The sequence below is a fragment of the Candidatus Filomicrobium marinum genome (assembly GCF_000981545.1).
In the GTDB taxonomy this organism is placed as follows: Bacteria; Pseudomonadota; Alphaproteobacteria; order Rhizobiales; family Hyphomicrobiaceae; genus Filomicrobium; species Filomicrobium insigne.
Genome location: NZ_LN829119.1, coordinates 1 through 57671, shown reverse-complemented (window position 1 = coordinate 57671; position 57671 = coordinate 1). Strand labels below are relative to the sequence as shown.

General features: G+C 57.0%; 53 protein-coding genes, 1 tRNA gene and 1 pseudogene (1 of these 55 running past the window's edge). 18 read left to right on the top strand and 37 right to left on the bottom strand.

From position 1 onward, the window contains the following. A protein-coding gene (locus YBN1229_RS00280) for a cytochrome ubiquinol oxidase subunit I (RefSeq protein WP_046475246.1) crosses the window boundary here: on the top strand, positions 1-629 show its 3' end. It extends 781 nt beyond the left edge of the window; the window shows 629 of its 1410 coding nt (coding positions 782-1410); its start codon lies beyond the left edge, outside the window; its stop codon occupies positions 627-629. Between the two features lie 2 nt (positions 630-631). Continuing rightward, positions 632-1648 carry a cytochrome d ubiquinol oxidase subunit II gene (gene cydB, locus YBN1229_RS00275; RefSeq protein WP_046475241.1) on the top strand — a complete coding sequence of 339 codons (1017 nt, stop codon included), beginning with the start codon at positions 632-634 and terminating at the stop codon, positions 1646-1648. Between the two features lie 84 nt (positions 1649-1732). Here the strand turns inward: cydB and YBN1229_RS00270 are convergent, their stop codons facing one another. Then, positions 1733-3304, bottom strand: a complete 1572-nt coding sequence (locus YBN1229_RS00270; RefSeq protein WP_052743574.1) for a hypothetical protein — start codon at positions 3302-3304, stop codon at positions 1733-1735. 171 nt (positions 3305-3475) lie between these two features. Continuing rightward, positions 3476-4477 carry a DUF1134 domain-containing protein gene (locus YBN1229_RS19290; RefSeq protein ID WP_052743573.1) on the bottom strand — a complete coding sequence of 334 codons (1002 nt, stop codon included), beginning with the start codon at positions 4475-4477 and terminating at the stop codon, positions 3476-3478. 374 nt (positions 4478-4851) lie between these two features. On the opposite strand from YBN1229_RS19290, the gene chpT reads away from it, so the two are divergent. From chpT to YBN1229_RS00245, 4 genes are all read left to right on the top strand, one after another. Continuing rightward, positions 4852-5490: a histidine phosphotransferase ChpT gene (chpT, locus tag YBN1229_RS00260; protein WP_046475237.1), complete on the top strand. Its 639-nt coding sequence runs from the start codon at positions 4852-4854 to the stop codon at positions 5488-5490. Between the two features lie 126 nt (positions 5491-5616). Next, positions 5617-5997, top strand: coding sequence for a response regulator (locus YBN1229_RS00255; protein ID WP_046475234.1), 381 nt, complete (start codon positions 5617-5619; stop codon positions 5995-5997). Between the two features lie 127 nt (positions 5998-6124). Then, a complete protein-coding gene (locus tag YBN1229_RS00250) occupies positions 6125-6748 on the top strand; it encodes an ABC transporter ATP-binding protein (protein WP_082100906.1) in 624 nt (207 codons plus the stop codon). Beyond that, entirely contained in the window at positions 6745-7545 is an 801-nt protein-coding gene (locus YBN1229_RS00245) for an ABC transporter permease (RefSeq protein ID WP_046475231.1), read from the top strand. Before YBN1229_RS00250 ends, YBN1229_RS00245 begins: the two co-directional genes overlap by 4 nt. Before the next feature lie 9 nt (positions 7546-7554). Here YBN1229_RS00245 and YBN1229_RS00240 read toward each other — a convergent pair whose 3' ends face one another. Both YBN1229_RS00240 and YBN1229_RS00235 read right to left on the bottom strand, forming a co-directional pair. Further along, positions 7555-7860 (bottom strand): hypothetical protein, encoded by a 306-nt coding sequence (locus tag YBN1229_RS00240; RefSeq protein ID WP_046479734.1) that lies wholly within the window; start codon positions 7858-7860, stop codon positions 7555-7557. 186 nt (positions 7861-8046) lie between these two features. Continuing rightward, positions 8047-8403, bottom strand: coding sequence for a hypothetical protein (locus YBN1229_RS00235; protein WP_052743572.1), 357 nt, complete (start codon positions 8401-8403; stop codon positions 8047-8049). Between the two features lie 280 nt (positions 8404-8683). Here YBN1229_RS00235 and YBN1229_RS00230 point away from each other — a divergent pair, with 280 nt between their 5' ends. Continuing rightward, entirely contained in the window at positions 8684-8983 is a 300-nt protein-coding gene (locus YBN1229_RS00230; protein ID WP_046475228.1) for a hypothetical protein, read from the top strand. A 373-nt stretch (positions 8984-9356) separates the two neighbouring features. Here the strand turns inward: YBN1229_RS00230 and YBN1229_RS00220 are convergent, their stop codons facing one another. The 9 genes from YBN1229_RS00220 to panB all read right to left on the bottom strand — a co-directional run bounded on the left by YBN1229_RS00220 (position 9357) and on the right by panB (position 17535). Next, positions 9357-9671: a hypothetical protein gene (locus YBN1229_RS00220; protein WP_076605258.1), complete on the bottom strand. Its 315-nt coding sequence runs from the start codon at positions 9669-9671 to the stop codon at positions 9357-9359. A 253-nt stretch (positions 9672-9924) separates the two neighbouring features. Then, positions 9925-10140: a cold-shock protein gene (locus YBN1229_RS00215; RefSeq protein WP_046475222.1), complete on the bottom strand. Its 216-nt coding sequence runs from the start codon at positions 10138-10140 to the stop codon at positions 9925-9927. Positions 10141-10477: 337 nt separating this feature from the next. Continuing rightward, entirely contained in the window at positions 10478-11332 is an 855-nt protein-coding gene (locus tag YBN1229_RS00210; RefSeq protein ID WP_046475219.1) for a 23S rRNA (adenine(2030)-N(6))-methyltransferase RlmJ, read from the bottom strand. A gap of 98 nt (positions 11333-11430) precedes the next feature. Further along, positions 11431-11883 (bottom strand): DNA polymerase III subunit chi, encoded by a 453-nt coding sequence (locus tag YBN1229_RS00205; RefSeq protein ID WP_046475217.1) that lies wholly within the window; start codon positions 11881-11883, stop codon positions 11431-11433. Between the two features lie 301 nt (positions 11884-12184). Beyond that, a complete protein-coding gene (locus tag YBN1229_RS00200) occupies positions 12185-12499 on the bottom strand; it encodes a hypothetical protein (RefSeq protein ID WP_052743571.1) in 315 nt (104 codons plus the stop codon). Between the two features lie 143 nt (positions 12500-12642). Next, positions 12643-14040 (bottom strand): ribosome biogenesis GTPase Der, encoded by a 1398-nt coding sequence (gene der / locus YBN1229_RS00195; RefSeq protein ID WP_046475211.1) that lies wholly within the window; start codon positions 14038-14040, stop codon positions 12643-12645. A 142-nt stretch (positions 14041-14182) separates the two neighbouring features. Next, positions 14183-15559: a PQQ-binding-like beta-propeller repeat protein gene (locus tag YBN1229_RS00190; RefSeq protein ID WP_046475207.1), complete on the bottom strand. Its 1377-nt coding sequence runs from the start codon at positions 15557-15559 to the stop codon at positions 14183-14185. An 11-nt stretch (positions 15560-15570) separates the two neighbouring features. Beyond that, positions 15571-16365 (bottom strand): tetratricopeptide repeat protein, encoded by a 795-nt coding sequence (locus YBN1229_RS00185; protein ID WP_046475205.1) that lies wholly within the window; start codon positions 16363-16365, stop codon positions 15571-15573. A 273-nt stretch (positions 16366-16638) separates the two neighbouring features. After that, positions 16639-17535 carry a 3-methyl-2-oxobutanoate hydroxymethyltransferase gene (gene panB, locus YBN1229_RS00180; RefSeq protein WP_046475203.1) on the bottom strand — a complete coding sequence of 299 codons (897 nt, stop codon included), beginning with the start codon at positions 17533-17535 and terminating at the stop codon, positions 16639-16641. A 405-nt stretch (positions 17536-17940) separates the two neighbouring features. On the opposite strand from panB, the gene YBN1229_RS00175 reads away from it, so the two are divergent. Beyond that, the gene (locus YBN1229_RS00175; protein WP_082100904.1) at positions 17941-19560 is read left to right on the top strand and encodes a L,D-transpeptidase family protein; all 1620 of its coding nucleotides are present in this window, start codon (positions 17941-17943) and stop codon (positions 19558-19560) included. A 47-nt stretch (positions 19561-19607) separates the two neighbouring features. Here the strand turns inward: YBN1229_RS00175 and YBN1229_RS00170 are convergent, their stop codons facing one another. Then, positions 19608-20204: an NnrU family protein gene (locus tag YBN1229_RS00170; RefSeq protein ID WP_046475199.1), complete on the bottom strand. Its 597-nt coding sequence runs from the start codon at positions 20202-20204 to the stop codon at positions 19608-19610. A gap of 380 nt (positions 20205-20584) precedes the next feature. Between YBN1229_RS00170 and YBN1229_RS00165 the strand changes: the two genes are divergently transcribed. Continuing rightward, the gene (locus tag YBN1229_RS00165; RefSeq protein ID WP_152024931.1) at positions 20585-21250 is read left to right on the top strand and encodes a hypothetical protein; all 666 of its coding nucleotides are present in this window, start codon (positions 20585-20587) and stop codon (positions 21248-21250) included. A 6-nt stretch (positions 21251-21256) separates the two neighbouring features. On the opposite strand, the gene YBN1229_RS00160 is transcribed toward YBN1229_RS00165, so the two are convergent. The 7 genes from YBN1229_RS00160 to YBN1229_RS00130 all read right to left on the bottom strand — a co-directional run bounded on the left by YBN1229_RS00160 (position 21257) and on the right by YBN1229_RS00130 (position 29816). Beyond that, entirely contained in the window at positions 21257-22195 is a 939-nt protein-coding gene (locus YBN1229_RS00160) for a 50S ribosomal protein L11 methyltransferase (protein ID WP_046475195.1), read from the bottom strand. A 4-nt stretch (positions 22196-22199) separates the two neighbouring features. Continuing rightward, on the bottom strand, positions 22200-23039 hold the full coding sequence (locus tag YBN1229_RS00155) for a TrmH family RNA methyltransferase (protein WP_046475193.1): 840 nt from the start codon (positions 23037-23039) through the stop codon (positions 22200-22202). Then, positions 23032-23949: a class I SAM-dependent methyltransferase gene (locus YBN1229_RS00150; RefSeq protein WP_046475191.1), complete on the bottom strand. Its 918-nt coding sequence runs from the start codon at positions 23947-23949 to the stop codon at positions 23032-23034. The genes YBN1229_RS00155 and YBN1229_RS00150 overlap by 8 nt, the downstream gene beginning before the upstream one ends. A 140-nt stretch (positions 23950-24089) precedes the next feature. Next, positions 24090-24461, bottom strand: coding sequence for a Crp/Fnr family transcriptional regulator (locus YBN1229_RS00145; protein WP_046475188.1), 372 nt, complete (start codon positions 24459-24461; stop codon positions 24090-24092). Positions 24462-24586: 125 nt separating this feature from the next. Next, positions 24587-25718, bottom strand: a protein-coding gene (prfB, locus tag YBN1229_RS00140; RefSeq protein WP_139165305.1) for a peptide chain release factor 2 whose coding sequence is annotated in 2 segments (ribosomal slippage) — positions 24587-25648 and positions 25650-25718 — 1131 coding nt in all. Because the reading frame shifts where the segments join, the coding sequence is not laid out codon by codon here. A gap of 100 nt (positions 25719-25818) precedes the next feature. Continuing rightward, entirely contained in the window at positions 25819-28371 is a 2553-nt protein-coding gene (locus YBN1229_RS00135) for a penicillin-binding protein 1A (protein WP_082100901.1), read from the bottom strand. Positions 28372-28622: 251 nt separating this feature from the next. Continuing rightward, positions 28623-29816 (bottom strand): N-acetylmuramoyl-L-alanine amidase, encoded by a 1194-nt coding sequence (locus YBN1229_RS00130; protein ID WP_244464969.1) that lies wholly within the window; start codon positions 29814-29816, stop codon positions 28623-28625. A gap of 970 nt (positions 29817-30786) precedes the next feature. Here YBN1229_RS00130 and YBN1229_RS00125 point away from each other — a divergent pair. Further along, on the top strand, positions 30787-33930 hold the full coding sequence (locus YBN1229_RS00125; protein WP_046475186.1) for an Rne/Rng family ribonuclease: 3144 nt from the start codon (positions 30787-30789) through the stop codon (positions 33928-33930). Positions 33931-34239: 309 nt separating this feature from the next. Here YBN1229_RS00125 and aat read toward each other — a convergent pair whose 3' ends face one another. From aat to YBN1229_RS00095, 6 genes are all read right to left on the bottom strand, one after another. Further along, positions 34240-34920 (bottom strand): leucyl/phenylalanyl-tRNA--protein transferase, encoded by a 681-nt coding sequence (gene aat / locus YBN1229_RS00120; protein WP_046479727.1) that lies wholly within the window; start codon positions 34918-34920, stop codon positions 34240-34242. A 69-nt stretch (positions 34921-34989) separates the two neighbouring features. Continuing rightward, positions 34990-36330 carry an acetyl-CoA carboxylase biotin carboxylase subunit gene (gene accC / locus YBN1229_RS00115; RefSeq protein WP_046475184.1) on the bottom strand — a complete coding sequence of 447 codons (1341 nt, stop codon included), beginning with the start codon at positions 36328-36330 and terminating at the stop codon, positions 34990-34992. Between the two features lie 32 nt (positions 36331-36362). Beyond that, positions 36363-36845, bottom strand: coding sequence for an acetyl-CoA carboxylase biotin carboxyl carrier protein (accB, locus tag YBN1229_RS00110; RefSeq protein ID WP_046479726.1), 483 nt, complete (start codon positions 36843-36845; stop codon positions 36363-36365). A 50-nt stretch (positions 36846-36895) separates the two neighbouring features. Continuing rightward, the gene (gene aroQ, locus YBN1229_RS00105) at positions 36896-37348 is read right to left on the bottom strand and encodes a type II 3-dehydroquinate dehydratase (protein WP_046475182.1); all 453 of its coding nucleotides are present in this window, start codon (positions 37346-37348) and stop codon (positions 36896-36898) included. Between the two features lie 283 nt (positions 37349-37631). Next, positions 37632-38513, bottom strand: coding sequence for a DsbA family protein (locus YBN1229_RS00100; RefSeq protein ID WP_052743570.1), 882 nt, complete (start codon positions 38511-38513; stop codon positions 37632-37634). Between the two features lie 83 nt (positions 38514-38596). After that, on the bottom strand, positions 38597-40024 hold the full coding sequence (locus tag YBN1229_RS00095) for a M48 family metalloprotease (RefSeq protein ID WP_082100896.1): 1428 nt from the start codon (positions 40022-40024) through the stop codon (positions 38597-38599). Positions 40025-40370: 346 nt separating this feature from the next. On the opposite strand from YBN1229_RS00095, the gene YBN1229_RS00090 reads away from it, so the two are divergent. Continuing rightward, positions 40371-41558, top strand: a complete 1188-nt coding sequence (locus tag YBN1229_RS00090; protein ID WP_046479719.1) for an aminotransferase class I/II-fold pyridoxal phosphate-dependent enzyme — start codon at positions 40371-40373, stop codon at positions 41556-41558. A gap of 86 nt (positions 41559-41644) precedes the next feature. Here the strand turns inward: YBN1229_RS00090 and YBN1229_RS00085 are convergent, their stop codons facing one another. Beyond that, positions 41645-42385 carry a peptidoglycan-binding domain-containing protein gene (locus YBN1229_RS00085; protein ID WP_160298671.1) on the bottom strand — a complete coding sequence of 247 codons (741 nt, stop codon included), beginning with the start codon at positions 42383-42385 and terminating at the stop codon, positions 41645-41647. A gap of 362 nt (positions 42386-42747) precedes the next feature. Between YBN1229_RS00085 and YBN1229_RS00080 the strand changes: the two genes are divergently transcribed. Continuing rightward, positions 42748-43578, top strand: a complete 831-nt coding sequence (locus tag YBN1229_RS00080) for a DUF72 domain-containing protein (protein WP_046475178.1) — start codon at positions 42748-42750, stop codon at positions 43576-43578. Here the strand turns inward: YBN1229_RS00080 and YBN1229_RS00075 are convergent. Next, complete coding sequence (locus YBN1229_RS00075) at positions 43575-43931, bottom strand: ArsC family reductase (RefSeq protein ID WP_046475176.1); 357 nt, start codon at positions 43929-43931, stop codon at positions 43575-43577. The genes YBN1229_RS00080 and YBN1229_RS00075 overlap by 4 nt on opposite strands. A 210-nt stretch (positions 43932-44141) precedes the next feature. Between YBN1229_RS00075 and YBN1229_RS00070 the strand changes: the two genes are divergently transcribed. Then, positions 44142-45377: a hypothetical protein gene (locus tag YBN1229_RS00070; RefSeq protein WP_052743569.1), complete on the top strand. Its 1236-nt coding sequence runs from the start codon at positions 44142-44144 to the stop codon at positions 45375-45377. A 61-nt stretch (positions 45378-45438) separates the two neighbouring features. On the opposite strand, the gene YBN1229_RS00065 is transcribed toward YBN1229_RS00070, so the two are convergent. The 3 genes from YBN1229_RS00065 to YBN1229_RS00055 all read right to left on the bottom strand — a co-directional run bounded on the left by YBN1229_RS00065 (position 45439) and on the right by YBN1229_RS00055 (position 47259). Beyond that, on the bottom strand, positions 45439-46311 hold the full coding sequence (locus YBN1229_RS00065; protein ID WP_432264124.1) for a sigma-70 family RNA polymerase sigma factor: 873 nt from the start codon (positions 46309-46311) through the stop codon (positions 45439-45441). Then, complete coding sequence (locus YBN1229_RS00060; protein ID WP_046475171.1) at positions 46298-46762, bottom strand: carboxymuconolactone decarboxylase family protein; 465 nt, start codon at positions 46760-46762, stop codon at positions 46298-46300. The genes YBN1229_RS00065 and YBN1229_RS00060 overlap by 14 nt, the downstream gene beginning before the upstream one ends. Positions 46763-46851: 89 nt before the next feature. After that, positions 46852-47259 carry a cupin domain-containing protein gene (locus YBN1229_RS00055; protein WP_046475169.1) on the bottom strand — a complete coding sequence of 136 codons (408 nt, stop codon included), beginning with the start codon at positions 47257-47259 and terminating at the stop codon, positions 46852-46854. Positions 47260-47658: 399 nt separating this feature from the next. On the opposite strand from YBN1229_RS00055, the gene YBN1229_RS18590 reads away from it, so the two are divergent. From YBN1229_RS18590 to YBN1229_RS00035, 4 genes are all read left to right on the top strand, one after another. Beyond that, a complete protein-coding gene (locus tag YBN1229_RS18590) occupies positions 47659-47922 on the top strand; it encodes a hypothetical protein (protein ID WP_139165306.1) in 264 nt (87 codons plus the stop codon). Between the two features lie 92 nt (positions 47923-48014). Beyond that, positions 48015-48776, top strand: a complete 762-nt coding sequence (locus tag YBN1229_RS00050; protein WP_046479713.1) for an SDR family oxidoreductase — start codon at positions 48015-48017, stop codon at positions 48774-48776. A 209-nt stretch (positions 48777-48985) separates the two neighbouring features. After that, a tRNA-OTHER gene (locus YBN1229_RS00045) sits at positions 48986-49059 on the top strand. 449 nt (positions 49060-49508) lie between these two features. Then, positions 49509-50654, top strand: a complete 1146-nt coding sequence (locus YBN1229_RS00035; protein WP_046479712.1) for a slipin family protein — start codon at positions 49509-49511, stop codon at positions 50652-50654. Between the two features lie 42 nt (positions 50655-50696). Here the strand turns inward: YBN1229_RS00035 and YBN1229_RS00030 are convergent, their stop codons facing one another. Together YBN1229_RS00030 and YBN1229_RS00025 are read right to left on the bottom strand one after the other, a co-directional pair. Then, the gene (locus YBN1229_RS00030; RefSeq protein ID WP_046475167.1) at positions 50697-51536 is read right to left on the bottom strand and encodes an alpha/beta fold hydrolase; all 840 of its coding nucleotides are present in this window, start codon (positions 51534-51536) and stop codon (positions 50697-50699) included. A 39-nt stretch (positions 51537-51575) separates the two neighbouring features. Next, on the bottom strand, positions 51576-52193 hold the full coding sequence (locus tag YBN1229_RS00025) for a pyridoxamine 5'-phosphate oxidase family protein (RefSeq protein ID WP_046475165.1): 618 nt from the start codon (positions 52191-52193) through the stop codon (positions 51576-51578). A 122-nt stretch (positions 52194-52315) separates the two neighbouring features. Here YBN1229_RS00025 and YBN1229_RS00020 point away from each other — a divergent pair, with 122 nt between their 5' ends. Further along, the gene (locus YBN1229_RS00020) at positions 52316-53227 is read left to right on the top strand and encodes a LysR family transcriptional regulator (RefSeq protein WP_046475163.1); all 912 of its coding nucleotides are present in this window, start codon (positions 52316-52318) and stop codon (positions 53225-53227) included. A 43-nt stretch (positions 53228-53270) separates the two neighbouring features. Here the strand turns inward: YBN1229_RS00020 and YBN1229_RS00015 are convergent, their stop codons facing one another. The 3 genes and pseudogenes from YBN1229_RS00015 to YBN1229_RS00005 form a co-directional block, all read right to left on the bottom strand. After that, positions 53271-56000, bottom strand: coding sequence for a cation-transporting P-type ATPase (locus YBN1229_RS00015; RefSeq protein ID WP_046475161.1), 2730 nt, complete (start codon positions 55998-56000; stop codon positions 53271-53273). A gap of 138 nt (positions 56001-56138) precedes the next feature. Then, the gene (corA, locus tag YBN1229_RS00010) at positions 56139-57110 is read right to left on the bottom strand and encodes a magnesium/cobalt transporter CorA (protein WP_046475158.1); all 972 of its coding nucleotides are present in this window, start codon (positions 57108-57110) and stop codon (positions 56139-56141) included. Positions 57111-57215: 105 nt separating this feature from the next. Further along, positions 57216-57296: pseudogene (locus tag YBN1229_RS00005) on the bottom strand (GMP synthase); the annotation flags it as partial. Positions 57297-57671 lie beyond the last annotated feature (375 nt).

The following is a 57671-nucleotide window of genomic DNA, read 5'->3' as shown; positions in this document are numbered from 1 at the left end:
GTTCGAAACCCGGCGCCTTGGTCCTGTTCGCGTTGCCAAATCAGGCCGAGGAGCGCAACGATTACGAAATTTCGATCCCACGAGGCGCAAGCTGGGTTCTTCGCCACGACCCGGATGGCTTGTTTCCGGGTCTGAAGGATTTCAAACCTGAGGATCGCCCCCCCGTCACACCCGTCTTTTTCGCATTCCGCGCCATGGTGGGCATCGGCTTGCTGATGATCGCAATTGGATTTGTAGGTGCTTGGCTCTGGTACAGGGGCCGATTGTTTGAATCGCGCTGGTATCTCGGCTTCGTACAACATTGCTGGCCGCTGGGCTTCATCGCCATTTTGGCTGGCTGGTGGGTCACCGAAACCGGCCGTCAACCCTGGCTCGTACAAGGCATTCTGCGCACCGCGGACGGCGTCTCGCCCATCGGACTAACAACGGTCCTGACGAGCCTTATCCTGTTCGTGCTGGTTTATTCGAGCGTATTCTCCGTAGGCATCTACTACATCAACCGCCTGATCGCGAAAGGTCCGCAACCTTCCATTATCTCGGGAGATGAAACTGCTCCCGGCGTTCCCTCGCGGCCACTCTCAGGCGCCACGGGCGCAGCGCGCGAAGCAACAACTGAATCGGGGCAATAGCTATGGGTGACATGACATATTGGCTACCCGTGGTGTGGGCCGCCATTCTCGTCGTTGCCGTCGCGGCCTACGTCATCCTCGACGGTTTTGACCTCGGCCTCGGAATCCTCTTTCCATTTTATAAGACAGAAGAGCATCGCGACGTGATGATGAACACCGTCGCACCCTTCTGGGATGGAAACGAAACATGGCTGGTTCTCGGCGGTGTAGGAGTGCTCGTCGCATTCCCGATGGCCTACGCCATTATTATGCCTGCGGTATACTTGCCGATCATCATCATGCTGCTCGCCCTGATCTTCCGGGGCGTCGCGTTCGAATTCCGCTGGGTCGCCAAACCCGATCATCATTCTGTATGGGACGTCGCTTTCGCCGGCGGCTCGATCGTCGCCACCTTTGCTCAGGGCGTTGTCTTGGGCGGGATCCTCCAGGGCATCACCGTCGAGAACAATGCTTTTGCGGGCGGCGCTTTAGACTGGCTGCGTCCCTTCCCGATCTTTATCGGCCTTGCCCTGATAGCAGGATACGCGTTGCTGGGAGCCACCTGGCTCTTAATGCGCACCGAGGGGGAAGTCGCGAGCCGCGCACGCGAGCAAGCCAAGGCTTTGCTACCGATCGTACTCGTAGCGATGGGGATCGTGAGCTTGTGGACTCCTTTGGCAACCGAACACGTTGCCGAGGTATGGTTCTCCTGGCCCAACATCCTCTACTTATCGCCTGTTCCCATCCTGACAGCATTCGCAGCATGGATCTGCTGGCGTAGCCTCGTAACGGGCGACGAGCTCACGCCGTTTATAGCGACGATTGCCCTGTTCATGCTCGGGCTTATCGGGTTGGGGATCTCCAACATCCCTTACCTAGTACCACCGTCAATAACCTTCTGGCAGGCGGCTGCACCACCTGAGTCACAAATCTTCACTTTGGTCGGTGTTATGATCATGCTGCCGTTGATCCTCGGCTACACGATCTTCAATTACTGGACATTTCGCGGAAAGGTCCGGCCTGGAGAAGGCTACCACTGAAGGCATAAACGTTGATGAATAAAGCCCACCTTGTTCCAAGGTGGGCTTCCTTAAATTGCGGCATGAGTGAAGCTGTTTGCTCGGTCAGTCTGCGCGGTCGAGGCGGGTAATACGCTCCAAAAGACCGCCCCTTGGACGGTCTCCTTCTGTACCTTCATCCTGCGTTGAGATATCGGACGCTCCGGCAGAGGCAGCATTTGTCTTCGCGCCCTCGTCACCCTGATGATGATCCTCCGCCGAACCATTGTTCCTCGTAATCGAAACCTCAGCCGGTTGACGAGGTATGTTACCGCCCAATGCTTTCAAAAATCCCGAAGCGCGCGACATGTCACCAGAGCTCCTGGATGACCCTTCGCCGCTTGCCTCGCTACTACGATCAGGACTGACACTCAGGCTGCCTATACGGTCACTCAACGACCGACGAGCAGCAGCCTCAGACGTCGATGGTGAAGAAGAGCTAGCCGCACGACGCGTTTCTCCGCCCGCCGATGCACCACGCGCGGCGCCGAGACGCCGCATCTCCTCCGTATAGTGCGCAGCCTGCAACGCTGTGCGTTCATTGGCCGCCGCAATCTCCGACTTGAGTCCCTGGATCTTCTGTTCTTGATCCACCGTTTGCGCTTCAAGCGTGGCAATGCGCGCCTGCATAGCAACCTTACTTTGAGCCAGAGACTTGTGTTCCCTCTCCGCTTCCTGATAGACGGCCAGCCCGGCCCTTAAACGGCCAACCTCAGCAGCTTGATCTTCTGATTTAGCCTTCAGCGCACGGATCTCATCTTCAAACCGTGCACGCTCCTGTTTCCCGGCCTCGGCAGAACTTTTCGACGACCGCAGCGCCGTCTCCGCTTCCTCCAGCTCGTTGCGAAGACGGCTGATCTCCTCCTCCGCGCGGCGGACCTTGACCGGGGTCATATCGGCACCTTCGTCCGATCCTGCACCCATCGCATTACCTGCGCGCGCAAGCAGTCCTTCAAGACGTGTGATCTGAGCGGCCTGATCACGCGTCTTGGCCTTAAGCGCCTCTAGCTCGGTCCGCAGTGCAACCTCGTCCTCGACATCCGACGACTTGCGCATCCCCAGGCCCATGCGACCACGCAGAGAGCGCACGTTCAACGCTGCTGTCAGCCGATGCACCTCATCTCGTGTTTGCGAATTGAGATGCGTTGCGTCCTCAAGTGAGCGAGCTTGCTTCTGGGTTGTCTGCGCAAGCGCGCCAATCTCTCGATCACGTTGCATCAGTAGCTTACGCGCCTCTGCGAGACGCTGCTCGACCTTGGGCAAGCGATCCATGATTGTCTGCTCAAGTACACGCCGTGCATTCTCGTACTCTTCCTGCGAAGTATGGAAGCGTTCAACTTCGCCCTCAAGCCCGCTAATAACGGCATCCCTACGGTTGATCTCAACACGCTGCCGTGCCGAGGCCAGCGTCGCCTTTTCAAGCTTGTACTCGAGCTCATGAATGGTCAGGGCATAGTCCGCACGCAACCGGTCCTTATCGGCGCGAATTTCTGCTTCGGTTAGCGGCATAGCGCGCTTGAGACGATCAACCGCCAGCCGCTCGGTACGGCGCCGATAAGCCGGCACGATCAGCAATCCGATAAGGGCAGCGATCAGAAAGCCGAGCGCGATCAGCATGAACGACTGGATCGATATCACCCGCTCATCCTCGGCTTTTTCTCAACATCAACTTCGTAACGCCTCGGCATCATGAGCGAAGGCACTCCACGTGTTTCCCCGCAACCCACCGGCTACTGGTCCAAATGGGACCGTGTTCCAGTACGACCATACAGCCTCATGTGGAAAGAGGAAATCGCGACGGTCACACCCTTAGAATGGATTCCAAGTCGGCGACCGAGTGTACTTCAGATACCCAATATTCGCACCCAGCCGAAGCCCCACTCCCGCGCGAATAGGCGCCATCGTGACATGCTCATAAGTCTGGAACTGAATACCGACGCCGCCAACCACATAAGCCGACCCCTGTACGCCACCGAAACGATGATAAATATCCGACGGGTCTCTCATGTTGTATACGAGCACCATTGTCTTGGAACCGTCACCACCGAAATCGTAACCGACGGATGGCCCTTGCCAGTAGACTTTGTGAGTTCCCCAACGTCGCGTGTGTAGACGCCCCTCGCCGTAGCGCAAACCAGCAACGAATGCGCCGCCTGCGTCTTCCCCAAGAATATAGCCGTTAGGGCGGCCCGATTGCTTGAATGCATATTCTATGACGTTGGCCAGCCCCTTGCTCACAGAACCAAAAAACTGATGCCCCGCACCAAGAATTTCATTCTGGCTGTAGGTTCCACCACCGTCGTCTTGTGGATAGTTACGGGGAGCACGGTCATCATAAGGCTCGTCGGCATACTGGCCAGGCCCGCTATCGTAGCGACCATTGTCGCGATAATCACGGCCGCCGCTATCGTAACGGCTTGTCCGGCTGCCATAGTCCGGACCATTGTTATACGCACTCCCCGAACCATACCCGCCACCCGATTGTGGAGACTGATATGCATCGTTCGATCGGTAAGTATCGTTCGAGCCGTATGTGTTGTTAGGGCGGTACGCCTCGCCGGATCCATACGACTGGCCGCCGCCATCTCCGGAATACCCGCCCCCGTTTGAATAACTTCGGTTCGACGGTCCCTGAGTCGGCGTGCCATACCGCGAATCAGCCGCGACGGCATCAGGATCGGGTGCCTCTCGATAGACGTCGTACTGGGAACCCGAATAACTATCCTGCGCATCGGCGGCGCCCGCATAAGCGAACGCAAGCGCGAAACCCAATGCTAACGTCGCGAACCGCGCCGTCCAATATCCAAGCATCTTTTTAATCCGATAGATCTGGGTCAATGAGCAATTGAACGCGCGCCGACTTATAGTGAACGACGCAGCCAATAGCGTTAATGAATCTTTGCTCGGAAGTTGTTACCAAAGTGTGGCCGAGCGCGATGCCGGGGGGCCACACCAGCCTGGGTTTCGCCCCCGAGCTACCCTGAAACCGCAGGAACGGACAATTCGCACCCTGCGGAGCCTTTGCATCGGCGCGCAACGCCGTGTATTTCTGCGGTTCTATAGGATTTACGAGCGGCCCCCGTTTGGCTCGCGTCGCCACGCTTCTGATACGCTGGCGAGCCGCCGCTTTACTCCAGAACTGATCACCGATGCCCGCGGTAAACGGGCCGACGAGGGGGCACCGAATGGGTGAAATTCAGACACCAACCGATCTTGAGCTTGCCGCCTTGATCTCCAGCAAGATCTGTCATGACATCATCGGTCCGGTTGGCGCAATCTATAACGGCCTCGAAATACTCGACGAAGACGATGATGCCGAAGCCCAGTCCTACGCGCTCGATGTCATTCGCAATGTGACCGAACAGGCTTCTGCGCGCCTGCAATTTGCACGTTTCGCATTTGGTGCTGCGGGGTCAGCCGGAGCACAGATTGATCTGCGGACGGCCGAGCAGATTTCACGCGCCTATGTCGGTCAACGCAAGCACGTCCTGAATTGGGTCGGACCGCCCGGCCATATGGCCAAGGACAAAGTCAAACTGCTCCTTAATATGATCTCCTCGGCAATCACCGTTCTGCCGCGCGGTGGAGAGATCCGCGTTTCGATCGAAGGAGAGTTGGAGCAACCAGCATTCGCACTGCGCTGCACAGGTACCGGCGCACGCCCGCCGCAATACCTGACCGAGTTCGTCGCCGGAGAAGAGCCCACCGAATTCAACGCTCTCAATATCCAGGCGTACTACACGTGGCGCTTGTCTGAAGCCACCATGATGCGACTGGAGATTATCAAGGACGGCGACGACATCATCATTTCGGCGGTACCGTAGGCATAGGCGAACCAGGGCGCAGGTTGTTCGTAACAAAACCTAAACTTAACCATTTGCCGAGAGCATTGCCGCGCCTTCGATACTGCCGCTAGGCGTGGCGTTCCCCTTGATGCTGAGATTTCATCCATGCAGTGCTGTCTGATCATCGATGACGCCGAACTCGTTCGCGGAGTCGCGAGTCAGTTCCTCGAGCGTGCGGGTTATATGGTGATCGAAGCTGAAGACGCTCAACAAGCTCTTCAGACCTGCACCGCTCGGATGCCTGACCTTATCCTCTTGGACTGGCAGCTTCCAGGAATGAGCGCGCATGAATTCCTTGAAGGGCTGCGTGGGCTCTGCCCTGCAGGCGGCCCGCAGATCCTCTACATGATGACCGAATTCGACATCAAAGATCTGACACGCGCCCATGCCGCCGGCATCACAGATTTCCTGCTCAAGCCCTTTGATCGGCAGACACTGACGGCAAAGCTCGATCAGTTTGCCCAAGCCAGACTTGCATCCACTTGAAGTACGACACTCCGACCAGAAACAAATCCTCGTCGCTATCCCTATCCGTAGAGGAAATCGGCCTAGCCCTGTCGTTCCACGACTGCTAATTCACGACCTCAGCATTTCACCCGAGGTTTGCCTGGCCGTGCTACGCGTCGAGCACTTAAAGATCCCGGATTTGCCGCCCCTGACGTTCATCGTCGCGGAGGGGCATTGCCTCGCGGTTGAAGGCCCGTCCGGTTCAGGCAAAACACGACTGCTGCGCGCCATAGCCGATCTTGACCCGACGCCTGGGCAGATCTTCCTGGACGGAGCCGAACGCGGTGAGATGCCGGCACCAAGGTGGCGTTCGATGGTGCGCTACGTCGCGGCAGAACCGGCCTGGTGGACACCAACGCCGCGTCAGGCCTTCCCCGCTGACGAAGGCGCATTGGAAAAAGTTGAACGCGCGATGACCAGCCTGGGCCTGGGCCCGGAACTCATCGACCGCCCCATCTCTCAACTCTCGACAGGCGAACGGCAGCGTTTGGCCTTGTTGCGCGCACTCGTCGATGAACCGAGAGTTCTGCTCCTGGACGAACCGACATCGGCTCTTGATGCCAGACATGCAGCACTCGTTGAGGAACTGATACGCTACCAGCTCATCAGCAATCGTGCGGTGATCATCGTAAGCCATGACGACGCTCAGATCGCACGTCTCGCCGATGCGCGCCTTCAACTCGGACCTACGAACAATACGAAGGCACGAGCCTTGAGGGGTCCGCAATGACCTACATCGATCTTAGCGTCTGGGACCTAGCACTCGCCGCCGCGCTTATATTGCTGAACGCCGCCATCTCATGGGGCTTCCATTTGGGACTGGGGCGCACGCTGGCCTTCAACACTTTGCGAATGGTGCTGCAGCTCGCGTTGATCGGCTACGTGCTTGGCTGGATTTTCGCCCAATCCAACCCGCTGTGGACTGCACTCATCGCCGCGATCATGATCGCTGTCGCTGGATACGAAATCCGTGCACGCCAGTCCCGGCGCTTTACGGGGTTTACGAGCTACCTGCTCGGCTCGGGCACGCTCTTATTCGTTGGCACACTCACCACGATCTACGCGGTCGCGGCCATTATTGGTCCAAATCCATGGTACGACCCGCGCTACATTCTACCAATCTTGGGAATGGTGCTTGGCAACACCATGACCGGCATTGCCCTAACACTAAACACGCTGACAGAATCGGCCGCCCGCGACCGCGCAGCAATAGAAGCCAGATTGTCCTTGGGTCACAGCCGCTTCACAGCTCTGAGCGAAACGCTACGACAGGCCCTGCGAACCGGAACGATGCCAATCCTCAATGCAATGGCGGCATCTGGCGTCGTCAGCCTACCAGGCATGATGACGGGACAAATCCTCGCCGGCCTCGACCCCATCGAGGCGGCGAAGTATCAAATCATGATCATGTTCATTATTGCCGGCGCGACGGCCCTCGGCGTTGTCATAGCCGGTTATGCAGCCGCGCTTCTCCTCTCAGACAATCGACACCGTTTGCGCCTCGACCGTCTCGAGAAAGAAGCCTAAGCCCGCAGATCAGCCGTCCCAGCAAACGTCGGCTTCGGCACGGCACGTGTATTCATCAAAGATAATCAAGTCCAGGAACAGCTCGCACGACACGTCCTTTTTGCCCGTGCGATATTTTGAGATGCCCCGTTCACTCGTCCATTCCTTGATGTACTTGTCGAGGAGATCCTTAGCGTCTTTGGTCGGCCCGTCTTTGCCATAATCATTGACCGAGAACGCAAGGCGCGTGCACTTGGCCTGCGCGGGAGCGACGACAATGAAGGAAAGTGCGATCGTCGCCAGGACGGCCGACAACATCGATGCACGCGTGGACATGGCTGTACCCTGGAAAAATTAACCCTGTTCATCTCCTATAGACGCCAGCGTTTGGCGTGCCTAGAGGCCCAAACGGGTTTCCCCATGGCAATTGCAGCAGGACAACAGCTCAATCCTAGCGGGAAAACAAAAGCGCCGCTCCCCAATACCAGGATAGCGGCGCTTTGTAGGTCTGAAACCGGCAGATCAGTTCATATACGGCGAGTCGCCACCATGAAAGGCAGCCGGGCTATCAAAGAAAAACCCGTGATCGAACGGCCCCATCACGCTCTGCTGATCAACGGAAGGATCACGATAGCTGTTAACGCTACCGAAAATCGAACGGGCATTGCCGTAGGTATTTACAGTGTCGCTATAGTTGTATGAGTAGCCGCCACGGCGCTTCACATACCCCTTAACCTTTACACCACCGCCACGATAGTAGCTCGACTTTGGGTGAGCGCCTTCAGCGCTAGACCAGCGAGACCGCGAACCGGCCTCTGCGGACACTGAGAAAACGGCAAAACTACACAGCAATGCCGCCAACACACACAAACGCATCATAACTCGACCTCACTCACATTGACGTTTAGCCGCCACACTAAACCGGAACTCGTCAGCACTCTGTAAAGAACCGGAAACAATGTCTACGGTTCCAGGTTGTACAGTCTCCATGCATATATGGGGCTGGCCCGAATCGAGCATATTTGCCATAGGAATTATAATTCATTAATGCGTTATCTGTCTGTCGCATAATGCGTTTACTCGACGATTGCTGGTTCAGACGAATCTTCATCCGAACCAACATCGTCACCCTCAAGCTCTTTCGGGAGTTGCATGAATTATGGATATCGTTTCTCTGCTCGTTCAAGCACTAGGTGGGGCTATCGGTGGAAACATCGTCGGTCAGCTCTCACGCGCGCTCTCAACAGGCACGCTCGGCAACACCGTTCTGGGAGCTATCGGCGGCGCGATTGGCGCTTATGTCCTCCCCAAACTTGGCATTCCCGCACAGGCCATTGATCTTGCCGGCTCCGTTGACTGGCAGCAGATCTTGAGCCAATTGGGCATGGGTGCCGGTAGCGGCGCCATCATTTCGGGAATTATCGCGGCGATCCGCAACGCAACATCACGTAGCGCATAGGCAGAAAAAAGAGAGCGGGCGCTTCTCGGAAAGAGAAACGCCCGCTCTCTTGTGAAATCAATTTCACCAACTATTTGCAGGCTTTTTGGTGCGCAACACAATGCGTACCGAACGTAGCCTCTGTGCAAGTCATGTTCACCTGCCCCGCCGGTTTCCAGCTATTGGCGCTGATCTGGTTTTTTAGCGCGGCGTTGGCCATGAACTTCGCCAGATCCTCTGTGATCATGGTCGCCTCACCACCGGCGCGGACGCAATTTCCCGCCTGAGCACCGGTGCTCACACAGCAAACTATTGAAACGAATGCAGCTGTCAGAATGTGAATCCGCATAGCCCACCTCATATGGGATGTATTGATCGTATCGTTTTAGAGATCTTACTTTTTACAAATGGTCGAGGTGCCGTAACACTCGTACCCAAGACCGCCTTGCTTGCATTTGTATTTACGGGGGCCAAAATCATAGCCACTCGTCTTGCCGGTTGCCATCCACTCGGCCCATGCGCCCCAATCCGTTGCCTGAAGCAGCACTTCATCAACTTGGAACTTGGCGCCATCTAGGGATCCGGCGGTACCTTGTCCGGCCTTCTTGAAGCACTCACGCGCTTCCACGTCAGCCGACAATAGGCTCATCCCCACCATCAATCCGACGCCGGCAGAGAACGCCATCGCGAACTGCCTGAGCTTTGTCATAACTCGTCTCTCCTGATGTTTGCGAAACACGTCCGCACAACCAGTCACATTGCATGAAGTGCGGTCGGTTGCACATCGCATGCCCACACGTTTCGGTGGTTGGAGTACTCTTTTCATCACGCGCGTTGCGCACATGCGACAAGCGCTGCCGCGCCCCATTAGGCTCGCAAGAGTAACAAGAGCCGCTCTTTCAGGCGCCGTCTGGAGCGTCTGAGACAACGTCGAACCAGGGACCACATCGAGTGGACCCGGCTCACTGAGCCATTTGCAGATTAATCGCTTTGGGGCCTTTGCCGCGACGGTCCGGCTCCACCTCGAACGACACCCTCATGCCTTCGCCGAGTTGGCCAATACCAGAGCGCTCCACCGCGGTAACGTGAACAAACACGTCAGCCTGCCCCTCATCCGGAATAATGAAACCGAACCCTTTTCGGCCGTTGAAGAACTTCACTGTCCCAGTCTGCCGCATATCGAACCACCTATTCGGAACCGAACGCGATTATCGTCGCATGTAGCAGGTGAGCCCGAATGAAATTCCCGACCAAAACACGCGGGAAACAAATCAACTCTAATTGGCCCATCGCATTACTACAGAACAACGGAGCGGATGGATCCCAAACAATTACAGAATAAGAAACTGAAAATTGGGCAGCAGGCACAAGACCCTCCCGACGCTCAATTCGTGTGTTTCTTGGGGTTAGTCCAAAACTTTTTGAGTATCCGCCCTCGCCACAAGGGACGCAAGATTAAATAACAATCAAAAAGGGATTATTTCGATTAATTACTTTAGCGCAAATGGGGGCTATTTAATTGCTAGAGCCAGCCAGCCAAGTGAGGTGAGAACGCGCTTCACGAGACTGCGCAAGCCTCTCGGCCAGAAAAGGCAATATCTTCCCGAGATGTGCATCAAGAAAATAGGGAGGATTGATGATGAGCAGTCCACTACCATTTAAGCGCTGCTCGTCACCGGGCCGATGCACGAAAAGCTCCGCGCACAAAAGCTTGTCGATACCCAGCTGAGCAACCCGCTGCTTCATAGTTTCAACGGCCGGCAGCCCTTTGATCGGATACCACAGCAGATAAGTGCCTGTCGCAAAGCGCCTGAGTCCATCCTTCAACCCGCTCACGAGCCGATCAAGCTCTCCCGCCACTTCGAACGGTGGATCGATCAGGATGACGCCCCGTCGCTCCTTCGGCGGCAACAGAGATCGCAGCGCAATCCAACCATCAATGTTCAAGATTTTCACGCGCATGTCGCCACGCAGAATTCTAACGAGTGCCGCGTAATCCTCAGGATGCAACTCGTTGACGACCAGAGAGTCCTGCGCGCGCATCAACCCCCGCGCCACCAATGGACTGCCGGGATAACAACGCAACTCTCCGTCTCCATTCACGGACCGTATGCTTGTGAAATAGGGCGCAAGAAGTTCTTTGATGCCGTCGGGAAGATCTTGCCCCCATAACCGTCCGATACCCTCGCGCCATTCACCGGTTTTGCCGGCAGCCTCCGAATTGAGATCGTATTGCCCAATCCCCGCATGGGTATCAATAACGCGAAACGGAGAAGCCTTTCGTTTCAGGTATTCAATGACGAGACTGAGCGTCACGTGCTTGATGACGTCGGCGAAATTCCCCGCATGATAAACGTGACGGTAATTCATCGTTCTATACCGGCAAGAATCTCATGGGAGGACGACAACCAACCCGCCGCATTCTTCCGCAACAGAAGCTCCCCAAACCATACGACCATGGCCAAGTATCAGGCTTTCTTTTCCCAACGGCCATCGCCGTTCTGCTGCCAGTAGGTCACTGTACACCCCGCTGATTTTGCAGCTTTCCACTGTCCGCGCGCGTGGTCCAAGGCTTCGGGGTCCCGACCATCGAACATAAAGACGATGCGAACAAAACCATCAAATGTGCTCGCGCTCGCCCCATCGACAAGAAAACGAACCCCAGCGCCGTTTGGCGTATCATCATCCGTCGTCAGATATATCGGCTGTAATTCGCTGTGCCCATCTGCCCTGCGCCCATGCGGCAGAAAACTGTCATCGCGATAAGTCCAAAGCGCCAGATCCAGGGCTTCGAGCCGTTCTTCTGAACCCGATTGGACCACAGCGCGCCAGCCACGCTCGATCGTCTTCTCAAGCAAGCTCGGCAACACCCGCTCAAGAGGCTGACGCTCCAGATGATAAAATAGAACTTCAGTTCCGATTTTAGCCGCGCCCGCCCCGCCGTTTACCGATCAAAATGAGCTTCACCCAGTCTTACGCGACGCCATTCAAACAGCCACTGAAAACAACGAACGACGCCGTGGAGCTGGCTAGACAGCTCTTGAACGGGACCGGAGTATAAACTATTTAACCATGTCCGGAACGGCGCCAGACACTCGGCTGACGTCCGTGTGGGCGGCGAGCCTTCGGAGAAGCGCTTGCGCTCCCGGGGCTCCCGCCCACTGCGTTCCGTTAAACCCTCGTTCCAACTAGAATCCGACGATTTGATCCGCCGGCATCAACTCACTGATTGTTGGACTTCCGCCACTTCGAATATTCGCCGCGCGTCATATGACCTTCACGGTGCAATGCATCTGCACACACCCGCGATAAACGCTTGCCATTCGTACGCATGCAGCTGTCCAGCTTCTGCGATCCGACTTCGTAGCCATTGCACAAGCGACTGTAATCACCGCTGCACGCCACTTTCACGGCGTCCGAAACTTTTCGCGCCTCCGCACTGCCTACGAAGACCGCACTTGCAACGGCTAGTCCAGCAATCGCCAAACCCGCCGATCGGGCAAACTGCATCTTCGATAGAACTGCAAATATCTTCATATGGTGTCGATCCTTTACCTGCACCTGTTCTGACTTCGCATCGCCGGCACAATGCGAAGATCACGTGATTGATCTTCCCCTGGCGTAGAACTCACAAACTCAGCTCTTCGACGCAACGCCCACAGTAAACAACTCCCGCGCCTCTAACGCTTCTTGGACGGCGCATACGGATTCTCACCTTTTCTGAGATTGAGGCGGATAGGTACTCCGGGCAAGTCGAACGCACTACGTAGACTGTTGGTTAGGTAACGCAGATAACTGCGCGGCAACTCATCTGGCCGTGAACAAAATGCAATAAACGTCGGTGGTCGCGCCGACGGTTGCGTTATGAATCGAATTTTGATGCGACGTCCGGCGGCTGCCGGCGGCGCATGACGAGCTAACGCTTCTTGCAGCCAACGGTTCAAATCGGGCGTACCAATTCGCCGGTTCCAGGTCGCATAAGTCTCAAAAATCGCATGTGTCAGCTTGTCGAGCCCGCGTTCCGCCAACGCTGATATCATGACCAATTTAACGCCTGGCACCTGCGACAGACGTTCATTGACCGTTTCACGTAGCGCTTTGAGCTGGGCCTGTTTGTCCGTAACGAGATCCCACTTATTGACCGCGATGACGAGCGCCCGGCCTTCCTGCGTGACCATATCCCCAATCGTCAGATCTTGATGCTCGAACGGACGCTCCGCATCGATCATCAAAACAACGACTTCTGCAAAACGTATCGCCCGAATCGTATCACTGGCCGACAGCTTTTCGGCCAACTCATTGATCTTTGCTTTGCGTCGCAAACCCGCCGTATCGAATAGGCGAATGCTCCGGCCATTAATGGTGACATCGCTTGAGATGGTATCTCGTGTAAGCCCCGGTTCAGGGCCCGTGATCATGCGGTCTTCACCGAGCAGCGCATTGACCAGAGTCGATTTTCCAGCGTTTGGCCGGCCGACAATAGCAACCCTTAGCGGTCGCTCCAGGTCTGCCACCTCCGGCTCAGAACCACGCTCACCCTTTCGGGTCTTAAAATTCGCTTCGAGGCCGAGCGCCGACATCACGTCATCGACAAGGTCAGCGATCCCTTCGCCATGCTCGGCCGAAATCGGTACCGGCGCACCCAAGCCAAGTTCGAAGCCCTCGAAGAAGCCATCTTGCCCCGCACGTCCCTCGCATTTGTTGGCAACCAAAATCGTGGGGCGCCCAGACCGGCGAACAATCTGCGCGAATGCCTTATCCGCTTCCGTCACACCATCGCGTGCGTCGATCACAAACAGCACGACATCCGCCAGTTCAATCGCACGCTGGGACTGCTCGCGCATGCGTGATTCAATGGAACCGGCGCCGGCCTCTTCCAATCCCGCGGTATCGATTATCCGGACGGTATGGGAGCCAAAGTCCGCAACACCATCTCGGCGGTCCCGCGTCAGGCCAGGCATGTCTGAAACAAGCGCAGTTCTTCGCCCCGTAAGCCGATTGAACAATGTCGACTTACCGACGTTCGGACGGCCAACGATAGCGATAGCCGGCGCATTGGTAGATATTTGGTCCGCCATCAACGTTCCTGCACCGGCCTACTATGTACGGACCCGGCTTTTGGTACACACGCCACAAGATTAAGGCCGCACCGATGGATTAACACCCCGGACACGGTCGAGTAATGCTCAAATACCAAAAAACTTCGATCACTACGAGAAATCAATTCAGCGCCACCAGATGCGCATCGTCGCGGAGAATAAACATGCGTCCCTGAGCCACGACCGGCGCAATGAATACGGGGCCACCAACGCTCTGCTGAGTATTGACCTTGCCGGTCTTGGCATCAACGCTAACAAGCAATCCCTTATCGGATGCTAGCCACAGCTGGCCGCCGGCAAGTGTCGGGCCAGACCACGTTTTGGCACCAGGTAGCTTCGTAGTCCAACGCACACTGCCATCGGTCCGCGTGATGGCCATGAGCTGTCCCGACGTGTTCACAACGAAAACACTGTCACCCGCGACCCAGGGACGTTGCGTGCCCGGGATGTTAAGCGACCAAAACCGCTCCCCCGTCGTCGCACTGGTGGCAACCATACGCCCGGCATGCCCGATGGCATATACTGTCCCCGTATCAATTGCCGGTGTCGCGGTATCGCTCAACGATGCGAGTTGCGATGTCCCGCGGGTACGCGCCAAGTTCTCGGTCCACAACAACGACCCATCGGCAATCTTCAACGTCATCAAGTCACCGGATGGATAGGGAACGGAAACAATCTCGCCATCTACCGCCGGACTAACGTTCATGACGAGACTTGCCTGTTGCGGCAAGCCACGAACAGCCCAAAATTCACTGCCATCGGCACCCGACAGGCAATAAAACCGACCATCCATACTGATGATGAATAGCCGATCCCCGGATGCCGTAGGCGCCGCACGAACCGGCGTACCGAGCGTTTTTTCCCAGATCACTTTACCTGATGCCGGATCGAGTGCGGCGATCTTTCCAAAACCGCTGACGGCATATAGGCGGCCATTCTCAGCCGCGATACCGCCACCGTAGCCGCCCTGCGCACTTGAAGACATCGCAAACGCCGACATGAAACCGCTGCCCGCATTGGCTTCGGCTTCTGGAACCAGGGAATAGCGCCAGATCGCAGAGCCACCCGTCGCAGCAAACGCGCTGACGTTCCCACTAGCATCTAACGCGTAGACGCGCCCCTGATAAACGACAGGGCTCGCCGTGACGCGCCCCTTGGAGCTCGATCCGTCACCCGTATCCGCCGTCCAGATCTGCTTGACGCTGGTATTAAGAACAAGATGGCCAGGCGAGTTATTAGGGTCTCCGCCAGGTTGTCCCCAGTCCTCATTGACGCGCGGCGGCGGCAAGGCGACAGGGGTATCAGCGGACGCAAGCTCACCGACAACCTTCTCCTGAGCGTTCAAGACAGGCAAACGTCGACCGGGCAGAGGCTGCTGCTTCTCAGAGAAGGGATTGAGTTCCGAGATTTTCGGTAAGCTCGGCATACTATCCGCGCACCCGGCCAAGCCAAGCCCGAAGCCGCCTGCAATAATGAGCGCAAGTGCACGACCGATCATTCCGTAGTCCCCTACTTGCCTGCTTCCTCCGGCTGGCTTTTCGCCTGGCCGTCAGAAACCGACTTGGCCTCCTCGGCCTTTTTGTCGTCGCCAGCTGCCTTACCCTGACCCTCCGTAACAGGATCCGATTGCTTTGACGCTTTCATGTCCTCAGCAACGATACTCTCCATACGGATACGGGCGCGCTCCTGAATGCTAGGCGGCGCCTCGGGATCCCCGAGGACAGACTCAAAATATTCGCGCGCTTCCTTTGACTTCCCGGCACCGAGCGCGGCCAGACCAAGCAATTCGCGTGCGCTATGGCGCCAAGCGTTGCCAGCACCCGTCAAGTCGGTGAGCCGATTCTCCATCTCGGTCCAGTCCGCTTTCCCCAATTGAATTGCGGCAACCTGCAAGCGAGCGAAATCCCGAAGGAGAGTATCAGCGCCGGCGTCGTTGGCCACCTTCTCAAAAGTCGCGAGAGCTTCCGTCTCTTTACCCGCTTCTAGATGCGTTGCAGCGAGCTGCAATTCAGCGAGCGTGGCATAGCCCTTGGGCGCAGTCTCGACGACCTTTTCGAAGTCTTTCGCAGCTTCATCAAGCTTATTGGAAGTCGCCTGTTCCAATGCGACCTCGTACTGTGCCCCGGCCTCCTGGGCGATCGACAGCGTATGAGCGCGCCACCACTGGTACCCACCGACAGCGGCGAGAACCAAAACCACACCGGCAATTATAAAGATGCCGTAGCGTTGCCAGATCCGCTCGAACTTTTCTCGCTCGAGCTCCTGTTTGATTTCGCGCAAAAAGGAGTCGTTACTGTCGACCATTATCGCTTATGCCCTTGGGGTTGAGATCACTGCTTCTGCCGAACGCGCGATCAAACTTTGCGCATCCGATACATACACCCGACTTGGGCATAAATACCGCACCGTGGCAACAACACAACCAACCGTCGTGACAACGCTGGGGTTTGTCGCACCAAAGATCCGTTTGATCCCACTCAAGGACCACAACGCTCAGGCATACCGCAACCCTAAGTCAGCCCAAGCACATTCACCACTAGGTGGTTGGGTTTTTGGGCTTTTTCGTGGCTCTTTGGGTTAACCTCGCTTGGCATTGTTCGAGCCTTCTCCCCCAACAACCTCCGGAGAACCGCCCGTCGCACCGGACTTCATCTCATAGGTGTGTTTTGTAGACGGAAAACTGCGGGCCCGGACCTCATCGGCATAAGCCGCAATCGCTCCTTCGATCGCTTCCCCGACCCTGCCGAATTCCTTAACGAATTTAGGAACACGCGGCGACAGCCCCAACATATCCTCCATAACGAGAATTTGACCGTCGCAATCGGCGGAAGCGCCGATACCAATGGTCGGTATGGGAATGGCATCCGTAATCCGCCGGGCCAGCGGCTCCGCAAGGGCTTCTAGGACCACGGCGAAAGCCCCGGCCTCAGCAACCGCGCGGGCGTCGTCTTCCAGGACCTCCCACTGCTCCCGCTGGCGCCCCTGCGCCTTGAAGCCGCCGATAACATTGATTGATTGGGGCGTGAGGCCGATGTGCGCGAGCACCGGCACACCGCGGTCAACCAGATAACGGATCGTCTCCGCCATCCGGCGCCCGCCTTCCAACTTCACTGCTCCGCAGTTTGTTTCCTTCATCACCCGCGCCGCGTTCCGGAATGCGATCTGCGGACTTTCTTCATAACTACCGAAAGGCATATCTACGACAACCAGCGCCCGCTTAGATCCGCGCACCACCGCCTTACCGTGCATGATCATCAGATCCAGCGTCACCGGTACCGTTGTCTCGAAGCCGTGCATAACCATGCCAAGGCTGTCCCCCACCAGAAGGAACTCGCAATATTTGTCGGCAATTGCGGCCGTGTGCGCATGATAGGACGTCAGCGATACGATCGGCCGTTGTCCCTTCAGGTTCGCGATATCTGGCGCCATCAGCCGTTTAACCGAGCCCTGCCCGGGAAAAGATTGCGAAGACATAAATTAGCTACTCCGGTGTCGGATCATCGTGATTGCGCTTTGATGGTGACTGGGCCTTGAAAGCATGGCGATCACGGTCGCCGCTAACGCATTCCTCTTCAAACCCCATTCACTCTAACCCGTCGAGGCGAGACGTTACATACGCCTTACCGTCAATCAGGTCGCCCCCTGGTATACCAGACTTTGACGCGTACGCCTGAAAATTGAGCAGTCCGGAGCCGGCACGTTGAACTTCGGCAACATGTTGCCAGCGACCTGACATTCAGAATGAGGATCGAGTTGCATGATCGCCAAGCCGCCTGATAACCAAAAAAGGTGCGAGCAGTAACCGACGGTTAGCCATCGGATTCCTATACTGCCAGTAATATTTTGCGTTCGCTTTTTTTGAGATGGGTTGATTTGCTTATGACGGGGATGGGGTCGCCGACACGGCGCAACTGGAAGCCTCGTGGGCTCCTGTTAGGGTTAACGCTGGCACTCCTAGCTGGCATTGCTCCGATAACTGATGCTACTGCGAAAAAGCGCTCGAACACGCCGCAAAGTTCGGCTGAAGAAGTCTCCGGGCCATTAACGATCGTGGTCTCGTTACGCCGACAACGGCTACACATCTTCGACGCAAAAGGGCTCGTTTCCTCTGCGCCTATCTCTTCAGGCCGCGCAGGCTACCGCACCCCAAAAGGCATCTTCACGATCCTGCAAAAGCGTCGCCGTCACTATTCGAACCTGTATGGTGGCGCGCCCATGCCCAACATGCAGCGTCTGACGTGGTCGGGCATCGCTCTCCACGCCGGCCCGTTACCCGGATACCCAGCGTCACACGGCTGCATTCGACTTCCGAGCAGTTTTTCCAGATATCTCTTCGGCCTAACAAATCTCGGTGGTCGCGTTATCGTGACGGATGAACCGGTGGCCCCGGTCCGGATCGCCCATCCAGCGCTTCTGAAACCCTTGCCGCCAGGCAACCCGCCAGCCACCGTACAAACAGCTAGCTTGGTTCAAACTGCTGGCCCTGGCGCGACGCCCCACAGCACAGATCTTCTCCTTGGTGTAACGGCGGCAAATGCAGCCGAAACGCTTGGCAGTGAAAAACGCACCCGCGCATCCGTCGCCGCAGCCCGTGCACAGGAGTTGATTGATCTTGAAGCGACTCTCACCCGGTGCCGCAACGAAGAACAGGAGATCGGAGCCGAATTGACGTCAGCCAATCTCGCATTGCGCTCCGCCATCGAGGCTGTAAAAACCGCGGAAGTGGAACTGGGCAACGTCCATGGTCTCATCGATGCGACCGCATCAGCAAAAAGCAAAACGGCCGATGAAATGCTCGCGTTCATGACAAAGAACGCTCAGGTCGAAGGTGAGGAGGCCATCGCAAAAGCGATGGCTGAGGAAGACACCCTCGAAACAAAAATGTTGGAACAGATTGCCACTTACGAGCTTGCTCTAAGTGATGAAAAAAGCTTGCGACGCCTGATCGGTGACCGGCGGTTGGCTGCCGGTCAAGCCAAAGACCATCGTGACGGCATTCTGAGACGGCACATCGCTGCCCGCAAAGCGGCAGTCGCAGCATCAGCCGCGCTGGACAAGGCCAAGAAAGCTGATGCGCGTCGTGATAAGCCGATCTCAATCCTACTGAGCCGGAAAGCCAGCAAGATGTATGTGCGTCAGGGCTACGACGACATTTTCGAAGCTGCCATTGAATTTCAGCATCCGGATGCGCCGGTCGGCACGCACGTCTTTACGGCGCTGGCTTATACGGAAGACGGTGCGGATTTGGAGTGGCATGCGGTGACGGCAACGACACGCAGCGTCTCTAGGAAATCGTCAAAGACGAAAGGCGAAGTAATCCAGACGGCCAACCTTCCAAAGCAGACACCAGGGAACGCAATCGAACGGGTCAACATTCCCCAGGAAATCCGTGATCAACTCGCCGAACATTTAAAGCCCGGCTCCTCCATCATCATTACTGATGAAGGCAGAAGTTACGAAACCGGCAAGTACACGGACTTGATCGTAGAGTTCCGTTAAGAGCTCAGTGGCCGCCACGTGAGCGGCCACCCAGAACCCGCTTCCGCTCAGGTTCCGCCTGCCCCACCAACCAGCGGCACGCCGATTAGCCACGCATGTCCCCAAAACAGCATCGCCGCATAAAGCCCAAGGCCCAACACAACCACGAGAACATCGTTGATCACCGGCGCATTAGCGCCACCTGCCCCCATGTTTCCACGGTGTTTGAGGCTAATCCGGTCGTAAACGGCATACGCCAGGAAGCTGCCGAATAGGACGATCGAAGCGACATCCCCATTGGCCAACAGGTGCGCCAGAGCCCAAATCTTGATCGCCACCAGCATGGGATGCTTCACCGCCGCCCGAATGCGTGAGGGAATATAGGCGGCCACGAGGAGGATCATCGCTGGCAGCATGAGGGTGAATGCCACGTGCCGCGTCCATGTGGGCGGATACCAGAGTATCGGGTTCTTTGATCCCAACATGGCCTGCATTTTTGCGAAGCCGAGAACGATCATCACAAAACCGATAAGGGCCACAATGGAGAACACTCCCTTGTAGCCCATCTCGCCAAATCTCACTGCGAGACCATCGCGCAATGGGCGGTTCGTTGGCACCAGATGGATCGCAAAAAAAAGCGCAAGCCCGGCTATCAGCAGCATCATCGTCAGTGTTCTCCCCTCGATCGAGACACGGTGTAGAAACGCACATCAGACGCGGCGATGCATGTCCACCGTCATTAAGCTCCAGGTAATTCCTTGGCTGAATACCTGAATTCTGCCGCAAAAGCTGCCTCCACCTTTTCTTCACGGCAATCGGATAAGCTGTGGAAATCTACACGTATTGCCGAAATGCGACATGCAGTATAATTTCACCTCACGGGAGGGTTGAGGGACCCAATCGTGGTTTATGTGGCAATAAGCTAGGGCCCGGGCTGCGGCGGCGATGGGCCGGGAACGGTGTTCGTGCGTACTCGCTCACCCGAAGCCACGGGATGCGCCGTGGTCTGCCGACTCCTCACCGATCGCCGGTCGGAGGAGGGGCTATGATGTCCCTGTTCCGCGGCTCAGCCCGATCCGACGAGGAAACCAAGGCACGGGCGACCGCCCCGCCTCGCATGCGTCGCCGCCTCAATCCATTACAGCGACAGGCCGAACACCCCCCGACGCCAACAGTACCTTCTGACGTCGAATGGCGCCTTGAGCAGGAATTATCTGCTGTTTTGTCCCGTCGACCGATGAGACATCGTCACTTCGACGATCAGACAGAACGTTCGCACGCCTACGCAGACATCGAAGCCCCCGAACCTCCACCGCGTACATTGCCCTTCGTCGGGCCGCATCCTTCAACCTTGAATCAGACGACCGAGGAAACGGGAGAGACAGACAGCCTCTTTTTCGTAGACGAGTACGCAGAGGAAGAGGTTTGGCCCAACACAAAAAATGCGGGCGCTAGATCATCGGATCTTAAGAATACGAACTGGCTGCTCACCGCGCGACGCGCGCGGCGCAATCGTGGCCTTCGCCGTATCGCGTCCTGGCTTATCACAATCATCGTAGGCGGTTTTATTATCTCGATCGCAGCCGCGATCCTGTTTGGAATTCCAGGCAACGAAAAATTTGCCTTCCGGAAAAACGCCGCTTTGGAAGCTCCGGCCGTTAGCGAACCCACCCGAACTGCGCTGACCAAACCACGGTGGCGACTAGACTGAAACCGGTTAGGGCAGATAGCCCCTGTCGAGATCCATCGTGACGCGATCAAGGCGTGAGCCAGTACCGGACAAAACGTCGGCCTGCCATTTCAAGTGAGTCCCGGCTTGCGGCGAAGTCTTCGAACCGATAGCAAACTTCAGCTGTGCTTTCGCAGGCACCTCAAGTGGCCGCTCCAGTGGAAAATAAAGCTGCTCCCAATGGGTCTTTGCAGCTCCTGGTCCCGTTGAGATGCTCACACCCTCAATCAATTCTGCCTGCCACCAGACAGCAAACCCGTAAACAGTGCTCTCCTTACTCACGCTCCAAGAAGCTTCACCGCTGCGGTTTGCCGAATTGTGCTTGCTGAGATCAACGTGATCCCATTGCCGCTGTCCGCCCTCAAGCAACTCGCTCTCGCGCAATCGCCGCACATAGACATTGTTGAGGCTCATTAGCTGAGCGTCCGTCAAATCCAGCCCAAAGCGTTTTCCCGTTTCGCCCCAAACCGTCAGCTCCCGATGCAAACGAGCACCAATCACGGGCTGCACAAATTGCGAGATCGCGCGCGGTATGATCTTGCCCCCCTTCTTGAGGAACCGCCGCCGCGCATCATTCAAGGTCGCGATAATGTCTTCTTCAAAGGCGTAGTTGCCGAGCGTTTCGCTGACGATCAGATCTACCTTGGGCGGATCGTACATCTCTGTCGAATGGCACGGCATCAAGTGACAGTTGTCAAAACCGCTACGCGCAATCGTTCGCTCGGCGACGCTGGCCACCTCGCCGACTTCATAGAGAAAGATCTCCTTCGCACCAAGCTGCGCCGCCATCACACCTAACAACCCGGTCCCCGCTCCTATGTCGGCAACAACCGTTTCCCCCGGTTCGATCAGAGCTTTCAACGCGCGATGAAAGGCGACGTTGCGAACGGTATCGGCGATCAATGTACGGTGATATTCGATGCGCATCAGGTCAAATGCTCAGATGAGGGCCACGGATCTGATAAAGGGTCAGCGCCGTAGCAATAGCCAGGTTGAGTGAATCGAGCTTCCCCGCCATCGGAATTTTCACGCGCCGGGAACAGGCTTCCGTCAGTTCTGCTGAGAGCCCTGGCCCCTCGCTTCCCATGACAACCATGACCGGCCCGCGATAAGCAACGTTGCGGAAATCATCGCTCGCACGCAGATGCAGGCCGACAACGTCTCCTGGCCACTGCACGCGCCACGCCAAAAATTCCTCGCGCTGCATCTTCACAAGCGGCGTGGAGAAAATGGAGCCCATCGTGGCGCGTACGCATTCTCGCGAATAAGGATCACAACAATTGCCGACCAGGATAATGCCGCGCCCACCAACAGCATCCACGGTCCGGATCATGGTCCCGAGATTTCCAGGATCACGAACCTCCTCGAGCACAAGCCAAAGATCATCCGCATTTTGTGTGTTGGCGTCAGGCGCGACACCCCAGCGCTGGTCGAAAACGCCGAGCATGGCCTGAGGATTGTCCTTCGACGAAACCTTCGCAAGCACCGCTGAGGAAACTTCCAGAACCTCGGCATGATCCGCCAGGGCCGACTTAATGAGATCGCGCGCAACCGAACCGCTCGCCTCCTGCGGTTCGTAGATCAAGGTCCGCACTTTGAAACCCGCCTGTCGGGCGGTCACAAGGATCGACGCACCCTCCGCAACGAACAGTCCCGTCTCGCGCCGCGCTTTGCGCATATCGAGAGCTCGCACAGCCTTGATGCGGTCGTTCTGTAGGCTGGTGATTGGTCGGGGACGAGAGGCCTCACGGCCGTACGCGCGATCAGTCATCCCGCCACCATCTCACAAAGAGCGAAGTCGGCACGGCGTTACCTCCATGTACGGGAGAGATAGCCAACTCACCGATGGAAAACCGCCCCTCAGATCCTTCCACGACCTGTTCTGCAAGTTGACCGAACGCCAACGCAGACGCGCGGATGGCATACACCGTCAATATGAATGCGGAATTCTCTGGTGCCAACAAGCGGCTGCAGTCTTCAAGAAAGCCCGGAAGGCTCTGAAACAAATCCCACGTCTCGTTCTTCGGGCCACGCCCGAACTTGGGTGGATCGATAAGAATGACATGATAGGTGTTGCCGCGCCGGACCTCACGCGCAACGAACTTGGCCGCGTCATCGAGCATCCAACGAATAGGCGCATTTTCAAGCTTGGAAGCCGACTGATTTTCCTTCGCCCACCCGATCGCCTTTTTCGAGGCATCGACGTGAGTAACCTCAGCTCCCTGCGCAGCCGCAATCAGCGATGCCGCGCCGGTGTAACCAAATAGATTGAGGACACGCGGTCGCTCTTTACCGCGCGCGGTGACACGCGCGATTCGTTCGCCCATCCATTGCCAATGCGGTAACTGCTCGGGGAACAAACCGATGTGCCACAAGCCCTGCAGGCGGCAGATCATGCGCGCTTGAAGCACATCGACGGGCCAACCATCCGGCACAGCTTTGTCGATGCGCCATCGTCCCTTTTCCTCATCCTCATCCGACGCGGAAAAGACCGCATGAGCGCGCCCCCAACGGTCCGCCCCAAGCGCGGGCTTCCACAGCGCCTGCCGCTCGGGGCGATCAACGATCACGCTTCCAAACCGCTCAAGCTTACGCCCACCGCCGGAGTCCAAAAGCTCATAGCCTTCGCACCCCGGTGTGACGATCAGTTCGAGCGAATTGCGGTCAGGAGAAGTTGCCATAAAGAACGTGGGTAAGCTGCGGGATGACACAAAACGAAAAGACGTCTCTTCCAAAGACAGACCGATGGATACGCCAAGTTGGCGCCTCCCGCCAAATCCGTCCGAACACACGCTCTTTCAGTTTAGCGGTTGTAGCACCGCTACAAACTCTCGTTCGTGCGACGGATACGGCCCGCTAATAGACGCATAAGCCTCAAAGCGAATTCCGGATCATGCCGCACGAGTTCATGAAACGCGGCGCGGTCAATTGGGAGAACCTCGGTTGGCTCCTCTGCAACGGCAGTTGCGCTACGCGGAGAGCCATCGATCAAACTCATTTCACCGAACACGCCGTTAGCTTCGATGTTTTCCAACACCATGCCACCGGCTTTGATGCTGACGCGGCCTGAACGGACGACATACATGCAGTCGCCACCGTCGTCCTGCACGAAAATCCGCTCACCAGGCGCAAACTGCGCAGCCGCTGCGCCCACCCGCTCAAGAACACCGATATCAATCACCGGCTCGCTCATCTTCCGCCTCGACATCACAGGTTCGAGTGCGAAGCCTATCCCTCAGTCGTAGGATCGACAAGCGAGATAGCCCGCGGAACTGGCCAGTTGGTTGACGCCGCGGGCCAATCCGGATGGTTCACAGATTATTCGACGTCTTCGACCTCTACAGGCCCGCCACCCTTGATCCGCTGCGCGAGAGCCGCTTCAAGGAAGAGGTCGATCTCCCCGTCCAAAACCGCACTCGGATTGCCGCTCTGCACACCCGTCCGCAGATCTTTGACCATCTGATAGGGCTGCAAAACGTACGAGCGGATCTGATGCCCCCAACCGATCTCCGTTTTGGAAGCAGCTTCCGCGTTGGCCTTTTCCTCGCGTTTCTTGAGTTCAAGCTCATACAATCGCGATTTCAACATAGCCCAGGCAATCGCACGGTTTTTGATCTGCGAACGCTCTTGCTGGCTGGCCACGGCGATGCCGGTTGGGATGTGCGTGATGCGCACAGCCGAGTCGGTTGTGTTGACGTGCTGCCCGCCCGCGCCCGACGAGCGATAGGTATCGATCCGGCAATCACTCTCGTTGATATCGATATCGATATCGTCATCGACCACCGGATAAACCCACACGGACGCAAAACTGGTGTGCCGGCGCGCGTTGGAGTCATACGGTGAAATGCGCACGAGCCGGTGCACGCCTGACTCCGTCTTGAGCCAGCCGTAAGCATCCTCGCCCTTGATCTCTAAGGTCGCCGACTTGATGCCTGCTTCTTCGCCCGGGCTCTCCTCGATCAACGAAACGCGATAGCCGGCGCGCTCCGCCCAACGCATGTACATGCGCGTGAGCATCTCTGCCCAATCCTGGCTTTCCGTGCCGCCAGCACCGGCATGGATCTCGACAAAGGTATCGTTGCCATCGGCTTCGCCCGAAAGCAGCGCGGAAACGCTGCGCCGCTGCGCTTCCTCATCAAGCTTCTTGAGCGCCGCCTCTCCCTCGGCAACGGTCCCCGCGTCGTCTTCCATCTCGCCAAGTTCGATCAGCGTCACGCAGTCGTCGAGATCGCGCTCCAGGCTCTCGTACGAATTGATCGCCCGCTCCAGCGTCTGACGCTCGCGCATCACTTTTTGCGCACGCTTCGGATCTTCCCAGAGGTTGGGATCCTCAGCCCGGCGATTCATTTCATCGAGACGGTCTTTGGCTGTATCCCAGTCAAAGATGCCTCCGTAGGAGGGAAAGCGCCTCTTGGATGGAATCAACGTGCTTTTGCGGTTCAGCGCGCATTGCGGCCTCAAGTGAGTTGAATTGTTCTGAATCTGGCGGTGGATATAGTCACGCCCACCGTGCCTGTAAACGCGACCCATTCACGGGAATATTGCCCGGGTTACCAGAACCCGCCGCGTCCGGAGCCGAAACTGCTCGGTGCAGGACGGCTACTATAGCCGCTGCTCTGGCTGTCGCCCATATAGGCGCCCCCACCATCGGGATCGGAAAATCCAATAATGGAATAGGCGTCGTCAGGCTCTTCGTTCGGCTTGAAAGCCTCCATGATGGCTTGATCGTCACCCGGTTCTGCCCGAAGTCCCGTAGTTCTGTTAACGAGCACAAGCTTGATGCCGGGCGGAATACGGAACGGCGTCGCCGGCTTATCTTGCAACGCATACTCCATGAAGTCACTGAACACAGGGGCCGCCACCTGGCCGCCAGTCATGCCTTTACCCATCGGCCGTGGCGTGTCGTAGCCAATAAACACACCCACGACGAGGTCCGGCGAATAACCTACGAACCAGGCATCCTTCTCCTCGTTCGTGGTACCGGTCTTGCCCGCGAGAGGACGATTGAGCTTCTTCAACCGCGTTGCCGTACCGCGCTGAACGACACCTTCAAGAATTGACGTCATCTGATACGCCGTATGCGGATCTATGATTTGACGCCGATCATCAGGGATTTCCGGCTCTTCTTGCCCCATCCAAGCCCGCGCCGTGCAATCCGGGCACTGGCGCGCATCATGCCGCCATACGGTCTTACCCCAACGATCCTGAATGCGGTCGATAAGCGTGGGATAAACTTTCTTCCCGCCGTTAGCCAGGATGCTGTAGGCCGTCGCCATACGCAGAAGCGTCGTCTCACCCGCACCAAGGGACATCGAGAGTACCGGCAGCAGAGAGTCGTAAATGCCGAAACGCTGCGCATACTCCGTGATCAACGGCATGCCCATGTCCTGAGCCAGCCGCACGGTCATCTGGTTTCGCGACTTCTCAATACCGATACGCAGCGTCGACGGTCCGTAGGACTTGTCCTTGTCGTAGTTTTCAGGCCGCCAGATATCCTGCCCAGGCCCCTGCTCGATTTCGATTGGAGCGTCCAGGACGATGCTTGTCGGCTTGTAACCGTTGTCAATCGCGGCCGCATAAACAAACGGCTTGAAGGCGGAACCCGGCTGCCGCTTAGCTTGTATCGCCCGGTCAAACTGACTGATATCAAACGAAAATCCACCAACAACTGCGAGCACACGACCAGTGTGTGGATCCATCGCGACAATGCCGCCACCCACCTCCGGAATCTGCATCAGCGACCATACGCCGGTGATGTCATCCGGGTCCTTGGGAGCGACAAAAACGACATCGCCAACAGATAAGACGTCGGTTACCGACTTCGGCGCCGAACCATTCGATTTCGCCCATTTGACTTCATCGAACTTGAGTTCAACCGCCTCACGTTTATCGACAAGCGACCCATCCTGGTGCTTCTCTGGCTTCAAGCCCACGATCGCCTTTGAGGACTGCGTATCGAGCACAACGCCGATCCGCCAGGGCGCAAGATCCCCAGGTGCATCGACCTTATTAAGCGCCGCACCCCAATCACCCGCGACATCAATTTTAGCGTGCGGACCGCGCCAACCCTTGCGTCGATCTACAGTAACAAGGCCGCTCATGAGAGACCGGCGCGCGTATTTCTGAAGCACGGGGTCGAGCGTCGTGCGCACCGATAGCCCCCCACCGTAAAGCTTGTCCTCTCCGTATTGCGAGAGAAGCGCGCGACGAACTTCCTCGGCGAAGAAATCGGCGGCGAAGATGTGAGCGCCAAACGAGCGAATATTGACCTTTAGCGATTTCGCTTTGGCCTCATCCGCCTGTTCTTGAGAGATATAACCATTCTCCAGCATCTGACCGATAATCCAGTTCCGCCGCTCAACAGCGCGCTCGGTATGACGGAACGGATGGTAGTTGTTCGGTGCCTTTGGCAGCGCAGCCAGATAAGCCGCTTCCTCAATGGTCAGATCCTTGAGCTCCTTAGAGAAGTAATTGAGGCCTGCAGCCGCAACACCATAGGAGCCGATGCCGAGATAGATCTCATTAAGATAGAGTTCGAGAATCTTGTCTTTCGAAAACGTGCGCTCGATACGTATGGCCAGAATGGCCTCTTTGAGCTTGCGCTCCATCGTACGATCGCTCGTCAACAGGAAGTTCTTGGCGACCTGCTGGGTAATCGTCGAAGCACCCTGCACGCGGACCGACTTACCGAGTGCTTTAGCCTCCACCACCTTGAAGACAGCACGGGCCACACCCTGGAAGTCAATGCCGCCGTGTTCGTAGAATCGGCTGTCTTCCGCGGACAAAAACGCGGCAATCACGAGCTTCGGTATTGTGTTGATTGGCACAAAGATCCGCCGCTCTCGCGCATACTCCGCGATTAGAGAGCCGTCATGCGCATGAATCCGCGTCATCACGGGCGGCTCGTACTCAGCAAGCTTTTGGTAGTTGGGCAGATCATCCGAGATACGCATCAAGACGTACCCCGCACCCGCCGAAGCAACGAGAAAAACGACCACAAACGCCGCGAAGCCAAAGCCCAGCACGCTCAATAAAAGGCTCCGCCCGCGGCGCTTCTTGGTCTTTCGGCGCGGCGCGGGTGGGGGTATGGTCGGCGCTCTCATCAGCTCCTAGACCTGCATAAATTGCTCGCGTCGGCCCTGCTCAACGCAACCGCCGACATTTCATTGGCTGGAGACGAATTTAACATGCATTGTGGCATCACGTCGTCGCCGCCTTAGAATTTGAGATACGTACACGCAATGAACGCCACGTTATCAATCATTGTCGTGTGACAAAAAACCTGCCTGATCGCAAGCCCGCGCCATGTCCCATGCAGTATAGATCACGGATTGGTAAATGCTGGGTACAACCTTCAGTGGGAACGGCGCTCAAAGAAAGCGTCAACCGCGTCAGCAATGGATACCGAAACAGATTCACGCCATTTTTGAGACTGCATCATTTTCTTGTCTTCTGTATTGCTGAGGTATCCAAGCTCGATAAGAACAGAAGGCGTGCGGGTCTGCTTGAGCACCTTGAACGCAGCCGACCTTTGCGGAGACCGCGCCAACCGCAGTTTCTGTCGCATCTCTCCTACAAGCGTCGAAGAAAAATCCGCTGAGAAATTGGCCGTCTCGCGTTTCAGCAAATCCGCCAGAATACTGCGAACCTCGAAGGCGCCCTCCGACTCGTCCGGGTTCAGGCCCGCAACCGCATCAGCGCTGTTTTCCTTCTCGGCCATTCGCCGCGCCATAGCATCCGAAGCTCGCTCTGAAAGAGTGTAGACGGTCGCCCCTCTTACGTACTTGGCTGAATCGGTATCGGCGAGAGCATCAGCATGCAGAGAAATAAACAGGTCCGCCTTTTTCTCTGACGAAAACATCAAACGATCATCAAGGGATACAAAAACATCGTCAGTTCGCGTCATAAAAGTTTGATAGCCGCCGCGCTTCGTCAACTCTCGATGCAGCTGCTTGGCAACTTCAAGAACGACGGATTTCTCGTAGATCTCGCTTCCCCCGAGAGCGCCAGGGTCGACACCACCATGCCCAGGATCGATAACGATGACCGGCTGGGCATTTCGCGGGTGAACCGCTTCGGCGTCATCCGCAGGCCTAGAACGGCTCATCTCCCGTTTGCGCGCTCCGCCGGTACCAGTGCCAAACGTAGCTGCGTCCGTTGCGCGCAAAAGCAAATTGAGCTGTACCCCCTCACCTTCCGGAACATTGATCATCTCGGCCCGGGCGATAACAACCGGGAGTTCGGTGTCCATCACGATGCGGGATTTTCGCGGTGCGAAGAGCCCATACCGAAAGGCCTTTACCAGCCCTACCCCGGAATGGCCTGCATCAGCGGTCAGCCGAAACGAAACGTCCGGCATATCGATGATGACCCGATAAGGATTGGCCAAAGTGAACACTTCGGCAGGAACGCCAGCTGACAGTGTCAGGCTGAAAACGGTCTCGTCGCGATCACCCTCGACTTTAGCGTCGGTCGCAACAACACTCGCCGCCGCTGGCAACGCGCTGACAACTATCACCAGCACAATGGCCACCAGCGCCCACATCATACTAAGTCCGCTGCGCCTCGCGATGCGCAATAGTTAGCCCCCCGGCTGACCTTTAACCTTAAAAATCAATCGGCTCCCCCGAGCCCACTGTCTTTCGCAAATCCGCGATCGAATCACCGCCTGCGGTGACTCGTGCAAGCCACCGCAGTATCTCCCCATATGTAACAACACGACATGCATTAACGGATTATTTGCCCGCAGACTACAAGCTAGAGCCTATAACTTCATGGCTCAGGCGGGCCCAAGATCAAGTTGAAGGCCTTGCGCGATTCGCCTGTTCGTCATAAAGAATTGTAATGGTCGTTCGGAATGCGACAGACGGGATGTGACTCGGGTCGCAACTACGGCAGTTACGGCGCTTGCAGCCCACCCTTTATAGCGGATTGGCGCTGACCTTAGCGAGTAGCCGCGCATTTCCAACAACCGGTGGTGGCATCCTCCGTGGTGCGCTCCCGTATCGACCCGTGTGACCGTTTAATTTGGGCCGGTGCCGTTTTTGCGCCGTTATTTAGGCCTGCAACGTTTCTCAGGGACGATCGCTCAGCGCCCCAGGCGAAGATGGTGCTTTTTTTGCGAAGGTCTGCCGCGTGCCAGGACCATTGGCTTCGCAGATCCTGTCTTCTGGTGGGCATGCCCGAGCATTACCGCCCTTTCCTCCCCCTTTTTCAAAAGGGGACTCGTTTCAGCCCGGCGTCGCAATTCGTGGCGCGGCAGCCGGTTCATAAAGCTAAGTAAGCTACGCAATGCCTAATGCACGCACGACCAACCTGAATGCTCAAGAGCGCCGCTCGGCGCTCAGCAGCTGCTGCCGGAATGATTTCGGCCCGGGTCGGACGCGCGACAATCGTTCCACCTCTAACCCCAACCACTTAATCGCCACAGCGCGCATCGCCCCCGTGCGATCGAACCGCGCTGGCCATTCATCCATGACGGCCGATCCGCCAAGCGGGCAAGCCCAGGAAAATCTTCAATGTCAGAAAACAAGATGCTTATTGATGCCGCGCACCCGGAAGAGACCCGGGTCGTGGTTCTTCGCGGAGGTCGCGTAGAGGAATTCGACTACGAATCAGCGGCTCGCAAACAACTGCGCGGCAACATTTACCTCGCCAAGGTAACGCGCGTTGAGCCGGCGCTGCAGGCTGCATTCGTTGACTATGGCGGCAATCGCCACGGCTTCCTTGCCTTTAACGAAATCCATCCGGACTACTATCAAATTCCGATTGCTGACCGCATTGCTCTCCTGGAAGAGGAAGCAGCAATAGAAGCGGAAGAAGAAGCTGAAGCAGACGCGCGCGCCGAACGCATGGCAGCACGCCGCGCCCGCCGCCAGAATGCGACGCCCTCAAAGGACTCGGATAACGACGACGACAACAATACGAACGACGAGTCCGACGAAGCGGAAGACGTCCATGCCGCGTCGTCGGACGACCATGATTGGGACAACGATGGCGAGGACGGCGACAACGAAGCTTCCGTCGCCGATGATGCTGACGCTGTCACTGCGGATGAAACCTCGGAAGAGGCCGTCCAAGCAGAGAGTGTCGGAAGCAAAGACGACCCGGTAGACCCTCCGTCGGATGAAGACTCCGGGCAACAAAATGGTCCGAAAACGATCGCCATTAACATGGCGCGCGACGAAAGCCTCTCGGAAGAGTTGGCCACAGAAGGCGACAGCGAAAGCTCCGACAGAACGGAAGTTCTGGTGGACGCTGATGTTGCAGAGGCTCTCACCGCCACCGTCTCAGAGGCGCGTCCGAACACAGAGGTAGACGCAAGCCCTGCTGCTCCCGAAGAAGCCGAAGAAACGGCACCTGCGGACGACGACACCGACGGAGATACGACAACCGCATCCGCAGACACGGACGCAATCGAAAACGTCGGCGACAGCGAAGATGCCTTGGAGGAACTGCCCTCCAGGCCGCGGCGCTCGCGCCGTAGCTACAAAATCCAGGAAGTTATTAAGCGTCGTCAGGTCCTGCTGATCCAGGTCGTGAAGGAAGAACGCGGCAACAAGGGCGCCGCCCTGACGACCTACTTGTCACTTGCCGGCCGCTACACCGTGTTGATGCCGAATACCGCACGGGGCGGCGGTATCTCACGCAAGATCACCAATCCCCAAGACCGCAAGCGGCTGAAGGCCATCGCCACGGAGCTCGAAGTTCCGGAAGGAATGGGCCTGATCATCCGCACGGCCGGTGCCGCACGTACGAAGCAGGAAATCCGGCGTGACTTCGAATACCTGCTGCGTCTGTGGGAAAGCGTGCGCGAACTCACACTGCAATCAACAGCTCCAAGCCTCGTTTACGAAGAAGGCGACCTGATCAAACGTTCGATCCGCGATCTCTACAATAAGGAGATCGACGAGGTCGTCGTGGCAGGTGAAGATGCGCACCGTGAAGCGAAAAGCTTCATGCGCATGCTGATGCCGAGCCACGCCAAGAACGTTACGCTCTATAAGGACGCCGAGCCTCTCTTCACACGCTATGCTATCGAACGTCAGTTGAACGCCATGTTCAGCCCGTTCGTCACATTGCGTTCCGGCGGTTATCTCGTCATCAACCAGACCGAAGCGTTGGTTGCTGTCGACGTGAACTCGGGCCGCTCCACCCGCGAGTTCTCGATTGAAGAAACGGCGCTCCATACCAACTTGGAAGCAGCCGATGAAATCGCCCGCCACCTTAAGCTGCGGGACTTGGCCGGATTGATCGTTATCGACTTCATCGACATGGAGGAGAAGCGCAACAACCGGGCCGTGGAACGTCGGCTCAAAGAGGCGTTGAGGCTGGACCGCGCCCGCATTCAGGTCGGCCGTATCAGCCCGTTCGGCTTGCTGGAAATGTCCCGTCAGCGCCTGCGCACAGGTGTTCTCGAAGGTTCCACGTCGCAATGCCCGCACTGCCAAGGCACCGGCATCATCCGCTCGACTGAATCGATTGCACTCGCTGTTCTGCGCGCCCTCGAAGACGCTGTGATGAACAAATCACGCGGATCGTTGATCGCGAACACCACGGCCGAAGTCGCCTTGTACATTCTCAACAACAAGCGCGACTTCATCATCGACATGGAAGCGCGCCACGGCTTCCCAATCCTCGTTCAGGCTTCGGAAAAAATGGCCGGCGCCAACTTCACGGTCGAGAAAGGCTCCGCCCCCGCGCAGGCCCCGACCCCACGGCGCGCGGATCGCAGCGCGGTCAAGATGGATTGGAACTTCGACGAGGCCGAGGTCGTCACGGAAGCTTCTGACAATTTCGACAATGAAGATGGGAACGACGAAGCAACCGGTTCGGGCGAAGAGGACAACGGCCGGCGCAAACGGCGGCGTCGGCGCCGGACGCGCCGCGGTGGCAGCGAACGTTTGGCCAACGCAGCCGACACAAGCGCCAGCGAGAACCTCGTCGAAGCATCAGACGATATGGATGAAGACGAGCAGGATACGTCCACATCAGACGATGGCGAAGCCAGCGATGACACCACAATAGAGTCTGCTGACGGGTCCTCGGAACGCCCCTCACGTCGTCGTCGTCGCGGGCGCCGCGGTGGCCGCCGCAACCGTGAACGCAACCGGACAACGGCAGAAGGCGAAGGCGAACACTCAGACGGTACACAAGATGCCGCCAGCGAAATTCCCGGCCTCGGCCCCCAACCCTCGATTATCGAAATCTCGACCGAACCGCGTGCAGAGGCTGAACCCACACCGGTGCGTGAGAAGGCCGAGCCATCATCAGAAACCGTCATGAGGGTGACGGAGCCCGCATCGGAAACTGTTGAAGCCGTAATACCACCGGCTGAACTACAGCAATCCGTTACGGAAGAAGTCACCACCGAAACGCAAAACGAACCTGCCGCGTCAGTCCAGGCCCCCGAAACCACGCCGCCAGTCGAGGCCGAAGCTCCGGTTGCCACGAAGGATAAACCGGTTCCCGTCGTCGCTGCTGAAGAACCTAGAGCCCCTGAATCAACACCGGCTCCGAATGGAGGGCTGCGTCTGCAGCGTGTAATTATGGGGCCAGACCGTTCCGTAGAAACAGGCCTCGATGCGACCTTGGAGCCATCCGAAGATAAGCCCGCGCGCAAAGGCTGGTGGCAACGTAAACTTCTGGGAAGCGACAGCTAAGCTGTCCCGCCTCTAAATCGCGAGAGCAATCGGGCTGATCTCAGATCAGCCCGATTTTGTTTGACCCACCATTAAAGACGCAAAGCAAAACGACCCTTGGCATCGGTGGGAAATGCCAAAGGGCCGCTTCGCGGGTGCCACGAGCCAATAGCCTCAGGACCGGAGGCCTAGGGACTGGGGATTGGCCCGCACGGGGGGAGGCACCTTAGCTTCGCAGGAAAACGACCAGGGACCCGCCGAACTCCGCTCGGCCGAAACTCGCGCGAACGCGACACCAGCGCTGTTACCTAGGAAACAGCCCGGCAATGTTCATCCGCGGGCCGTCGCGTCGTTGATAATTGAAAGCGCCGTCGCCCCGTCAACCTGACGCGGCAAGGCATTGAAATTGCCTTGCTTACTGAGCGCCTCTTCCAACGTTTCCTGGAATGTGCCCCGGTCAACCTCGATGGTACCGAACTGGCGCAAATGATCCGTCACAAACTGCGTGTCCAGCAACGTGAAATCACCCGCAATCAATCGCGCGACAAGATGTATGAGCGCAATCTTCGAGGCGTCGCGCTCCGTCGAAAACATGCTTTCGCCGAAGAAGGCACTCCCCAGCGCCAAACCGTATAGCCCGCCAACCAGCTCATCATCGCGCCAAACACCGACTGTGTGGCAGTACCCCAGTTCAAAGAGTTCGCGATAAAGCGTGCGGATACGCGCATTGATCCACGTAGAGCGCCGCCCAGGCTTGGACGCTGCACACCCCGAAATAATGGCTTCGAAATTGTCGTCGATTCTAACGACAAACGGCGTGCCCCGCACCGTCCGGGCCAACCGCTTCGGAACATGCACCTCATCCAGGGGCAAAATCCCACGCTGTTGGGGCTCAATCCAATACAACGCCGGATCGGCCGCACTTTCGGCCATCGGAAAGATGCCGCAGCTGTAGGCCTTCAGCAAAACCTGCGGCGTAATCTCAATCATTATGTCGTCGTGTGAAGTCACCGTTGGGCGACCTCCTTTGGTTCTCAGCGACAACAGAACAACGTCATCGCTTTCAATCAAACCAAAAGATTAGGGCTTTCCGAGGAATTTTTCGAGCCAGTGAATGTCATAAAGCCCATTTGCGATATCTGGCTGTCGAATCAACTCGTTAAATAGCGGGATCGTGGTTTCGATGCCATCAATCACGAATTCCGACAAGGCGCGTTTGAGGCGCATCAGGCACTCGTTACGCGTCTTACCATGCACGATCAGCTTCCCAATCAAGCTGTCGTAGTAGGGTGGAATTCGGTAGCCTTGATAAACACCGGAATCGACGCGCACGCCCAGACCTCCTGGCGGATGCCAGTAGGTGATCTGACCTGGCGAGGGCCGGAAAGTACGCGGATTTTCCGCGTTGATCCGGCATTCGATGGCATGCCCGGCGAATGTGATGTCATCCTGCGTCAGGCTGAGCTGAGACCCGGAGGCCACGCGGATCTGCTCCAGAACGAGATCAATCCCGGTGATCGCTTCGGTAACCGGATGCTCGACCTGAAGCCGCGTATTCATCTCGATAAAATAGAACTCACCATCCTCGTAGAGGAATTCTACGGTCCCGGCGCCACGATATTTAAGCTCCCGCATGGCATTCGCCACGACATCGCCGATCCGCGCGCGCGCCGCTTCGTTGAGCGCGGGAGAAGGCGCCTCCTCCCAGACTTTCTGGTGGCGCCGTTGAAGCGAGCAATCGCGCTCACCCAAGTGGATAGCGTTGCCTTGTCCGTCACCGAAGACCTGGATCTCGATATGACGGGGCTTTGTCAGATACTTCTCGATGTAGACAGCATCATCGCCAAAGGCCGCCTTAGCCTCTGTCCGAGCTGTTGACAGGGACAGCGGAAGCTCAGCTGCGGTCATCGCAACCTTCATACCGCGTCCACCACCGCCGGCGGCAGCCTTGACCAGCACCGGGAAACCCATCGCCTCGGCGACCTTCATGGCTTCCGCTTCACTGGAGACACCGCCATCCGACCCCGGAACCACCGGAATTCCAAGCCGCTTCGCGGTCTCCTTGGCAGCGATCTTATCGCCCATGATCCTGATATGCTCAGACGTGGGTCCGATAAATGTGATGTTGTGTTCTTCGAGAATTTCAGCGAAACGCGCGTTCTCGGACAAGAACCCATAGCCGGGATGCACAGCATCTGCCCCGGTAATCTCACACGCGGCGAGCAGGCGGGGTATGTTCAAATAGCTATCGGATGCCGGAGGCGGTCCAATACACACACTTTCGTCCGCCAGCTTCACGTGCATGGCGTCAGCATCGGCAGTCGAATGGACAGCGACAGTCGCGATCCCGAGTTCCTTGCAGGCTCTCTGGATCCGCAGGGCGATCTCACCGCGATTGGCGATTAATACTTTATCGAACATGGCTATGCACTCGCTGAAGGCTGCTCCGGCAGCTATTCGATGATGACGAGTGGCTCGCCGAATTCGACGGGCTGACCGTTTTCAAAGAGGATTGCAGCAACGGTTCCAGCTTTCGGTGCCGGAATCTGGTTCATCGTCTTCATCGCCTCGATAATGAGCAACGTATCACCCTGGGCAACACGCGTACCCACTTCGATGAATGACGGCGCACCGGGCTCAGATGCACGATAAGCCGTGCCCACCATCGGTGACTTAACCGCGCCAGGATGCTTGCTGGCATCAAGCCCCGGGCTATCTGCAGCTTCAGCTGGAGCAGCTGTCGGAACGCTTGCCATTGCAGGGGCCGCAGCAGCTACGAGACCCGACGTTACGTTAATCTGCCGCGCCACGCGCACACGCAGGCCGCTCTTTTCGATCTCGATCTCGCTAAGGCCCGTTTCGTTGAGCAATTCAGCGAGCTCGCGAATGAGCTGGCTCTCCGCGCTCGTCGTACCCTTTGCGTCCTTGGCGCTCATGCCAATCTGTCCCTTGCTCTGCGGCCGCTTTTCGGGCCGTCCCTTTCGTTTCATCGCTTTTGTGGTTTGCTTGTGAGCTGAACCATCGCCTCAAGCGCCAATTCGTAACCTTTGGCGCCCAAGCCGCAGATCACACCGGTTGAACCGAGCGATACATACGAATGATGGCGATAGGTTTCACGTTTGAAGATGTTAGAAAGATGAACCTCGATGACCGGCAGTTCAGCAGCCTGAAGCGCATCGAGAATGCCAATCGAGGTATGTGTGAAAGCGCCTGCATTGAGAATAATCCCGCGAGCGGCCTCACGTGCTTCTTGAATCCAGTCAATCAGTTCGCCTTCGTGGTTGGACTGGCGGAAAACAATTTCTGCGCCCAACTGTTTGGCGCGTGCAGACGCTAAGTCCCGCACGTCATCCAACGTATCGGTGCCATAAACGGAGGGCTCACGCCGCCCGAGCAAATTGAGGTTAGGTCCATTAAGGACGTAGATTGGCTTGGCCATATCCTATGTGCGCGAGAAGATAAGACCGATGGCTCCGGATCGGTAGTGCACCTGCCCCCGGAAGGTCCTTTCTATGAATACTGCGAAGGGGTCTAACAGTTTTCACCGGCAAACGAAAGTCTGGCCCTGCAACGGCAAGACTGCGTCGGGGAAAAGCCCAAAGAAAGAACCGCAGCAACGCTCCCGATGGAGTTATTGCCGCGGCTCCAACTGTGAATCGTCCCACCCCTAGAAGAAAGGCCATCTTAGGGGGAACACAAGCATACCGTCGCAAAAACGCAGATCAGCAAACTTTGCAGCCGCCGTTGTCACGCGTTTCCTTTACCAATCCAACAAGTTGTTCATATAGATTCTCTGGCGCACCTGCGATTGACTTGTCGGCAACGAGATAGTGAGGCGTTCCATTTATGCCCATCTTCTGAGCAAGATCGCGAACATTCTCGATTTCTTTGGTCACTTCAGGAGACTTCATGTCTTCTTTCAGTTTCGCAACATCAAGACCATGCTTCTCAGCGATCTTTAGCGCATGTTCGCCGTTCATGGTGCCCTTCGCGGCCATAAGAGCGCGATGCATTTCCCAATACTTGCCTTGGGCTTTTGCCGCCAGGGCAACCCGTGAGGCTTCCAGAGATCCCTCAGACAGGATTGGAAGCTCCTTGAAAACAACCCGAACGTTCTTGTCGTTCTCGATCAGCTTCGCCAGCTGCGGAAAACCCCGTTTGCAAAAGCCGCAGTTGTAGTCGAAGAATTCGACCACAGTAACGTCAGCCTTTGGATCACCGATAGCCGGCGCATTTGCCCGCCGGAAGAGAGCCTCAGCATTGTCCGCGATCGCAGCCGTAAACTGCTCCGCCTGCATGGCTTCAAGCTTCGTCTCAAGAGCCGACTGGATTTCCAGGAACAACTCCGGATGAGCAAGCAGATATTCTTTGACGATAGCCTCGATGCCAGCGCGCTGCTCCGAAGAAAAGACCTTCGCCGCCTCAGACTGAGCGCCAGCCTTAGCTTCAGCCGCGCCCGCATCTTTTGTCTGGGCAGTCGCTGCCGGCTCACCCGTCATCACGGCTAACGCCAAGCCGCCTGCAGCAGCAAGGGGAAGCGCTAAGGTCAGGCTTTTAATGCTGAGCAATCCGTTCAGCGCTTTATCCACGAAGTTGGTGGTCATGTGAGTTCCTTGATCGAGGACCGATAATGTCACGGCACAGGGGTGAAGTGGATCTAGACCAACGGCACCGCAGCGGTCTGGGTTTAAGCTGGCGGCTTGTACGTCAGAATGTCGTCGTTCTGTATCCATTCTGGCGAGCCCGGCTTCAACTGGCTTTGCGCCCGCTTCGCGAAGATTTGAGCTTGCTGCAGGTTTCCTTCAAGGAAATATGCCTGCGCCGTCATCGCATCCGCCTGCGGCCGCCTACCTTGATTGTAATACGCCGTCGCAAGCAAGCGATAGGCGCGGGGATTCTTGTCCTCTACGAGGGATTTGCGCAGCAGGCTCACAGATTCCGCGAGGCCACTCTTGTCTCCGGCATTCTGGATTGCCGCCGCTAACTGGACCCGGATAAGACTTGAACCATTCGTCAACTGCAGCGCTTTACGCAGGTGCGGGATCGCCTCGCGAGACTTACCCGACCGCATCAGCAGATCGCCCTTTACCTCGTGGAAATAGGGATTGTTTGGCCGCTCGCGAACAAGTCCATCGATTTCCGTAAGAGCGCCCTCGAGACCTCCTGGACCGCCGCGGAAAAAGCGGGCCAAGCCCCGCGCATAGCGCGCCGGCAGACTTTTGTCCGTCACCGGATAGCGGTTAAACACGGCGGCTGGAGGATCGAGATAGCCCGCCAACTTAGCGCGCATAAGGTCGTGGCGAAGTTGGAGCTCCGCCGTATCCGACTGGCTGTAATACTTGCTACCAGTTACCAAACGCCGCAGCTGATTAAGACGATCCGTCGCCACAGGGTGGCTCCGAACGAAGGGGTCCTTGTGCGTGTCGGAAATGTATTCCTGCTGAGCAAAGCGCTCGAACGTCTCCAACATGCCGCGACCGGATTGCTGCGTAGCATTGAGGTACGACAACCCGGCTTGGTCTGCAGCCGACTCCTGCGATCGGCGCTCTGACAAGAGCGAGCGCATGACCATATCACTGCCGCCGTAGAGAACCCCCGTACCAGCACCGGTTACGTTACTGTCTCCGGAAACACCGCCGGCCACCATGATGCCGATGCCAAGGATCTGCATAAGCAAAGCCCGCGTCTGATCCTTAGCGATACGAGCGCGGAGAGCCGCCATATGGCCACCAGCAATATGACCCGCTTCGTGCGCGATAACACCGATAACCTGATTGGGCGTATCCGCCTGCATAAGCGTGCCAGTATGGATGAACACGTTACGGCCATCGATAACAAACGCGTTGAACGAATCGCTTTTGACGATGCGCATTTGCACCCGCCCGGTTCCCAGGCCTGCAGCCTTGAAGATTGGGCGTGCGTAGTCATTGAGAAGATCTTCAATTTCGGTATCGCGAATGAGCGGCAAGCCCTGCGCCATCGTCGGCGCAACGTTGGCGCCAAGCACAACTGCAGCCAAGCTCACAACGCGCGCAATCCTACCCGCTGCTCCGCGCCCCAAGACCGTCCCTGCCAACGTTTTGAAAGCAAGGTCCGAAGCTGCTCTAAGGCCCATAAACTCGTCCCCCTTGACCCGGATTCGAACGTCGTTGCGACGGCTTATACCATGATAGATTGGGCTGGCATGCGTTCGTCACACCGATTATAGCTGCGCCCGGTCCCTGCTGGCGACACTGACCGAATTCACCAGCTTCGAGAGGATTATGATCGTTCGATAGACGAGGTCGAATGGTTATTCCCCGAGGACCCAAACCACATAGACCGATCAGCACGCGATAATGGGGCATGATCAAGGCACGGCAATCAATCAACAAGGTAGTGAGCATAAGCCTTCCTGCAAGTTTTTCTGGAAAGACCCAATGAGCGGTGACGACCTGAAATCGGCCTCTAACGTGCGGCCCATGCCCGCAAGTACCGTTCGCGACGCCATCCCTGGACGGCTGGCGGCTGCGAGACGTAGTGAGATCGATAGCTTCATCGTCATGGACGTTATGCGCGCTGCGGCTGCAAAAGAGGCCGCCGGCGAGCGCGTCATTCACATGGAGGTCGGGCAGCCCGCAACCCCAGCCCCCAAAGCAGCGCGTGAAGCGTTGCGTCAGGCCCTCGATGACAACAGTCTCGGCTATACGCTGGCACTCGGAATGGAGCCCTTGCGCGCACGCATTGCGCAGCACTATCAGGACACATACGGCGTCGACGTCCCCGCAGAACGGATCATCGTGACAACAGGCTCCTCGGCCGGCTTTATCTTAGCCTTCCTAGCCCTTTTCGATCATGGCGACACGGTCGCGTTGCCGTCACCAGGCTACCCCTGCTACCGCCAGATCCTGCGGGCCTTGGGTCAACAGCCGGTCATGATCGAAACCGGGCCGAATACGCGTTGGATGCCGACGCCCGAAGCCGTTGAAGCCGCACATTCCGAAAAAGGGATACGCGGTCTGCTTATCGCTTCACCAGCCAATCCCACCGGCACGATGCTTGAGCCGGAGCGCCTCTCTGAGATCTGCGCGACCTGCCAACGCCTCGGCCTCTGGTTCATCTCCGACGAGATCTACCATGGGCTCACCTATGAAGCGCCCGCCGCAACGGCCCTGGCACACAATGACGATGCCATCGTCATCAATAGCTTCTCAAAATACTTCTCAATGACCGGCTGGCGCGTGGGATGGATGGTCGTCCCGGACCGCCTTGTCCGCACAATCGAACGCTTAGCGCAGAACCTTTACATCTCCGCCCCTGCCGCCTCCCAAATCGCCGCTTTAGGCGCCTTCGACGGTATGGAGGAACTCGAAGCCAACAAACGCGTCTATGCGGAGAACCGCGAACTTTTGCTGGCCGGCCTTCCCAAAGTTGGTTTTGATCGCATCGTTCCGGCTGACGGCGCGTTCTACCTGTACTGTGACGTCAGTCATCTGACGGACGATAGCCCTTCCTTCGCAGCCCGAATGTTGAACGATATCGGAGTAGCGGCCACGCCCGGACTGGATTTTGATACCGAAAGGGGTGCGCAATATCTGCGCTTCTCCTACGCAGGCGCAACCAGCGACATGGAAGAAGCCGTAAAACGGCTCACGAACTGGCGGCGCTAAGCAAGCAAACGCTAAGGCCGAAGTCCCTTACGAGGACTCCGGCCTTACCAATCTGGTCACCACAATCGGAAGCTACTGGCTGAGCGTCAGTCGCAGGCGAGATAACCCGTATAGGTAACGATGTTATTGCGCTCGTTGCTCTCATCAATGAGGTTGTAGGGATCAACAACAGCGAAAATGGTGATTCGAGTACGCCCTTGGGCGTCCTTCACGTTATCAACCGTCATGCCGGCAGCAACGCCGGTGAGTTTCTCGATCGCCGCCTGCGTTTCAGCGTTCCACTCACCCGTGGCCTTAAGCTTCTGGTTTTCTTGGAATGATTTCAGCGCACGCTTTGACCCGGCACCCCAATCGCCGTCCACCGAAACAACATAGCCGCGTGACTTGAGGAACGCCTGAATGTCTCGTGCGAGCTTTGCATCCTTTGCCGGATCGGCCGCCGAACTGCTGTCACCGTTCGGCAAGGCGTTGTAATTACGCCCCTTCTTGACCTTCCCAGCGCCAAGCGTGAACTCGATAGCCCGCTGCTCTCGCGGCTCCATCTTCGTGCGCTTGGTGTCCTTCTCGATGAGGTCGATGTTTTCAGGAACATAGACCGCTACAAAACTGCGGAAGAGTTCGTTTGCACCACGCAGGTTGGCGTCACTGTCGCCTTCGTTGCGGATTACCAAACGCCCCGTCGCGAGCGGTTGGCCTTCTTCACAACCTACAAATTTAACCTCTGAATCCGACTTCTGAATTACAAGGTCGGGCGCTGCATGGGCGGCTTGCGCACCCAAGGTAACCGCTGCCAAAAGCCCGCCGCACGCAATAAATCTTCCTGCCATTTTTAACATTACAGTTCCCTCGAGAGCGGAAAAATTGTGCCCATACAGATACGCGCGAACATGCCAGAACCCTTGATCACATAGCAAGCTGCATCATAGAGCCGTGCAACACGTCAGATGTGGATATGTTGCAGTTGAGCCTCGGCCACACATCGGGTTGGTTCACCACGAGCAGGGGGCAAATAACGGGTCCAAACGCCACAACTGGGAACAAGATGCAATTCAGCCACGATCGTCTGATCTCCGCGGAAAGGTCCCAAAAATCTGAAATCTCACAGGGCAGACACAGCGACATCTGGCATCTGAAAAAAGACTCACATTCTCCGAAACGCGATCGAGAACCTAACCAACGGAAACGGCACATGGCAAAAAGAGCAAAGTCAGACATCCGCGTCGGTATCGGTGGTTGGACGTATGAACCTTGGCGTGGTGTTTTCTATCCCGACGGCCTGGCACAGAAGCGCGAACTCGAATATGCGAGCCGTCACCTGACGTCGATCGAGGTCAACGGCACCTACTATGGCTCGCTGAAACCGCCGACCTTCGCCAAATGGTATGACGAAACACCGGATGACTTCGTCTTCGCGCTGAAAGGCCCGCGCTTCACCACCAATAGGCGCGTGCTAGCCGAAGCTGGCGAATCCATTGAGCGGTTCTTCACCAGCGGTGTCATGGAATTGAAGGAGAAGCTCGGTCCCATCAACTGGCAATTCATGGGCACGAAGAAATTCGACCCGGATGACTTCGAAGCCTTCCTGCAGCTTTTGCCGAAAGACATCGGCGGGCATCCGATCCGTCACGCCGTCGAAGTGCGCCACGATAGCTTCAAAACACCAGAGTTCGTAGCCCTCGCCAAGAAATATGCCGTCGCCATCATCACCGCAGCCGATTCCAAATACCCTCAGATCGCCGACATCACCGCGCCGTTCATCTACGCGCGGCTCATGGGATCGAGCGAAAAGGAACCGGCGGGCTACTCCAAGAAGGCCATTGCTGCTTGGACGGAACGGGTACGCACCTGGGCTACAGGCGAAGTGCCCGACGGCCTGAGCACAGTCACCCCGCAATCCGAAAAGACTGGCCGCACGAAAGCTCACGACGTCTTCGTCTATTTCATCAGCGGCTACAAAGAACGAAATCCCACAGCGGCAATGACCATGATCGAAAGGCTCAAAAAATTGGATGAAACTTAGCGAAACTGCGCGGCGTATGTCTCAGGTTTGAAGCCAACGATCAACTTCCCACCGCCCACATCCAGAACCGGCCGTTTAATCATCGACGGCTGAGCAAGCATCAACGCGACAGCCTTCGCTTCATCGAGACTGGTTTTGTCGGCCTCCGGCAGCTTACGAAATGTCGTCCCAGACCGGTTTAAGAGGATTTCCCACCCAACTTTGCCGACCCATTTTTCCAGCATGCTCTTTTCAAAGCCCTGCGTCTTGTAGTCATGAAAAGAGAATGCAACGTCATGCGCATCAAGCCAGGCCCGCGCTTTCTTCATCGTGTCGCAGTTCTTGATCCCGTATATCGTGACAGACTTCGCCATCAACGCCCTCCTCGCGCGATTGCACCAAATTCATCACGTCAGTGATGCCGCAGAAACCCTCGTCCCGATACACATCACGCGTTCATTCCACATCCATTTCCGCCCTACCCCAACAACGCGTCCGACCTTTGACACGCGGCCACGTATCGGTGATTACCAAGGACATCGCGGCAGCCAGCAACCGCTACGCTTGACGAAAGGATTTGACTTTTGACGATCGCCCTCAACGTGGCATTGATCCTGACGACCGCCGTAGCAATCACAATCCTCTTTTCCAAGCGATTGGTAGACAGTCCCACCTACCGGGCCACCGTCACCCCGCTTGCTTCCATTATTGGCTCGGGATTTCTCGTCTCCGTTCCTCTGCTGGCCAGCGTGTTGGGCAACTATGCGCTGTTCGGCATGACCGCGCTGATCGTTTTCGCATACTGCGTAGGAGGCGCAATCCGCTTCAATATTCTCCACGGTGAACCACTTTTCAGGACAGGTCCACGCAACGGAGCCGGATCACTTGCCTATCTCTCCGAACGTATCTCCCACGTCGTGCTCGCAGGAGCCTACTTTGTCTCCGTCGCCTACTACCTCTCCCTCCTCTCGATTTTCCTATTGAAAGGTGTGGGGATCGACGACCCGTTGATGGCGCGCAGCATGACGACACTCTTCCTCGCCTTCATTGGCGGCTTTGGATTTATCCGCGGCCTCCGGGGACTTGAAGGTCTGGAAGAATATGCGGTGGGGTTCAAGCTCGCGGTCATCGCAGCCATCCTCGCCGCCCTCGCCCTTCACAACATTCACCTTAGCACGACGGGCACCTGGCACCTCCGAGATCTGACAACGCACCTGGATAGTGAAGCGATCCGCATACTCTGCGGCTTTGTCATCGTCGTGCAGGGATTTGAAACATCCCGATTTTTAGCGGGCCAGTACCCCCCGGCCCTCCGTGTTCGCACGATGCGAAACGCGCAATTGATTTCCGGCGCGATCTATCTCGCATTCTTCGCGCTTGCGACCGTCATGTTTCAAAACCACTTTGCGAAGGGCGAGGTTGCAGCCATCATCGACATTGTCGGCAAACTGGCGTTCGTGCTACCGATCATGCTGACAGGGGCCGCGGTCGCATCGCAGTTCTCGGCATCCATCGCCGACGCGATCGGAGCTGCCGGTCTCCTTCACGCAACTCTCCCCGAACGTTTCCCGCTCAGTTATTACTATCCCGCGATCGCAACCGTGGCGATTGCCCTTGTCTGGAGCGGAAGCGTTTTCGAAATAATTGCGCACGCCTCGCGCGCTTTCGCGTTTTATTACTTTCTGCAGTGCGTCGTTGCGGGATTCGTGACCTTTGCGGCGCCAGATGTAACGCGTCGCCCAGCACGCTTGGTTTGGTTCGGAAGTCTTGCGACTATCTCACTCGCCGCTGCAATTTTCGGCATTCCAACTGAAGGCTAAGCCCCCAAAGCTGGCTGCGCTTTCAAGAACCGGAGCTCGAATCTCAAACTCCAGAATCTTTTCACGTCAATTCAGCGATATGAGCCAACTTGTCGGGATTGCGAGTGATATAGATCGCAGCGATCCGTCCATCCGCGATCTCGAATGCTGTGGTCTGCAGAAACTTACCATGCTCCCGACTAATGTAACCGGGTAATCCGTCAATCCAGACAGGCCGGATCAAAATCGCCGACTGCGATACATGTTTCCGATATAGCCCAGCAAACATGCGCAGAACACGGTCGATCCCAACGATTGGATTGCGGAATGCCAACACCTTACCCCCACCATCAGACCTGATGACGACATCGTGTGTCAGTAAGGCACGAAGTCCCTCAAGGTCGCCGTTCGTTGAAGCATGAAAGAAGGCCCGTGCAATACGGTCGCCATCCTCCCGCGCCACTTTAAAGCGTGGCCGGTCCTCCTGAACGTGACGCCGCGCCCGTACCGCAAGCTGGCGTATTGCGGAAGGCTCGCGGTTCAGGGTCTCCGCGATCTCGTCAAGCGGAACCCCAAACACGTCGTGCAATAGAAACGCCGCGCGCTCCAGCGGAGACAGCCGCTCCAACGCCAACATGAGCGTCAACGTCAACTCGTCAAACCGCATATCGTCATTCTCCGGCTCGACGATAGGGTCAGGAAGCCATGAACCGAAATAAGTTTCCCGCCGAGCCCGAGCTGATTTCATGACATCGAGACAAAGCCGCGTAACCGTCCGGTTGAGATAGGCCGCAGGTTCGCGCACATTCGTTCCATCCACACCCGCCCAACGAAGCCAAGCTTCTTGCACGATGTCTTCGGCCTCTGTCATCGACCCAAGCATGCGATAAGCGATGCGCAGCAGCCGCGGCCGCTGCGCTTCAAAAAGATCTGTACTCTTATCAGGCTGCGTCACGCGCATTATCCACGGGGTGAGCGACTCGGAAACCAACTTGAAGCCGGTTCCAGACATTAATGGCACCAATGGCAAGCGTCAGGTTCACTTGTTCAGCTTCGGTAAATTCCGCCTTCACCAGCTCATAGTCAGCATCGGGTGCATGCGTATCCGACAACCGCGTGAGCGCTTCGGTCCAGGCAAGCGCCGCCCGCTCGCGCGGCGTGTAAAGAGAAGACTCACGCCATGCATCAAGCATGTATAGGCGCATCTCAGGTTCACCGTTCTTACGCATGTCGGTGGTGTGCATATGAATACAAAAAGCACAGCCATTGATCTGCGAAGCGCGCAATTTCACAAGTTCGAGCAGACTGTGTTCAAGCCCACAGTCTCTCAGTGCAGTCTCGACGCCCACCATCGCCTTGATTACAGCGGGAGCGGCTTTATGTGGGTCGTTCAAACGCGGTGTCATGATCATCTCCAATCTTGGACGAGGGTTCTGCCCAGTTGACGACGCAGCACCAACGGAAGTGACATGATGCATCGCCTTTTTTGAAAGAGTCAGTCGCGATAAGGTGTCGTGAGCTCTTTTTCATCGGTGTCCACGATGAAGACGGCCAACAGCTTTGCAGGTTCAGTGGCGCTGGCATTGGAGCTAACATCGTGCCGATCTCCGGGATTCTCCGAGAAGCTCTCGCCAGCACGATAGGTCACAACAGGCCCGCCATTGACGGCACTGTTGATTGCGCCTTCAAGGACGGTTGCATAAATAAAGGCCGAACTTGCATGCGTATGACCAGGGCTGGAACCACCCGGGCCATATTCGACAAGAACCGCCTTGATGCTCTTGCCTGGAACATTGGGCAGAACGTGCTCGTAAACAACCGTAACGTTGGCTTTTTCGCCGTGAGCTTTGGCCGGAGCCACGAAAACCACCGCAAGAACCAAAGCAAACAAAAATCTATTCATAGCTACTTCTCTCACTCACCGATGGGTAAATCGCTGCGCTTCAACCTCAAAGACGAGGTCGGAGACCTCGGTGTGACATGAGCCGGCGATTTTTTTGAGATATCCCGCTTCTTCCGAACGTGTGTGCGGAAATAAGCTCAGCAAACGATGCGCACGTCTTGCGGTCGTTTATGAAAACGCTTGAGAAATTAGCGTCGCATCGCAATGCGATTGGCAAAGACCACCAAATAGCTCATCGCGTCTCGTACAAAACGCCACCGCACACCGAGTGATTCTTCCACAGGCATATGCGCGGAGATGTATGCGTTCTATCAGGGAACTGATCTAATCACGCCCGGCAAAAGATTGATCTGATTCGCACGAGCCAAAAATAACTCGTCGTTCCAGGAGCCGGGAAAAATGACGACAATCTCTTCACTTAACAACGCAGCGTTGTCGCTTTTTAAATCCACTCAGCCTGAGCGGATGACAAGCAGAAATACTGAGACAAACGAGCAAGTAAAAGTTGGGAGCGGGATGTCCACGTTACCCGGGGCCGCATATCAACAAGCGGCAGCCGCAGCTGGAAAATTCTCCGTCGAGACAGCGTCACCTTCCCGAAAGGTTATTGCCACCGGAGAAACGACACCTGATGTCGATCCAAATGAAACATCAGGCGAATAGCTCTCTGGTCAACCCACACAATAAATATGTTGGAGCGGCACAATAATATTGGCAAACTCCCCAAAAAATGAGGGAGAAAACATTTGCCGGCGGTGCAAAGTGCTCAAACTCACGACAGCGATGTTCTGTTGGTTACGGGCGGAAGCCGTGGCATCGGCGCCGCGATCGTGCGTGAAGCAGTCGCGCGGGGCTACGCTGTAGGCTTCAGCTACCAGTCGGATATAGCATCAGCGCAATCGTTGGTCGGCGAACTTGCCGCCGAAGGCGCGCGCCTCCAAGCCATTCAGGGCGATGTCGCCAACGCGAGCTTTACCTCTTCTTTTTTCGATGAAGCGTCAGCCCAATTCGGCCCTGTGACCGCCGTTGTAAACAACGCCGGAATGACCGGGCGGATTGGGGCCTTTAGCGAGGTCCCTGTCGACATCCTGCGTCGCACGATAGACGTGAACCTGCTTGGGACGATGTTCATGGCCCAAGAAGCCATCCGCAGATGGCAAGCTGCATCCATTCCCGGACGCCTCGTAAACATATCTTCGGTCGCGGCAACCCTCGGTTCTCCCGGAGAGTACGTCCACTACGCAGCCACGAAGGGCGCCGTGGACACGCTGACCATCGGCCTCGGCAAGGAAGTCGCCGCATCAGGCATCCGCGTGAATGCGGTTGCACCAGGGACAGCTTACACGGATATTCATGGCGCAGGCGGCGACCCTGATCGTCCAAAGCGCATTGTTGCGCGCGTCCCTATCGGGCGCATCGCCCAACCTGAAGAAATCGCAAAAACCGTGCTCTGGCTTCTCTCAGACGAAGCCTCGTATGTGACGGCAACCGTCCTCCGCGTTGGCGGTGGAGTGTAATCGGAACCGAAACAGCTCTAACTTTCCAAGTCTCGCGCGGCTTACGCAGCTATCTGACATTCTGCCTTGTGAAAGGCGTATTCGAGACCTATACGCGCGCTCCCCGGTCAACAAAACCGGCGTGAGCACAACGGCTGGAGTTCCTGAACTCCACCCGCGCAGGCGGCCTTGCCAGCCCTGTGTACGGAGCCACGACGGGAAGATCGGTTGGGGTTTTAGCTCAGCGGTAGAGCACCGGACATTTGTCCGGAGGTCGTGGGTTCGACTCCCGCAAACTTCACCATTGGATAGCTCAATTGGGTAGAGCATCAGACTGATAATCTGACCGTCGAAGGTTCGAATCCTTCTCCACTGCTGGCCTCAAAAACCAGCTCCACCCTTCCAAGGTGTTGTCCAAACGGGGCCGGGGACCGGAATGCGGAAGGACTGAAAACAACGCTCGTACCTTCGGGCACGAACGAAGCGGAAGGTCCCATGCCGTTTATGCGCCGCCTGATTTCAGGTGACGGCTAAGACGCGTTTGCGCCAGCACGCGGGCTTTGGTCCGTAGGTCCGTGCAACCGCCGCGATGCCCGCTCCCTGCGATCCGCTGCGCGTAGATGCCAGCGGTCCCCGGCTTCATGACCGGCATCGAAAATACCTGTCCCGCGCCATGCGGGACAAAGGCTCAAACAACGAAAGGACGATCGACGCATGCCATAGCCATGCCCGACAGGAGTAACGAACATGCTGATGAAGCTTCTCGACGAACTTATGGGCCGCATGCGCTTTCGGGTGCAGGAAAATCAACGTGCCATCGTCTTCCAGAACGGCAAGCTGTTGAGCATTGCCGGACCGGGCGAACATGTCCTGCCGAACTGGCGCAAGAGCCTGGAGGTCGTACCTTACGACATCATCACTGGTGCGGTGTTCAAATCTCCGTACGAGAAGCCCTTGTTCGACAAGCTCCCGGACGTGGCAGCTAAGCACCTGAGCGTCTTTCGCACGGGCCGTACCGAAGTTGCTGTCATCGAACGCGACGGTCGTCCCTTCGACGTTCTTCCGCCAGATAGCAAATTGACCGTATGGGCCGACGCCGGTCCGTGGAGCGCGACGCACATCGACATCTCCACGGACTTGCGCATCGATCCCGACCTCCTGCGGCGACTAGTGCTTGCCGGCAAGATGAACATCATCACCGGCGCCACGGTGGCCGAAGGTCATGCCGGATTGCTCTTCATCGACGGCGTCTACGTCGAGACGTTGGAACCTGGCGTCTACGGCTTCTGGAAGGCAGGACGGACAGCAACGGTGAAGCAAATCGACCTGAAGCGGCAGTCGGTCGACGTCACCGGCCAAGAGGTACTGACGAAGGATCGCGTGACGATCCGCATCAACCTCGCGGCGGAATACCGTGTGACCGATCCGGTTCTCGCTGTCTCAGCGGTAAAGGACTTTTCGGACAGCCTCTACCGCGCCTTGCAGTTCGCCTTCCGCAAGACCCTTGGCGCACTGAGCCTCGACCAAATCCTTGAGAAGAAGGTGACCATCGACGAGGAGGCCGCCGGCAAGGTGAAGGCAGACATGGCTGCAATCGGCGTTGAGGTCTTGGATATCGCGCTGAAGGACGTCGTATTGCCGGGCGAAATGCGCGAGATCCTGAACCAGGTCGTCGCGGCTGAAAAGCAGGCCGAAGCCAACGTGATCCGTCGGCGTGAAGAAACGAACGCAACCCGCTCGCTTCTGAACACCGCAAAGGTCATGGCCGAAAACCCGGTCATGCTGCGCTTGAAGGAGCTGGAGGCTCTGGAAGCAATTGCCGGCAGGGTCGAACGCCTGACGATCCACAACGGCACCGGCGGTTTGATGCACGACATCGTCAAGCTGCGAGACGAATAAAGAGCGGGCCATCCCTCTTGATGGCCCCTCCGCACCCCGCACTCACCCAAGAAACTCACCGATTTCCGCCGCGATTTCTATTGCATGCGTTTCCAATGCGAAGTGACCGGTCTCGAAAAAGGTCACCCGCGCATCTGGGATATCCCGCTTAAAAGCTTCAGCCCCAGGCGGAAGGAAGAAAGGATCGTTCCGCCCCCACACCGCGAGAAAGCGCGGCTTGTGGGTACGAAAATACTCCTGAAACATCGGGTAAAGCGCGACGTTGTTCTTGTAATCACCGAACAGATCAAGCTGTACCGTACCGGCTCCGGGGCGGCTGATATAATAGTCGTCGAGCGTGTAGCCATCCGGGGAAACCTCCGTCTCATCCGGGACCCCGTGAACATATTGCCAGCGCGTCGTTTCCAGCGTCAGCAGTGCCCGAAGCGCGTCGCGATTAGCCTGCGACGCATCCTCCCAATAGGCGCGTATGGGATTCCATCCCTCGCTCAGTCCCTCGACATACGCATTGCCATTCTGGGAGATGATGGCAGTGATCCGTTCGGGATGGCGAACCGCAAGGCGGAAACCAGTGGGAGCGCCGTAATCGAACACGTAGACAGCGAAGCGATCGAACCCGACGATTTCAGTGAAGCGCTCGATCGTATCCGCGATGGAATCGAAGCTATTCACCTTCGGATTGTCTGACTGCCCAAAGCCCGGCAGATCCGGAGCAATGATGTGATAGCGGTCGGCCAACAGCGGGATCAGGTCTCGGAACATGTGGCTTGAGCTCGGAAACCCGTGCAACAGCAAAAGTTTCTCAGCGCCCTCCGAGCCAGCTTCCCGATAAAAAACCTTCACACCGTCAACGTCGGTGCTGCGATAATGAATACTGCTCATTTGTCGTTCTCCTAGGTCACTGCCCCTCACGGGCATAATTCACTCACCAAGCCGCGCCTTCAGTTCGGCGTTCTCCGTTTCGAGCATCATGAGACGCTCACGCAGAGGCTCGATCGCCGTCGTGATCTCGGCTTCGGTGAAACGTGGGGTGATGTGCTGCGCGCAGTTCCAATCGAAAGCTTCAAGGTGAAGTCGAAAGAGTCGTTCAGGCTTCGCCCGATAAGCCGGATCGAGAACCTCTTCGGTAAGGGCGAGATCGTCTGCGAGACCGAGCACCTCAGTGCGTGCGTAAATTTTGAGACGCGCCCGGCGCGCATAGTCCACAAGGATCAGCGCTGCGCGATCATCCGCCTTGAGGTTGCCGAGACTGATGTACTGCCGGTTCCCCCGGTAATCCGCGAACGCCAGCGTCTTTTCGTCGATGACCTTCAGGAACCCCGCCGCCCCGCCACGATGCTGGACGTAGGGCCAGCCGGTTTCCGATACCGTAGCCATGTAGAAGCTGTCTCGCTGCACGATGAAAGCAACTTCGTTCGGAGTGAACCGGTCGAATGTGCGGTGCCCGCGAAAATCCTGCCAAAGGTGGTCGCTTCCCATCTCAGCCTGGGCAGCACGAACGCTCGGCGTAATAGCAATGTCGAGAAATCCGTAGACCATAGCGGCTGCCTCTCTTGCTCGTGACTGGGCTCTGAAGACCGGCAACGACAAGATGAGAGCTTCTCAAATATGAGAGAATACGTTATATTTGAGATATACTATTTCAAATATTGAGAGAAAAAATGGATCGCTTCGAAGCGATGTCTATCTTCGTGACGACTGTCGAAACCGGAAGCCTCACGGGCACCGGCCGCAGATTGAATATGCCGCTACCGACCGTCAGCCGGAAGCTCGCCGAGTTGGAAGATCACCTTGGAGTTCGTCTCCTGACCCGTACGACGCGCAAACTAACGCTGACGGACTCCGGTACCGACTACTACCAGTCCTGCAAACAAATCCTGGACGAGGTCAACGATGCGGAAAGGAAAGCATCAGGCGAACAAACTGCACCGCGGGGGGAACTCGTCCTCACCGCACCAATCGTATTCGGTCGCCTTCATGTCTTGCCGGTAGTGAATGCGTTTCTCGCAACCTATCCCGACATCAACATCCGCATGTGGCTGTCAGATCGAAACGTTCATTTGCTTGAGAACGATATCGACTTGGCTGTGCGCATCGGCACGCTTGCTGACAGTTCGATGATCGCCAAACGCGTTGGAGCTGTCCGCTATGTCGTTTGCGGCAGCCCCGCCTATTTCGAGACATATGGGCGGCCAAGAACCCCCGCCGATCTCACCGACATACCCTGCGTCACCTTCGATACGCTCAGAGCCTCAGATGCATGGACGTTCGGCGGTCGCGCAAAGGGCCGCCAGCGTAGTATTCGTGTTCAGTCTCGTCTTTCGGTCAATACGGCGGAGGCAGCGCTAGACGCTGCCATCGCCGGCGTTGGCGTCACTCGCGTCCTGTCATATCAGGCTGAACATGCGGTGAAGGAAGGCAAATTACGCGTAGCCTTGGCCGCGTTCGAATCCGAACCTCTGCCCGTCTACCTACTCCATCAAGGCCAAGGTGCCCTGCCCGTTAAAATGCGCAGCTTTCTTGATTTCGCCGGACGGCAGCTTCGTCATCGCCTGGAAAAAATCTCGCTGTAACCTCTATTGCAGGCCCACCGGCCCTAGAGGGATCATCTCGCTATCAGTCCCTCGCCTGCGATCCCTCACCTGGCGCTGGCCTCCGGAAGGCGAGCCGCATCTGCTTTTCGGTTTCGATGAGCATGAAGAACACAACGCCGACAGCGACGGTCAGCATGCCATCTTGCAATGATACCGACTGCGTACCGAAAGCCGCTTGGAACACAGGTAAGTAGGTGATCGCAAACTGCGCGACCGTTACGGTAATGACGCAACCCCAGACAATCGGCGTGCCGCGTACGGCGGCCCACGTAAGTGACGTGCTATAGATATTCCTGATAAAGAACAGATGGAAAATCTCCAGCACGACAAGCGTATTCATCGCCATCGTCTGCGCCAGCGCCGGAGGATAGGACCGACTGGTCGCGTAAGCATAGATACCGAAGACCGCGACCAGGAAAAGCATCGAAATCAATATGATATGCCAAATCAGCCCGCCCGTGAGAAGCGGCTCATCGCGCGGTCGAGGTGGACGGCGCATGGTACCGGACTCACTCGGCTCGAAGGCAAGCGCCAATCCCAAAGTGACGGCCGTGATAAGGTTGATCCAGAGTATCTGCACCGCCGTAATGGGAAGCGCCAACCCGGCAAATAACGCCACGATGATCGTCATCGCCTCACCCGCACTGGTGGGGAGCGTCCAGCTGATGACCTTTTTAATGTTGTCGTAGACCGTCCGGCCTTCACGCACCGCCGCTACGATTGAAGCAAAATTGTCGTCAGCCAAAACCAGTTCGGCGGCCTCTTTTGCGGCTTCGCTACCCTTGCGCCCCATCGCGATGCCCGCATCCGCGCGCTTGAGCGCCGGAGCATCGTTCACCCCATCACCGGTCATGGCGACTGTCAGCCCACGCGATTGCAGCGCGGTCACCAGTCGCAGCTTGTGCCTCGGAGATGTGCGGGCAAAGACATCGGTTGAGACAGCCACTTCAGCAAGAACGGCATCGTCCATTGTCTCAATGTCCGAACCGGTCAAGACGTTCTCGGCGTTCTTGAGCCCGATCTGGGCTGCGATCGCACGCGCGGTAGCGGCATGATCGCCTGTGATCATTTTCACGCGAATACCTGCGCCATGGCACGCGGCCACAGCCTCGACGGCCTCGGCACGGGGCGGATCAATCAGCCCGATCAGACCGATCAACGTCATCTGACCGTCGAGATCCGATGTGTTGAGAACCGTGTGGTCCTGAGCCACCTCGCGCACAGCGACCGCGATCACGCGCTGACCTTCTGCGGCGAGCCTTTCCACCATGTCATGCCAGTAGCCCGGGGTAAGCGGGGCGATACCGTTATCAAGAGCCCGTTGGTTCGTACACATCGCCAACACAGCCTCAGGGGCTCCCTTAACGTAAATGCTGGCATGGCCTTCGTGATCGTGATGGAGCACGGCCATGTAGCGATGCGCCGCATCGAAGGGAATAGCATCCGTACGTATCCAGCCGCGAAAGGGTTCGGCACCATCACCGGTAATCTTCCCCGCGAGCACCAACAGGGCACCTTCCATCGGATCACCCTCGACCCGCCATCCGTCCTGCACATTGTGGAGCATCGCGTCGTTGCACAGCGCGGCGGCGCGCGCGAATTCCATCAAGACCACATGTTCCGGAGGATGGACCTCGGCCTCACGCAAGCGCACCGCGCCCTTAGGCGCGTATCCCTCGCCGGCAACCGAATAGACGTGTCCGGACGCAGCAAGCGCGGCAACCATCATTTCGTTGCGGGTGAGCGTACCGGTCTTGTCCGAGCAAATCACCGATACCGACCCCAACGTCTCGATGGCTGGCAAGCGGCGAACAATCGCGTTCCGGCGCGCCATAGCCTGCACACCAACCGATAGGGTGACGGTCAGCACAGCAGGCAGCCCTTCGGGAATTGCCGCAACCGATAATCCCACCACAGCCATGAAAAGCTCTGAAAATGGGAGGTGGCCGACAAAATAGCCATAAACCAAAAGGGTGGAAGCAATCAGCAGGATGAAGATCGTGAGCCAGCGGGCGAAAATATCCATCTGATGCACGAGCGGTGTGGTCAGCATCTCCACGGTAGAGAGCATCCCACTTATCCGACCGATCTGCGTTGATCCCCCTGTCGCAACGACAAGCCCGCGCGCAGTACCAGCGGTCACGAGCGTACCGCTAAAAAGCATTGAACTGCGGTCACCCAACGCGGCCTCAGGCAAAACCGGCTCCGTTGTCTTTTCTACGGGAACAGATTCACCGGTAAGAATAGCCTCGTCCACATTAAGCCCACGGGCTTCGATCAGCCGTAGATCCGCCGGCACGCGATCGCCCGCTTCGACCAGAACAATGTCGCCTGGCACCAGTTGATCGGCGTCCTCACTGCATCGCCGACCGTCCCTCAACACGGCCGATCGCGGCGCCAGCATTCCCCGGATCGCCTCCATTGCCTGCTCGGCGCGCCCCTCCTGAATGAAGCCGATCACCGCATTCACCAGCACCACCGCCAGGATGACGCCTGTATCCACCCAATGCTGCAAGGCCGCGGTAACGACAGCCGACGCAACCAACACATAAATCAGAATGTTGTTGAACTGGCTTAGGAAGCGCACCAAGGCGCTACGCTTCGGCGGCTCCGGCAAGCAATTGAACCCGTAGTGCTCCAGGCGGCGCTCAGCCTCTTGTGCACTCAGGCCTTCAGCCGACACCCCCATAGCGGCCAGAGCATCGGCGACGGAAATTGCATGGTAAGGGGTTCGCTGTTTATCCGTTGTCATCGTGTCTGGTTTTCCCTCAGCCCTGAAACCAACTCACGAGAACTTGCAGTCCTCAGCTATCAACCAGCTCTCGATATTCCACCGACATCGTAAATTTCCACGTTTCTTGTGGCCAGACCTGAGCGATCAGGTCTTGGCCTAAAGCCAGCGACGATACTTGAAATAGACGTAGGGCAGGATCGCTGAGAACACCATCAATGCGAGTGCCGTCGGATATCCGTAAGCCTCATCAAGCTCGGGCATGAATTTGAAATTCATACCATAAATAGAAGCGATGAGCGTTGGCGGCAGGAACACGACCGCAGCGACCGAGAAAATCTTGATGATGGCATTCTGCTCGATGTTGATCATGCCGAGCGTGGCATCGAGCAGGAACGTGATCTTCTGCGAAAGAAAACTCGCATGGTCTGCGAGCGAACGTAAATCACGCGCGAGGGTCCTCACCCGCTCGCGTGTCTCCTTGCCGCTTTTTCGTTGAATCGTGCAGTGCCCGAGAAAGCCGATCAGGCGTTCAAGCGTAACAAGACTGTCACGTATCTTCGAGGTTAAGTCCCCCTTTTGACCGATGGTCTCAAGCGTCTTCTGAAAATCTTTGCTCTTGGTCGGCCTGGCGCCTTTGCGCTGGAAGATATCACGCGAAATGGCATCGATATCGCGACCATCCCGCTCTAAAATATCAGCGAGGCGATCGACGATTGCTTCGAGAAGAGCGATCAATACGCCCTCGCCCGTTTCACATCCCATCGGAACCTTTTCGGCGCGCATGGGGAATGTCGTAAAGGCTCGCGGCTCGTGATACCGAATGGTCACCAGCCGGGTCTCCGTCAGAACGAACGTCACAGGCTGCATATCCGGATCATCGCCATCCGCGCGTGCAGGGAGAATTGCTGTCATGAACGCCGCGCCATTCTCATGATAGAGGCGCGAAGAAATTTCTATCTCCTCCATCTCCTCCTTGGTGGGCAGATCGATGCCAAGGCTCTTTTCGAGTTCTTTTTCCTCCTCATGCGTAGGACTAACGAGATCGATCCAGACCATACTTTCTGGAAGCGTTGACACCTCCTCAACCGCTCTCAAGCGGCCGCCCTCATTCAAAAAGCCCCGGATCATCAACGCCTCCTGGTTTCATCGACTCCCGGTCGGAAATCCGCTTACGATCTCAACATCGTTCCCACACGAGAACACATGACCTGCACAATTATATCAGCTGGCAGATCACTCCCACTCAATTGTGCCCGGTGGCTTTGAGGTGATGTCGTAGACGACGCGGTTAATGCCGTTGACCTCGTTGACGATGCACCAGCTACGTCGAACAGGACTACCGGCGTGCCAGCAGATCGTAATGCGACGACTCGCGCCGCGTTTAAATGTAGACACCACGACAAGTGCGCGTGGGAACACCAAGCCCGAAGGACGGGGTGGCGGGCCTGAGGCCAAAAAACAAGGGATGGGCACACGCCACCCCGCGCTGCACGCGCTCTACGGCATGGCCCGCGAGATCATCCCGCTATCCCACGGTCGCCCCGCCTCGACCTTGAGGCGAAGCCGCCATGCAATTCCCGCTGTCCAGCTGATGGGTACCGGCTTCCCACGTGCAGCCCCCGAACCACGACGCCCAGTTCGCGCCGCGCCCTCGGTCGGACGGGACGGGGGGGAGGATAGGGGTGGGGG

Coding starts and splice junctions, on each gene's coding strand:
- cydB (WP_046475241.1), top strand. CDS start 632: ATGGGTGACATGACATATTGGCTACCCGTGGTGTGGGCCGCCATTCTC.
- YBN1229_RS19290 (WP_052743573.1), bottom strand. CDS start 4,477: ATGCTTGGATATTGGACGGCGCGGTTCGCGACGTTAGCATTGGGTTTC.
- chpT (WP_046475237.1), top strand. CDS start 4,852: ATGGGTGAAATTCAGACACCAACCGATCTTGAGCTTGCCGCCTTGATC.
- YBN1229_RS00255 (WP_046475234.1), top strand. CDS start 5,617: ATGCAGTGCTGTCTGATCATCGATGACGCCGAACTCGTTCGCGGAGTC.
- YBN1229_RS00245 (WP_046475231.1), top strand. CDS start 6,745: ATGACCTACATCGATCTTAGCGTCTGGGACCTAGCACTCGCCGCCGCG.
- YBN1229_RS00240 (WP_046479734.1), bottom strand. CDS start 7,860: ATGTCCACGCGTGCATCGATGTTGTCGGCCGTCCTGGCGACGATCGCA.
- YBN1229_RS00235 (WP_052743572.1), bottom strand. CDS start 8,403: ATGATGCGTTTGTGTGTGTTGGCGGCATTGCTGTGTAGTTTTGCCGTT.
- YBN1229_RS00230 (WP_046475228.1), top strand. CDS start 8,684: ATGGATATCGTTTCTCTGCTCGTTCAAGCACTAGGTGGGGCTATCGGT.
- YBN1229_RS00220 (WP_076605258.1), bottom strand. CDS start 9,671: ATGACAAAGCTCAGGCAGTTCGCGATGGCGTTCTCTGCCGGCGTCGGA.
- YBN1229_RS00215 (WP_046475222.1), bottom strand. CDS start 10,140: ATGCGGCAGACTGGGACAGTGAAGTTCTTCAACGGCCGAAAAGGGTTC.
- YBN1229_RS00210 (WP_046475219.1), bottom strand. CDS start 11,332: ATGAATTACCGTCACGTTTATCATGCGGGGAATTTCGCCGACGTCATC.
- YBN1229_RS00200 (WP_052743571.1), bottom strand. CDS start 12,499: ATGAAGATATTTGCAGTTCTATCGAAGATGCAGTTTGCCCGATCGGCG.
- der (WP_046475211.1), bottom strand. CDS start 14,040: ATGGCGGACCAAATATCTACCAATGCGCCGGCTATCGCTATCGTTGGC.
- YBN1229_RS00190 (WP_046475207.1), bottom strand. CDS start 15,559: ATGATCGGTCGTGCACTTGCGCTCATTATTGCAGGCGGCTTCGGGCTT.
- YBN1229_RS00185 (WP_046475205.1), bottom strand. CDS start 16,365: ATGGTCGACAGTAACGACTCCTTTTTGCGCGAAATCAAACAGGAGCTC.
- panB (WP_046475203.1), bottom strand. CDS start 17,535: ATGTCTTCGCAATCTTTTCCCGGGCAGGGCTCGGTTAAACGGCTGATG.
- YBN1229_RS00175 (WP_082100904.1), top strand. CDS start 17,941: ATGACGGGGATGGGGTCGCCGACACGGCGCAACTGGAAGCCTCGTGGG.
- YBN1229_RS00170 (WP_046475199.1), bottom strand. CDS start 20,204: ATGATGCTGCTGATAGCCGGGCTTGCGCTTTTTTTTGCGATCCATCTG.
- YBN1229_RS00165 (WP_152024931.1), top strand. CDS start 20,585: ATGATGTCCCTGTTCCGCGGCTCAGCCCGATCCGACGAGGAAACCAAG.
- YBN1229_RS00160 (WP_046475195.1), bottom strand. CDS start 22,195: ATGCGCATCGAATATCACCGTACATTGATCGCCGATACCGTTCGCAAC.
- YBN1229_RS00155 (WP_046475193.1), bottom strand. CDS start 23,039: ATGACTGATCGCGCGTACGGCCGTGAGGCCTCTCGTCCCCGACCAATC.
- YBN1229_RS00150 (WP_046475191.1), bottom strand. CDS start 23,949: ATGGCAACTTCTCCTGACCGCAATTCGCTCGAACTGATCGTCACACCG.
- YBN1229_RS00145 (WP_046475188.1), bottom strand. CDS start 24,461: ATGAGCGAGCCGGTGATTGATATCGGTGTTCTTGAGCGGGTGGGCGCA.
- YBN1229_RS00135 (WP_082100901.1), bottom strand. CDS start 28,371: ATGAGAGCGCCGACCATACCCCCACCCGCGCCGCGCCGAAAGACCAAG.
- YBN1229_RS00130 (WP_244464969.1), bottom strand. CDS start 29,816: ATGATGTGGGCGCTGGTGGCCATTGTGCTGGTGATAGTTGTCAGCGCG.
- YBN1229_RS00125 (WP_046475186.1), top strand. CDS start 30,787: ATGTCAGAAAACAAGATGCTTATTGATGCCGCGCACCCGGAAGAGACC.
- accC (WP_046475184.1), bottom strand. CDS start 36,330: ATGTTCGATAAAGTATTAATCGCCAATCGCGGTGAGATCGCCCTGCGG.
- accB (WP_046479726.1), bottom strand. CDS start 36,845: ATGAGCGCCAAGGACGCAAAGGGTACGACGAGCGCGGAGAGCCAGCTC.
- aroQ (WP_046475182.1), bottom strand. CDS start 37,348: ATGGCCAAGCCAATCTACGTCCTTAATGGACCTAACCTCAATTTGCTC.
- YBN1229_RS00100 (WP_052743570.1), bottom strand. CDS start 38,513: ATGACCACCAACTTCGTGGATAAAGCGCTGAACGGATTGCTCAGCATT.
- YBN1229_RS00095 (WP_082100896.1), bottom strand. CDS start 40,024: ATGGGCCTTAGAGCAGCTTCGGACCTTGCTTTCAAAACGTTGGCAGGG.
- YBN1229_RS00090 (WP_046479719.1), top strand. CDS start 40,371: ATGCCCGCAAGTACCGTTCGCGACGCCATCCCTGGACGGCTGGCGGCT.
- YBN1229_RS00085 (WP_160298671.1), bottom strand. CDS start 42,385: ATGGCAGGAAGATTTATTGCGTGCGGCGGGCTTTTGGCAGCGGTTACC.
- YBN1229_RS00080 (WP_046475178.1), top strand. CDS start 42,748: ATGGCAAAAAGAGCAAAGTCAGACATCCGCGTCGGTATCGGTGGTTGG.
- YBN1229_RS00075 (WP_046475176.1), bottom strand. CDS start 43,931: ATGGCGAAGTCTGTCACGATATACGGGATCAAGAACTGCGACACGATG.
- YBN1229_RS00060 (WP_046475171.1), bottom strand. CDS start 46,762: ATGACACCGCGTTTGAACGACCCACATAAAGCCGCTCCCGCTGTAATC.
- YBN1229_RS00055 (WP_046475169.1), bottom strand. CDS start 47,259: ATGAATAGATTTTTGTTTGCTTTGGTTCTTGCGGTGGTTTTCGTGGCT.
- YBN1229_RS18590 (WP_139165306.1), top strand. CDS start 47,659: ATGACGACAATCTCTTCACTTAACAACGCAGCGTTGTCGCTTTTTAAA.
- YBN1229_RS00035 (WP_046479712.1), top strand. CDS start 49,509: ATGAAGCTTCTCGACGAACTTATGGGCCGCATGCGCTTTCGGGTGCAG.
- YBN1229_RS00030 (WP_046475167.1), bottom strand. CDS start 51,536: ATGAGCAGTATTCATTATCGCAGCACCGACGTTGACGGTGTGAAGGTT.
- YBN1229_RS00025 (WP_046475165.1), bottom strand. CDS start 52,193: ATGGTCTACGGATTTCTCGACATTGCTATTACGCCGAGCGTTCGTGCT.
- YBN1229_RS00020 (WP_046475163.1), top strand. CDS start 52,316: ATGGATCGCTTCGAAGCGATGTCTATCTTCGTGACGACTGTCGAAACC.
- YBN1229_RS00015 (WP_046475161.1), bottom strand. CDS start 56,000: ATGACAACGGATAAACAGCGAACCCCTTACCATGCAATTTCCGTCGCC.
- corA (WP_046475158.1), bottom strand. CDS start 57,110: ATGATCCGGGGCTTTTTGAATGAGGGCGGCCGCTTGAGAGCGGTTGAG.